53 protein-coding genes and 2 pseudogenes (1 of these 55 cut by a window edge) are annotated in these 56,506 nt (G+C 68.5%); 29 read left to right on the top strand and 26 right to left on the bottom strand.

Annotated elements, in window-relative coordinates; genetic code table 11:
- Positions 1-178 (bottom strand): annotated as a pseudogene (locus ACWGIH_RS40050) (hypoxanthine oxidase); its annotated part reaches 17 nt to the left of the window's first position; the annotation flags it as partial.
- Between the two features lie 37 nt (positions 179-215).
- Positions 216-893 (bottom strand): molybdopterin-dependent oxidoreductase, encoded by a 678-nt coding sequence (locus tag ACWGIH_RS40045; RefSeq protein ID WP_453450754.1) that lies wholly within the window; start codon positions 891-893, stop codon positions 216-218.
- A gap of 62 nt (positions 894-955) precedes the next feature.
- On the opposite strand from ACWGIH_RS40045, the gene ACWGIH_RS40040 reads away from it, so the two are divergent.
- Entirely contained in the window at positions 956-1,135 is a 180-nt protein-coding gene (locus ACWGIH_RS40040; protein ID WP_453450802.1) for a DUF397 domain-containing protein, read from the top strand.
- Positions 1,136-1,196: 61 nt separating this feature from the next.
- Here ACWGIH_RS40040 and ACWGIH_RS40035 read toward each other — a convergent pair whose 3' ends face one another.
- From ACWGIH_RS40035 to ACWGIH_RS40025, 3 genes are all read right to left on the bottom strand, one after another.
- On the bottom strand, positions 1,197-1,376 hold the full coding sequence (locus ACWGIH_RS40035; protein WP_453450755.1) for a hypothetical protein: 180 nt from the start codon (positions 1,374-1,376) through the stop codon (positions 1,197-1,199).
- 116 nt (positions 1,377-1,492) lie between these two features.
- Positions 1,493-2,401, bottom strand: a complete 909-nt coding sequence (locus tag ACWGIH_RS40030) for a 2OG-Fe(II) oxygenase family protein (RefSeq protein ID WP_453450756.1) — start codon at positions 2,399-2,401, stop codon at positions 1,493-1,495.
- 246 nt (positions 2,402-2,647) lie between these two features.
- Positions 2,648-3,673, bottom strand: coding sequence for an NADP-dependent oxidoreductase (locus ACWGIH_RS40025; RefSeq protein WP_453450757.1), 1,026 nt, complete (start codon positions 3,671-3,673; stop codon positions 2,648-2,650).
- Positions 3,674-3,805: 132 nt separating this feature from the next.
- On the opposite strand from ACWGIH_RS40025, the gene ACWGIH_RS40020 reads away from it, so the two are divergent.
- Positions 3,806-7,012: an AfsR/SARP family transcriptional regulator gene (locus tag ACWGIH_RS40020; RefSeq protein WP_453450758.1), complete on the top strand. Its 3,207-nt coding sequence runs from the start codon at positions 3,806-3,808 to the stop codon at positions 7,010-7,012.
- Between the two features lie 656 nt (positions 7,013-7,668).
- Here ACWGIH_RS40020 and ACWGIH_RS40015 read toward each other — a convergent pair.
- Positions 7,669-8,166 carry a hypothetical protein gene (locus ACWGIH_RS40015; protein ID WP_453450759.1) on the bottom strand — a complete coding sequence of 166 codons (498 nt, stop codon included), beginning with the start codon at positions 8,164-8,166 and terminating at the stop codon, positions 7,669-7,671.
- A gap of 46 nt (positions 8,167-8,212) precedes the next feature.
- Here ACWGIH_RS40015 and ACWGIH_RS40010 point away from each other — a divergent pair, with 46 nt between their 5' ends.
- The 3 genes from ACWGIH_RS40010 to ACWGIH_RS40000 all read left to right on the top strand — a co-directional run bounded on the left by ACWGIH_RS40010 (position 8,213) and on the right by ACWGIH_RS40000 (position 9,559).
- Complete coding sequence (locus ACWGIH_RS40010) at positions 8,213-8,749, top strand: dihydrofolate reductase family protein (RefSeq protein WP_453450760.1); 537 nt, start codon at positions 8,213-8,215, stop codon at positions 8,747-8,749.
- A 15-nt stretch (positions 8,750-8,764) separates the two neighbouring features.
- On the top strand, positions 8,765-9,340 hold the full coding sequence (locus ACWGIH_RS40005; protein ID WP_453510424.1) for an LLM class flavin-dependent oxidoreductase: 576 nt from the start codon (positions 8,765-8,767) through the stop codon (positions 9,338-9,340).
- Between the two features lie 66 nt (positions 9,341-9,406).
- Positions 9,407-9,559, top strand: coding sequence for a hypothetical protein (locus ACWGIH_RS40000; protein WP_453450762.1), 153 nt, complete (start codon positions 9,407-9,409; stop codon positions 9,557-9,559).
- 98 nt (positions 9,560-9,657) lie between these two features.
- Here ACWGIH_RS40000 and ACWGIH_RS39995 read toward each other — a convergent pair whose 3' ends face one another.
- The 3 genes from ACWGIH_RS39995 to ACWGIH_RS39985 form a co-directional block, all read right to left on the bottom strand.
- Positions 9,658-9,945 (bottom strand): S41 family peptidase, encoded by a 288-nt coding sequence (locus ACWGIH_RS39995; protein ID WP_453450763.1) that lies wholly within the window; start codon positions 9,943-9,945, stop codon positions 9,658-9,660.
- A complete protein-coding gene (locus tag ACWGIH_RS39990; protein ID WP_453450764.1) occupies positions 9,939-10,565 on the bottom strand; it encodes a hypothetical protein in 627 nt (208 codons plus the stop codon). Before ACWGIH_RS39990 ends, ACWGIH_RS39995 begins: the two co-directional genes overlap by 7 nt.
- A gap of 531 nt (positions 10,566-11,096) precedes the next feature.
- Positions 11,097-12,254, bottom strand: a complete 1,158-nt coding sequence (locus ACWGIH_RS39985; protein WP_453450765.1) for a serine hydrolase domain-containing protein — start codon at positions 12,252-12,254, stop codon at positions 11,097-11,099.
- 239 nt (positions 12,255-12,493) lie between these two features.
- On the opposite strand from ACWGIH_RS39985, the gene ACWGIH_RS39980 reads away from it, so the two are divergent.
- Together ACWGIH_RS39980 and ACWGIH_RS39975 are read left to right on the top strand one after the other, a co-directional pair.
- Complete coding sequence (locus tag ACWGIH_RS39980; protein WP_453450766.1) at positions 12,494-13,651, top strand: sensor histidine kinase; 1,158 nt, start codon at positions 12,494-12,496, stop codon at positions 13,649-13,651.
- Positions 13,642-14,292, top strand: a complete 651-nt coding sequence (locus ACWGIH_RS39975; RefSeq protein ID WP_453450767.1) for a response regulator — start codon at positions 13,642-13,644, stop codon at positions 14,290-14,292. The genes ACWGIH_RS39980 and ACWGIH_RS39975 overlap by 10 nt, the downstream gene beginning before the upstream one ends.
- A gap of 602 nt (positions 14,293-14,894) precedes the next feature.
- Here ACWGIH_RS39975 and lepB read toward each other — a convergent pair.
- Positions 14,895-15,461: a signal peptidase I gene (lepB, locus tag ACWGIH_RS39970; RefSeq protein WP_453450768.1), complete on the bottom strand. Its 567-nt coding sequence runs from the start codon at positions 15,459-15,461 to the stop codon at positions 14,895-14,897.
- Positions 15,462-15,822: 361 nt separating this feature from the next.
- Positions 15,823-16,128 carry a hypothetical protein gene (locus ACWGIH_RS39965; protein ID WP_453450769.1) on the bottom strand — a complete coding sequence of 102 codons (306 nt, stop codon included), beginning with the start codon at positions 16,126-16,128 and terminating at the stop codon, positions 15,823-15,825.
- A 109-nt stretch (positions 16,129-16,237) separates the two neighbouring features.
- Between ACWGIH_RS39965 and ACWGIH_RS39960 the strand changes: the two genes are divergently transcribed.
- Positions 16,238-17,191 carry a threonine/serine dehydratase gene (locus ACWGIH_RS39960; RefSeq protein ID WP_453450770.1) on the top strand — a complete coding sequence of 318 codons (954 nt, stop codon included), beginning with the start codon at positions 16,238-16,240 and terminating at the stop codon, positions 17,189-17,191.
- Positions 17,192-17,431: 240 nt separating this feature from the next.
- Here ACWGIH_RS39960 and ACWGIH_RS39955 read toward each other — a convergent pair whose 3' ends face one another.
- A complete protein-coding gene (locus tag ACWGIH_RS39955; RefSeq protein WP_453450803.1) occupies positions 17,432-18,937 on the bottom strand; it encodes a SulP family inorganic anion transporter in 1,506 nt (501 codons plus the stop codon).
- A gap of 414 nt (positions 18,938-19,351) precedes the next feature.
- Here ACWGIH_RS39955 and ACWGIH_RS39950 point away from each other — a divergent pair, with 414 nt between their 5' ends.
- Positions 19,352-19,756 carry a MerR family transcriptional regulator gene (locus tag ACWGIH_RS39950; protein ID WP_453450771.1) on the top strand — a complete coding sequence of 135 codons (405 nt, stop codon included), beginning with the start codon at positions 19,352-19,354 and terminating at the stop codon, positions 19,754-19,756.
- A gap of 131 nt (positions 19,757-19,887) precedes the next feature.
- Here the strand turns inward: ACWGIH_RS39950 and ACWGIH_RS39945 are convergent, their stop codons facing one another.
- Complete coding sequence (locus tag ACWGIH_RS39945; protein WP_453450804.1) at positions 19,888-20,481, bottom strand: HAD domain-containing protein; 594 nt, start codon at positions 20,479-20,481, stop codon at positions 19,888-19,890.
- Between the two features lie 87 nt (positions 20,482-20,568).
- On the opposite strand from ACWGIH_RS39945, the gene ACWGIH_RS39940 reads away from it, so the two are divergent.
- A complete protein-coding gene (locus ACWGIH_RS39940) occupies positions 20,569-20,973 on the top strand; it encodes a YunG family protein (RefSeq protein WP_453450772.1) in 405 nt (134 codons plus the stop codon).
- Positions 20,974-21,546: 573 nt separating this feature from the next.
- Here the strand turns inward: ACWGIH_RS39940 and ACWGIH_RS39935 are convergent.
- On the bottom strand, positions 21,547-22,110 hold the full coding sequence (locus ACWGIH_RS39935) for a GNAT family N-acetyltransferase (protein ID WP_453450773.1): 564 nt from the start codon (positions 22,108-22,110) through the stop codon (positions 21,547-21,549).
- A 219-nt stretch (positions 22,111-22,329) separates the two neighbouring features.
- Here ACWGIH_RS39935 and ACWGIH_RS39930 point away from each other — a divergent pair, with 219 nt between their 5' ends.
- Positions 22,330-22,611, top strand: a complete 282-nt coding sequence (locus tag ACWGIH_RS39930; protein ID WP_453450774.1) for a hypothetical protein — start codon at positions 22,330-22,332, stop codon at positions 22,609-22,611.
- Here the strand turns inward: ACWGIH_RS39930 and ACWGIH_RS39925 are convergent.
- Positions 22,600-22,794: an MmyB family transcriptional regulator gene (locus tag ACWGIH_RS39925; protein WP_453450775.1), complete on the bottom strand. Its 195-nt coding sequence runs from the start codon at positions 22,792-22,794 to the stop codon at positions 22,600-22,602. The two genes, ACWGIH_RS39930 and ACWGIH_RS39925, sit on opposite strands and share 12 nt — an antisense overlap.
- 837 nt (positions 22,795-23,631) lie before the next feature.
- Here ACWGIH_RS39925 and ACWGIH_RS39920 point away from each other — a divergent pair.
- Genes ACWGIH_RS39920 through ACWGIH_RS39910 form a run of 3 tightly spaced genes read left to right on the top strand, consistent with a single transcriptional unit; the run spans position 23,632 to position 26,144 of the window.
- Positions 23,632-24,315, top strand: a complete 684-nt coding sequence (locus tag ACWGIH_RS39920; protein WP_453450776.1) for an SDR family NAD(P)-dependent oxidoreductase — start codon at positions 23,632-23,634, stop codon at positions 24,313-24,315.
- Positions 24,312-24,854, top strand: coding sequence for a cyclophilin-like fold protein (locus ACWGIH_RS39915; protein ID WP_453450777.1), 543 nt, complete (start codon positions 24,312-24,314; stop codon positions 24,852-24,854). The genes ACWGIH_RS39920 and ACWGIH_RS39915 overlap by 4 nt, the downstream gene beginning before the upstream one ends.
- 39 nt (positions 24,855-24,893) lie before the next feature.
- Positions 24,894-26,144, top strand: a complete 1,251-nt coding sequence (locus ACWGIH_RS39910; protein ID WP_453450778.1) for an MFS transporter — start codon at positions 24,894-24,896, stop codon at positions 26,142-26,144.
- Between the two features lie 254 nt (positions 26,145-26,398).
- Here the strand turns inward: ACWGIH_RS39910 and ACWGIH_RS39905 are convergent, their stop codons facing one another.
- Entirely contained in the window at positions 26,399-27,274 is an 876-nt protein-coding gene (locus ACWGIH_RS39905; protein WP_453450805.1) for an MBL fold metallo-hydrolase, read from the bottom strand.
- A 130-nt stretch (positions 27,275-27,404) separates the two neighbouring features.
- On the opposite strand from ACWGIH_RS39905, the gene ACWGIH_RS39900 reads away from it, so the two are divergent.
- Both ACWGIH_RS39900 and ACWGIH_RS39895 read left to right on the top strand, forming a co-directional pair.
- Positions 27,405-27,833 (top strand): MarR family winged helix-turn-helix transcriptional regulator, encoded by a 429-nt coding sequence (locus tag ACWGIH_RS39900; RefSeq protein ID WP_453450779.1) that lies wholly within the window; start codon positions 27,405-27,407, stop codon positions 27,831-27,833.
- Between the two features lie 447 nt (positions 27,834-28,280).
- Entirely contained in the window at positions 28,281-28,829 is a 549-nt protein-coding gene (locus tag ACWGIH_RS39895) for a GNAT family N-acetyltransferase (RefSeq protein ID WP_453450780.1), read from the top strand.
- A gap of 137 nt (positions 28,830-28,966) precedes the next feature.
- Here the strand turns inward: ACWGIH_RS39895 and ACWGIH_RS39890 are convergent, their stop codons facing one another.
- Positions 28,967-29,347: a RidA family protein gene (locus tag ACWGIH_RS39890; RefSeq protein ID WP_453450781.1), complete on the bottom strand. Its 381-nt coding sequence runs from the start codon at positions 29,345-29,347 to the stop codon at positions 28,967-28,969.
- A gap of 271 nt (positions 29,348-29,618) precedes the next feature.
- Positions 29,619-29,927: a hypothetical protein gene (locus ACWGIH_RS39885; RefSeq protein WP_453450782.1), complete on the bottom strand. Its 309-nt coding sequence runs from the start codon at positions 29,925-29,927 to the stop codon at positions 29,619-29,621.
- Between the two features lie 714 nt (positions 29,928-30,641).
- Between ACWGIH_RS39885 and ACWGIH_RS39880 the strand changes: the two genes are divergently transcribed.
- Both ACWGIH_RS39880 and ACWGIH_RS39875 read left to right on the top strand, forming a co-directional pair.
- On the top strand, positions 30,642-31,619 hold the full coding sequence (locus ACWGIH_RS39880) for an esterase/lipase family protein (protein WP_453450783.1): 978 nt from the start codon (positions 30,642-30,644) through the stop codon (positions 31,617-31,619).
- Positions 31,620-31,795: 176 nt separating this feature from the next.
- The gene (locus ACWGIH_RS39875; protein WP_453450784.1) at positions 31,796-32,206 is read left to right on the top strand and encodes a VOC family protein; all 411 of its coding nucleotides are present in this window, start codon (positions 31,796-31,798) and stop codon (positions 32,204-32,206) included.
- Here ACWGIH_RS39875 and ACWGIH_RS39870 read toward each other — a convergent pair.
- Entirely contained in the window at positions 32,203-32,388 is a 186-nt protein-coding gene (locus tag ACWGIH_RS39870) for a hypothetical protein (RefSeq protein WP_453450806.1), read from the bottom strand. The two genes, ACWGIH_RS39875 and ACWGIH_RS39870, sit on opposite strands and share 4 nt — an antisense overlap.
- A 34-nt stretch (positions 32,389-32,422) precedes the next feature.
- A complete protein-coding gene (locus tag ACWGIH_RS39865; protein WP_453450785.1) occupies positions 32,423-34,480 on the bottom strand; it encodes an alpha-galactosidase in 2,058 nt (685 codons plus the stop codon).
- Between the two features lie 74 nt (positions 34,481-34,554).
- On the opposite strand from ACWGIH_RS39865, the gene ACWGIH_RS39860 reads away from it, so the two are divergent.
- The 7 genes and pseudogenes from ACWGIH_RS39860 to ACWGIH_RS39830 form a co-directional block, all read left to right on the top strand.
- A complete protein-coding gene (locus ACWGIH_RS39860; protein WP_453450786.1) occupies positions 34,555-35,709 on the top strand; it encodes an ROK family protein in 1,155 nt (384 codons plus the stop codon).
- A gap of 97 nt (positions 35,710-35,806) precedes the next feature.
- The gene (locus tag ACWGIH_RS39855) at positions 35,807-37,075 is read left to right on the top strand and encodes an ABC transporter substrate-binding protein (RefSeq protein WP_453450787.1); all 1,269 of its coding nucleotides are present in this window, start codon (positions 35,807-35,809) and stop codon (positions 37,073-37,075) included.
- 5 nt (positions 37,076-37,080) lie between these two features.
- Positions 37,081-38,058: a carbohydrate ABC transporter permease gene (locus ACWGIH_RS39850; RefSeq protein WP_453450788.1), complete on the top strand. Its 978-nt coding sequence runs from the start codon at positions 37,081-37,083 to the stop codon at positions 38,056-38,058.
- Between the two features lie 4 nt (positions 38,059-38,062).
- Positions 38,063-38,974 (top strand): carbohydrate ABC transporter permease, encoded by a 912-nt coding sequence (locus ACWGIH_RS39845; protein ID WP_453450789.1) that lies wholly within the window; start codon positions 38,063-38,065, stop codon positions 38,972-38,974.
- Positions 38,975-39,037: 63 nt separating this feature from the next.
- Complete coding sequence (locus ACWGIH_RS39840) at positions 39,038-40,369, top strand: glycoside hydrolase family 27 protein (RefSeq protein WP_453450790.1); 1,332 nt, start codon at positions 39,038-39,040, stop codon at positions 40,367-40,369.
- Positions 40,370-40,515: 146 nt separating this feature from the next.
- Positions 40,516-42,873: a glycosyl hydrolase family 95 catalytic domain-containing protein gene (locus ACWGIH_RS39835; RefSeq protein WP_453450791.1), complete on the top strand. Its 2,358-nt coding sequence runs from the start codon at positions 40,516-40,518 to the stop codon at positions 42,871-42,873.
- Positions 42,874-42,921: 48 nt separating this feature from the next.
- A pseudogene (locus ACWGIH_RS39830) lies at positions 42,922-43,242 on the top strand (transposase); the annotation flags it as partial.
- A 30-nt stretch (positions 43,243-43,272) separates the two neighbouring features.
- On the opposite strand, the gene ACWGIH_RS39825 reads toward ACWGIH_RS39830, so the two are convergent.
- Positions 43,273-43,908: a LysE family translocator gene (locus tag ACWGIH_RS39825; protein ID WP_453450792.1), complete on the bottom strand. Its 636-nt coding sequence runs from the start codon at positions 43,906-43,908 to the stop codon at positions 43,273-43,275.
- Between the two features lie 495 nt (positions 43,909-44,403).
- On the opposite strand from ACWGIH_RS39825, the gene ACWGIH_RS39820 reads away from it, so the two are divergent.
- Positions 44,404-45,369, top strand: a complete 966-nt coding sequence (locus tag ACWGIH_RS39820; RefSeq protein ID WP_453450793.1) for a DUF4331 family protein — start codon at positions 44,404-44,406, stop codon at positions 45,367-45,369.
- A gap of 93 nt (positions 45,370-45,462) precedes the next feature.
- Here the strand turns inward: ACWGIH_RS39820 and ACWGIH_RS39815 are convergent, their stop codons facing one another.
- The 4 genes from ACWGIH_RS39815 to ACWGIH_RS39800 form a co-directional block, all read right to left on the bottom strand.
- Positions 45,463-47,442 carry a ThuA domain-containing protein gene (locus ACWGIH_RS39815; protein WP_453450794.1) on the bottom strand — a complete coding sequence of 660 codons (1,980 nt, stop codon included), beginning with the start codon at positions 47,440-47,442 and terminating at the stop codon, positions 45,463-45,465.
- Between the two features lie 5 nt (positions 47,443-47,447).
- Entirely contained in the window at positions 47,448-49,904 is a 2,457-nt protein-coding gene (locus ACWGIH_RS39810) for a carbohydrate-binding protein (protein ID WP_453450795.1), read from the bottom strand.
- 410 nt (positions 49,905-50,314) lie between these two features.
- Positions 50,315-51,535: an amidohydrolase family protein gene (locus tag ACWGIH_RS39805; RefSeq protein ID WP_453450796.1), complete on the bottom strand. Its 1,221-nt coding sequence runs from the start codon at positions 51,533-51,535 to the stop codon at positions 50,315-50,317.
- Positions 51,532-52,989, bottom strand: a complete 1,458-nt coding sequence (locus tag ACWGIH_RS39800) for an MFS transporter (protein WP_453450797.1) — start codon at positions 52,987-52,989, stop codon at positions 51,532-51,534. Before ACWGIH_RS39800 ends, ACWGIH_RS39805 begins: the two co-directional genes overlap by 4 nt.
- A gap of 80 nt (positions 52,990-53,069) precedes the next feature.
- On the opposite strand from ACWGIH_RS39800, the gene ACWGIH_RS39795 reads away from it, so the two are divergent.
- Positions 53,070-53,372 carry a putative quinol monooxygenase gene (locus ACWGIH_RS39795; protein WP_453450798.1) on the top strand — a complete coding sequence of 101 codons (303 nt, stop codon included), beginning with the start codon at positions 53,070-53,072 and terminating at the stop codon, positions 53,370-53,372.
- A 32-nt stretch (positions 53,373-53,404) separates the two neighbouring features.
- The gene (locus tag ACWGIH_RS39790) at positions 53,405-54,244 is read left to right on the top strand and encodes a MurR/RpiR family transcriptional regulator (RefSeq protein ID WP_453450799.1); all 840 of its coding nucleotides are present in this window, start codon (positions 53,405-53,407) and stop codon (positions 54,242-54,244) included.
- Positions 54,245-54,478: 234 nt separating this feature from the next.
- Here ACWGIH_RS39790 and ACWGIH_RS39785 read toward each other — a convergent pair whose 3' ends face one another.
- Positions 54,479-55,093, bottom strand: coding sequence for a TetR/AcrR family transcriptional regulator (locus ACWGIH_RS39785; RefSeq protein WP_453450800.1), 615 nt, complete (start codon positions 55,091-55,093; stop codon positions 54,479-54,481).
- Positions 55,094-55,188: 95 nt separating this feature from the next.
- On the opposite strand from ACWGIH_RS39785, the gene ACWGIH_RS39780 reads away from it, so the two are divergent.
- Positions 55,189-56,451, top strand: a complete 1,263-nt coding sequence (locus ACWGIH_RS39780) for an NADH:flavin oxidoreductase/NADH oxidase family protein (RefSeq protein WP_453450801.1) — start codon at positions 55,189-55,191, stop codon at positions 56,449-56,451.
- Positions 56,452-56,506 lie beyond the last annotated feature (55 nt).

The following is a 56,506-nucleotide window of genomic DNA, read 5'->3' as shown; positions in this document are numbered from 1 at the left end:
GCGCCGCCTCATGATCCATCGCCCACCAGACACGGTCGCGGGTCACCGGCATCTCGGTGAAGCGAACCCCGGTGGCGTCGCGCAGCGCGTTGGCGAACGCGGCGGCCACCGGGTTGAAGGGGCTCTCGCTCATCGACTTGGCTCCGAGGGGGCCGATCGCGTCGGTGGTTTCCATGAACGACGACGCCGGCAGCATCTGCGTTCGCACCCAGCCGTCACCCCTGTCGCGCACTCCCACCCCTCGCACTGAGCGCCCTGATCACCACGACCACCCCCCGGTACAGCGGCCGCACGACCCGGCCGGGCAACCGGCGGTGCCGCTCCTCCTTCCACACCCGGGCCCGGGTGTGCGCCGCGAGAGGCGACCACGGGTCGGTGACCCGGGGCACGGTGGCGTGGAACTCGATCCGGCAGAGGTGCTTGATGTTGACGTATCCGTACTGCCACGGGCTGACCAGCCGTACGGGAGCCCCGTGGTCGCCGGTGAGCGGCTCCCCGCCGAGCCGCTCGGCTACGAGCACGTCCTCTCCGAGCGCATCCTCCAGCAGCACCAGCGCCCGCACCCCGTCCGACCCCACGAACACGAGGTGGCTCACCATCGCCCCCGGCCGCAGCCGCGGCTCCACCAGCACCCGGTAGAAGTCCTTGAACGCGACCCCCTCCCACACCAGATCGGTCGCCGACCACCCGGCCACACAGTGGAAGTCGGCCCGGACCTCGTGCCGCGGCAACTTCCCCAACTCCGCCACCGACAGCGTGACGTCCTGCGTCAGAGCGCCGCCCAGCTCGATCACCGGATCGGCCGGTATGGGCGGCGGCGGGTTCTTCAGGTCCTTGCCGAAGCGCGGGAACCCGCCGACGGCACGTTGTCCTGGGGGAAGGCGAAGCGTCATGTCGATCCTCCGTTATGCGCCCAACTCGGCTACGCAACAAGCTACGTCAGTAGGCCTCGCACCTGAGCGGCTGGCGCAAGTCCTCCTACAGTGGCGGCACCAGCGGTGACTGCCGCGAAGTGAACGACTCCGCCTGCCCCGCCCACCTCCCCGTCCGCGACAGCAAGAACCCCACAGGACCGGCCACCCTCTTCCCGGCCGACGCTGGGACGACCTTCGTCGACTCCCCAGTGGGCGTGTGAGTGACGCCCGTTTCGGGCTTTCGGGTGGGTCGAAGTCTGCTGCTCGGGGGTCCGCCGGGTGTTATGGCCGCGGCTGGGTGAACTGTCCCTCCTCGGGCTCGATCTCCAGGCCCGTGGCCTCGCATACCGCCCGCGCGCGGAGCGGGGAGTCGGCCGCGGAGAACACGGCCATGATCTGCTGGTAGGCCGGATGGTCCGGCAGCGTCGGGGCCGACGGAACGGGCGTGGGTGGATCGGGCATCTCCAGCAGCGTCGCGCGATGGTCAGAGCACGGAGGCCCGGCCCCCGAATGGCCAACCTCCAGGTCAGCGTTGCAGCAGGCCGAGGGGGGCCTTCGCCTGAGCGGCGGCCGCGGTCCTATCGGTTCAGGAGAGACTGCAGCAGGGACGCGTACTGGGCGCCCGTGTCGAACGGCCCGTAGCGGGCCGGGATATCCGCGCTGGTATACGGCTCCAACGGCGCGACGATGGTGCTGTACGCGGGGCGGTGTTTGTACTGGATGGAGATGCGGTCGGCGCTCACTGCGCCGACCCGGTGCGTCGCGGCTCGGTAGACGCCGTTGGTGACCCGCTGCAGGTAGTCCCCGAGGAAGACGAACACCGCGTCGGGGAGCAGAGGAACGGAGAGCCAGGTGCCGTCCTCGTCCTGCACCTGCAGACCCGGCTCGTCCTGGAGCACGACGGTGAAGTAGGCATGGTCGATGTGCGGTGACATCGCGTAGTCGACGGTGTTGGCGATGTCGGCGCTGTATGAGGGCCGGTAGGAGTTGAGACCCAGGCGGTGCATGGGCGAGGTGTGGCAGGGGTCGGTGAGCGCACCGCCCAGCGAGAGATCCTTGGCACAGGTCGCGAGGAGTTGGTCCCCCAGCACCACCAGGCTCTCGAAGAGCGCGGAGCAGTGCGCGAACGGGCCGTGGAAGAAGCCGGACGAAGGCTCCACGTCAACGTCCTGGGTGATCCTCCCGATCCGGTACTGCTCGCAGGCCTCACCGCCCGCATGCGAGGTGCTCCGCTCCTGCCCCACCCCTCGGTAACCCAGGAACTGCGAATGGGCACTGGCGGCGTACGTCAGTTTCTCGGGGGCGGGCCGGGCGTAGAAGCGTCGTGTCTCCTCGAACGCGGGCCCCGTCAACGCTTCTGGCACCCCGTGACGGCGGGCGAAGAAGAAACCCAGACGACGGCACGCTTCACCGAGCACGGCAACGCCGTCGTCCGAGCCCAGGTCCACTGTGGGGATGGCTTCTGCCGTGCCGTGTGTCGATTCCACGCCCGTGTCACCTCCGGTGCGGGCCGTGCCGACAGCGCGCCGGCAACCCGATCTGCTTCCCAGGATCCACGCCGGCAGCCCGTCGGGACAACGAGCACAAACAGGCCAGGGGCCGGCCAGGGCCCGCAGCCCGACGCGATGTCGTCATGGGCGTTCCGGCAGGGGTCGGGTAGCCAGCCTCTGGGGGTGTGCCGGCGGTGAGCGAGTCCGACCTGGGGTGGCCGACGACCACCAGTGCGCGTTTGTTCATCGGCGGTCGCCCTCGAGACGGACCAGCATCTTGCCGGTGTTCGCCCCGCGCATCATGCCGAGGAACGCAGCCGGCGCCTGCTCGATGCCTTCGATGACGGTCTCCTGGGTGTGCAGCGAACCGTCGGCGAGCCAGGCGGCTGCCTTTTCGATCCACTCGGGGAAGAGCTCGAAGTAGCTGCTGACGAGCATGCCGCGCAGGGTGACTTCCCTGGCCGCCGCTTGGAAGAGGTTGTTGGGCCCCGGTGCCGGCTCGGTCGCGTCGTACCCACTGAGCGCGCCGACGAGTGCGATGCGGCCGCCGGGACGTATCGCGCCGATCGCGGCCTGGAGGTGGTCGCCACCCACGCTGTCGAGGTAGACGTCGATGCCCTCGGGGGCGGCCTGGGTCAGCTGTTCGGCCAGGGCCCCTTGGCGGTAGTCGACGGCCGCGTCGTAGCCGAAGTGGTCCAGCAGCTTCTTGGTCTTGGCGGGGCCGCCCGCCGAACCGATCACCCGGGAGGCGCCGAGTTTCCTCGCCAGCTGTCCGGCCACACTTCCGACGGCCCCGGCGGCGGCGGACACGAACACGACGTCCCCCTCCTTGACCGGCGCGACCCGGGTGAGCGCGGCGTACGCCGTCAGGCCGGTGGTGCCCAGGGCGCCAAGATAATCCTGCGGGCGGGCCAGGGCCGGGTCGACCACCGTCGCTCCGGCCGCGTCCACCACGGCGTACTCCCGCCAGCCGAGGAAGTGGGAAACGGTCGCCCCGACCGGAATGGACGCGTCACGCGAGGCGACGACCTCGCCCATCGCGCTGCCCTCCATCGCGGCGTCCAGGGCGAAGGGCGGATTGTAGGAGGGGGCATCGTTCATACGGCCCCGCATGTAGGGGTCGACGGACATCCAGGTGTTGCGGACCACGACCTGCCCGTCGGCGGGCTCGGGCACGGAGGTGGTGACAAGGGCGAAGTCGTCGAGGACGGGGGAGCCGACGGGGCGGGAGACGAGGTGGATCTCACGGGAGCGGAGTGTCTCGGTCATGGCTGTGCTGCCTCTTCCAGTTGTTTCGTTCGGGCTGATGTGGCCACTGTGCAGGGCACCGCGCACGGACCGCTGACGGATCACGCACGGCCGCCCAACAGCCCATCAAGGAAACGCATTAGCGTGGGCGGCATGCGATTCGACGTGCTGGGACCGATGACGGTGACGAGCGACAGCGGCGCTGCCGTGGCCGTACCCGAACCCAAGGTGCGTGCCCTGCTGGTCCGTCTGCTGGTGCACCACGGGCGGCCCGTTGCTGTCGACAGCCTGATCGACGCCCTGTGGGGTGAGGGAGGCATGCCCGCCAACCCGGTCAACGCCCTCCAGACCAAGGTCTCCCAGCTCCGCCGGGCCCTGGACAACGCGGAGCCCGGGGCCCGAGCCCTGGTGGTGTACGGGCCCGCAGGCTATGCGTTGCGCGTGCCCGACGCGGCGGTGGACGCAGCCGAGTTCGCCGCGCTCACCACCGCGGCGCGCGCCGCCGACGACGCGCGCGTCAAGGTGGGGCTGTTTGTGGAAGCACTGGATCTGTGGCGCGGGGAGGCTTATGCCGACTTCCAGGACGCGCAGTTCGTGAGGGCGGATGCCGCGAGGCTGGAGGAGCAGAAGCTGACGGTGATCGAGGAACTCGCCGAGCGGCAGTTGGAGTTGGGGGAACATGCTGCGCTGGCCGACGCGCTGGCGAGCCCGATAGCCCAGCACCCGCTGCGGGAGCGGCTGCGTGCCGCCCAGATGCGAGCCCTGTACCGGGCGGGGCGGCCGACGGAAGCGCTCGACGCCTATCGCGACCTCAAGCAGCGCCTGGCCGATGAACTGGGCCTAGACCCGGGCCCCGAGCTGGTCGCGCTCCACCAGTCGGTCCTGGAACAGGACCCCGCGCTGGCAGCCGGACCAGCAGCGCACCAGGCGGCCGTCGGGGTCTCCGGGCAGCCAACTGCCGCACCTGCCCGTACGAACCTGCCTGCGTCCGTCACCAGGCTCATCGGGCGCGAGGAAGAGGTCCGTCGTGTCTGCGCGCTTGCGTCCGAGGCACGGCTGGTCACGCTCACGGGACCCGGCGGCGTGGGCAAGACACGCCTGGCGCTGGATGCCGCGGCACGCCTCGCGGAATCCTTCCCCGACGGTGTGTGGCTGGTCGAACTCGCCGCCGTCGGGAGCGGGAGTTCGCCGGTCGCCGAGAGCGTCGCGGCGGTCCTGGGCGTACGCGACGACGCCCCCTCCGGCGCGGAACCCGGGCAGCCGGTCGGGGCGAGGCCCGGCACGAGAGCCGACCGCATCGCCGCAGCGGTCGGGGAGCGGCGAACGCTGCTGGTACTGGACAACTGCGAGCATCTCCTCGAGCCAGTCGCCGACCTGGTCCACCGGCTCCTCAGCCGTGCGCCCGGCCTGCACGTCATCGCGACCAGCCAGGAACCGCTGGCCATCGCGGGCGAGGTCCTGGACGCGGTCGCGCCGCTGGCCGAGAGCGACGCCGTACGACTGTTCGCCGCCCGTGCGCGGGCGGCGGCTCCCGGCTTCGAGCTGGACGAAGAGAACACCGAAGCCGTCGCCCTCATCTGCCGCCGCCTGGACGGCATCCCTCTGGCGCTCGAGCTGGCCGCCACCCGGGTACGAACGCTGGGCGTGCACTCCCTGGCCGACCGGCTGCACGACCGCTTCCGCCTCCTCAACCAGGTACGCCGCGACGCCCCCGCCCGCCAGCGGACACTACGCACGATGATCGACTGGAGCTGGGAGCTGCTGAGCGCTCCGGAGCAGAGCGTGCTGCGCCGACTGTCCGTCTTCCGGGGTGGTTTCGTCCTCGACGGGGCGGAAGCCGTGTGCGCGATCGGGCAGGTGCCCAGGGATGCGGTGCTTGACCTGGTCGGGCGCCTGGTCGACCGCTCGCTGGTGGTGGCCGATGCGGCGTGCGCCACAGCCGGCGAAACCCGCTACCGGATACTCGAATCCGTCACGGCATATGGCGCCGAACGTCTCGACGCGGCGGACGAGACCGCGCGGGCACGCCTGCTGCACGCGGCCTACGTCGCCGACCTGACCGAGCGGGCCGAGCCGCACCTCTACGGCCCCGACCAGCGCCGGTGGCTGCGCCTGCTCGACGGCGAGACCGCCAATGTGGGCGCGGCCCTGGACACCGCCGTGGACGTGACCGACACGGCACTCGCACTGCGCCTGGTCAACGCCATGTCCTGGTACTGGTTCCTGCGCGGGCGCCTCGGGGAGGCGTGCCGTGCGCTGGATCTGGCGCTGGGATGCCCGGGCGGCCCGGACACCTCCCGGCAGAGCGCCCGCGCCAGACGCGCGGCCTTCGCGCTGCTCACGGGCGAGGGCACGCTGAGCGCGGACAGCTCGTACGACGGGAGCTTCGAGGGGGCGGACACCAGGGCCCGGTGGCTGGTGGACTTTTCCCGGAGTGGTTTCGACGTCGGGGTGCCCCACGAGGATACGCTCGACGGGCTGTTGGTCGAGTTCCGCGCGAGGGGTGACCGTTGGGGTATCGCCGCGGTCCACAATTCCCGCGCGACCCGGGCGGGTTACCGTGGCGACTTGGCCGACCTGCGGCATCACGCACACGAGAGCGCGGCGCTGTTCGACGAACTCGGCGACCGCTGGGGGCAACTGAGAGCGACGGAACACCTGGGCGTGCTCGCCGAGATCACCGGTTCGTACGAGGAGGCGGCCCGCCTGCACCAGGAGGGTGTGCGCAGCGCGCAGGAGCTCGAACTGTGGACCGAGGTCTCCTTCCGCCTGGCACGACTCGGGCGCGTGGCGCTGCTCAACGGTGACGACGCGCGCGCCACCGAGTACCACGAGCAAGCGCGCCGCCTGGCGGTAGAGCAGTCACATCGGCCCGCGGAACAGTTCGCCGAGACGGGCCTGGCCCTCGGCGCCCGCCGCCGCGGAGACTTGGACACCGCCGAGAACCACCTGCGCCCGTGGCTGGAGTGGAACCGCCGTCTCGGTGTCGACTCCGGCGCCGCGTTGATCCTCGCGCAACTCGGCTACGTCGCCGAGCAGCGCGGAGACGCGGCTGGTGCGCTGGCGCTCCACAGGGAGGGTCTGGCGGCGGCCCGCAGGACGGCGGATCCGCGAGCGGTGGCCATGGCCCTGGAGGGGCTGGCGGGGGCGCACGCGATCGAGGGAACGATGATGGTCACGGCAGCCGAACTCCTGGGCACGGCCGAAGCGCTGCGTGCCTCGTTGGACGCCGACCTGCCACCAGCCGAACGCGCCGATGTGGAGCGCGCGGCGGCGCTGGCGAGAGCGGCGCTGGGCGAGGAGGAGTTCGAGACGGCGACCGCCCGGGGACGAACCCTGCCGCCGACAGCGCACGGATGACCGGCGGCTCTGCCGCCGGGCCCAACCCCAACCCGCCGCCGCACAGTCCCTTCCAGCTTCACCCGGTCGGCCACCTCACGGTGTGGGATCTCCCTCACGCATGTCGATGCGGGGCAGACCTCCGCTGGGCGAAGAGAGCATCGACGCAGGTCTTTTCTTTAGCCCCCGTCGGTGTCGTAGGGCGGGGACGGAAGGTTCCAGACGGCGTCCGACCGGCTGACGATCGTGCGAAGTTCGCCGGCGCTTCGGGGTGACAGGGCCTGCATCACGCTGTCGAGGAGAGCTCGGGCATCGAGAGGGCTGCCGCAGCAGTACCAGTGCACATTGCCCCACTCGTAGTCATGCCACAGCTCCCGCTCGGGCTGGTGGACGTACTTCCTCCACAGACCCACAGCTGCGCTGACTTCGCCTGGCTGCAGATAGTTGCGGGTGTGCTCAAGGCGGATGATCTCGGACAGCGCACGCGAAGACAGGCCGTCGATGACTGGCGTTGACGTTGTTGTCCCGTGGCTGCCGGGTGCGCCGGCACGGATCTGCCCTGGCCGTCTACGCGGCATGGGCCTTTCGGTTGGTCGTCATGCGGTCCATGGTGCCACGGCCTGCCGATCGAACTGGTCGGCCGGGGCCGCGGCGAGATCATGTGGAATCGAACCGGGCTAGCAGTGCGGCCAATTACAGAGGAAGCAGCCGTCCCAGAGCGGGAGCGCGCTGAGGACGCGGTGGCGCACGCACGAGGCCATCGCGGCCTCGTCCGGGCCGGGGAAGCCGCGTACGGCGCTGCTGTCGGCGGACGGGGTGCAGGACTCCACCATGGTGGTGAAGCGGTGCAGGTAGTCACGCACGCGGGCCGGGTGGTAGCCCAGCTCGCTCCAGCGATGTCCGCTCGCCGCGAGTGCGGTGGCACGCAGCACGAAGTCCTTCGCGCGGGCACGTTCCCGCTCCGTCGCACCCCAGTCGAACTCCGCCAGGTCGAAGCCGACGGCACCGCGCCCCATGACGTTCTGGTCCTGCAGGGTCAGCAGCGCCGCGAAGCGGAAGTCCCAGTCCTCTGCGGCGAGATCGGACACGGCCAGTATCAGCACGTCGATGAACACCGCGGTGGCGCCACTGGACAGATCCAGGTCGCGGCCACCGCCGGAGAAGATGTTGCTCACCGACCTATGATGCGATCCCGGCCCTCCACCTGCTTGGAGAAGACGCATGACGGTTGCGAGCACCGGCAAAGTGGTCGTGAACAGAGTGATGTCCCTCGATGGGTTCATCGCCGGTCCCGGCCACACGATGGACTGGATCTTCGAGCACATGACGTCGGCGACCTTCCCCGAGGTCATGGCCGCCACGGGCGCCATGCTCATCGGCCGGCGCACGTACGAGGTCGGCAAGCGCATGTCCGACGAGCACCCCGACTATGACGGCGGGGCGCAGTTCGTCCTCACCCACCGCCCGCCCGACGAGCCGGGCCCGAACGTCACCTTCCTCACCTGCGACGTCGAGGAAGCCCTGGCCACGGCACGCCGCGCCGCCGGCGACAAGAACGTGGAGATCCTCGGCGCCGACGTGGCCGCGCAGTGCCTGCAGCGCGGCCTCGTCGATGAGATCCTGGTGTACGTGCTGCCGGTGCTGCTCGGCGACGGCGTCCGTTTCGCGCCGCCGGGCCTCGAGCGGATCGACCTGGAACCGTTCAGCAACGTCCAGTCGGGCGGAGTCACCATGCTGCGCTTCCACGTGCGCAAGTAGGCACGGGCTAGGGGCATGTTGTCATGGCCCCCACGGCGAGGGGCAAGTTCCCCACGCTCGCTGCACAGCAGCTGCTCCGACGGTAGCTGCAGGGCCCTGGCATGGATGCTGCTGACCGCGGCCGCACCTGCGACGTCACGGATCCGGGTGGGGACGCTGCTCACTCCGGTAGCTCGGTATCGGCCGCAGCAACTCGCTCGGCAGGTGGCCACCTTGGACAACCTCAGCGGAGGCAGGGTCGTGTTCGCCGCGGGGCTGGGCGGGCCGGTCGAGGACGAGTACGGCAGCTTAGGCGACTCCACCGACGGACGGGTGCTCGCCGAGCGGCTGGACGAAGGGCTGGAGTTGTTGGGGCGATTCTGGACGGGCGAGACCGTCGACCATCACGGTCGGCATCACCAGGCGCGGAACGTGAGCCTGCAGCCCGCCACCGTGGAGCGGCCCCGGCCGCCGGTGTGGATCGGGGGATTCTGGCCGAACCGTCCGCCCATGCGACGGGCCGCGCGGTGGGACGGCGCGGTTCCTCTGATCAAGAACGCCCTGCACGGATACCCGCCGGATCGCCAGGACGTGGGGGAGTTGATGACCTAGGTGCGCGGTCATCGAGAAGGCGATACCCGGCGCCCCTTCGATCTCGTAGTCGGCGACGCCACTTCGGTGGCTGCTGCCAAGGCCAAGGATGTGATCGGCCCACTGCGCGACGCGGGTGCCACCTGGTGGGACGAGAGCCAACTCGACCCCGGCCCCGACGTGGACTGCCTGGCTGCGGTGCTGCGGCGCATCGAGGCGGGTCCACCGGTACTCGATTAGGCGCCCCCATCAACACGCAACTGCCGGCCTATGAGGAGTTGGTGGCAGAACCACCCGACGGCGATCCCACCTGGAACCGCACCCGAGCTGGACTTGGTTCAACCTGCCAGACGGGTGAGGGCCAGCGTGTGAGCGCGGTTGAGGGCGTCAGCAGCAGCGCAAGGGATGTCCGGCTGCACACCGGTGCTCTCCCAGTTCGTGTGGGAGATGGGGTTGAGGGCCCGGCCGACAGGGACGGTGACTTCCAGGTTGGGGTGCACGGTCCAGCCATCACACGGGTGTGCGCCGCCGCGGGTGGGCTCGCCGACGACTACGGCGCGGCCGAGCTGCTGAAGGTCGTACGCCAGCTCCTCGGCAGCAGAGAAGGTGGTGTCACTGGTCAGCACATACAGCGGTTTGCTGCCACCGAAGCGGGCGCCGGGAACGTGCGGCAGGCTCCAGACTGCTCGGTGCGCTTACCGCCGCGCCAGTGCATGGTGTTGAGGTGGGTGCGTTCGTCCAGGAGGTAGCTGCAGACGAAGGCGACCGTGTCCGGGTCACCGCCCCGGTTGGAGCGAAGGTCTACGATCAGCGCCTGCGCAGGGGAGGCCAGGGTGAGCGCGGCGCTCAGCGGTTCGGCGGCCCACTCCAGCGGAAACAGCATCGGCGCCATTTCCAGTACGACGACCCCTCCGTCGAGCAACTGCACCCGGGGCGCACCGCCCAGCGAGGTGTCGAAGTCCCGGCGCATGGCCTCCAGCGCGGCCGCTCCCTGTTCGTCAGGCACGGGGGCGGCGTGGTGTTTCAGTCTCAGGTGCCGGTCGCCGTTGATGGACTGCAGGTCTGCGGTGACCAGCCGGGCGAGCTCCTCGGCACTGTCGCTGTCGTAGGCACCCTCGGCGAGGCGTCGTTGCAGCAGGCCGGCGAGCTGCTCGGCTATCTCGGGGAAAACGTAGTGCTCAGCCAGCAGTCGGGTTGTCTCGTTGATGACAGGGGCAGGCTGAAGCTGCGTCAGGGGCGTGGTCATGGCCGGGAGTAGAGCACTGCGGTTGCGTAAGCGTCAAAGAGTTTAGTCACGTTCAGGATCTTCACCGATTGTTCTTCGCCCTGGGCCAACGGCCTGCCACCGTCAGCCGGCTTGCGGCGCGGCTCGACGCGAAGGAAGGTAGCCCTGGCCACCATCTCAGGCACCGCCGCGATGCTCGCTGCGGTTGCCGTAACCCGGGCGAACCACGACGCCAACGCCGACCTGGCTCGCGGCCCGGCTCCCGGGCGGGTGGTCGCGCTTCGAAACCCTCCCTCTTCACCCGGCCGCTCCGGCCGGCCTCGACGGTCTTGGCCGCAGTCTCTACGAGCTGGCTCTGGCGGACGGCCACGAGGATGTGGCGCATGCCTTGACCTGCGCCTTCGGCGACGCGACCTGTCCACAGTGCGAAAGGCGCTTCTCCGTGGTCGGACAGGTCGTTGCTCGTTCGAGCTGAGTGACAATCAGCAACGAACGAGGACCCTAGCGACAGCCTCCGCTGGGCGGCTTGTTGTTCCAGAGCGCGTGCGGCTCTCAGCCTGATCCATGGTCGGCGGTATTGCACAGAGTGCGGTCGACGAGGTCGCTGGCGGCCTTCTGTTGCCGAAGTGTCTTCGCAGGGTCGTTGAAGCTGGTGGTCATGGAGATGGTGACGGTGCGGCGGCCGTCGTCGGTGGCGCCGTTCAGGGTGATGTAGCCGGCTTCGCCTCCTTGGTGGCTCCAGTAGCGGCCGCCGCAGGTCAGCGGGCGGTTGACCAGGCCGAGGCCATAACGTCCGCCAGGCCAGATTGCCTCAAGTTGCTTGTCGACCGGGACGGTCTCTCGCATCTCGGCCAGGCGCGCCTCGGGCAGCAACTCGCCGCCCAGCAGTCCCTGGAAGAAGCGGTTGACGTCCGCCGTGGTGGAGACGTAGCTGCCGAGGTCGGGGACGATCTGTTCGGTGACGTCGGTTCGTTCACCGGTGGCGAAGACCTGGTAGCCACGGGCGTGCGGCCGACGAAGGGTGGGTGCGGTGCCCGCGAGGTAGGTGTGGTTCATGCCGAGCGGTTTCAGGATGCGGCTTTCGATCTTCTCCTGCCATGGGCGGCCGGTGGCCTTTTCGACGATCATGCCGAGGATGACGTAGCCGGTGTTGGAGTAGCTCCAGCCGGTGCCGGGCCGGAAGTCCGGGGGGTGCTTCATCGACCGGGCGACGATCTGTTGGGGCGTGTAGGTGTCATAGCGGTGCCGGTAGTACTCACGCGGGGTGTCGAAGCCGGGAAGGTCGTCGTGGAGGCCACTGGTGTTCTGCAGGAGCTGGCGCACGGTGATCTTTCCTCCGTCGTTGCCCTTGCCTTCGATCACTCCGGGCAGCCAGCGGTCCACGGTGTCGTCCAGTGACAGCTTGCTCTCGCCGGCCAACTGCAGGACCAGTGTGGCCATGAGCGCCTTGGCGGTGCTGGCCATCCGGAAGTAGCCGTTGCGGGGCACCGGGCGGGCCGTGCCCGCCACCGCGACGCCGGAGGTGGCGACCAGATCCCGGCCGGAAGCGGTGGTCACCCGCGCCTGGACGCCGGTGATCCCCAGCGCTTGGAGGGCTGCGGTGTCCCGGCGCAGGTCGCCTTGCTGGTAGCCGCGCGTGGACGTGGCGGCCTTGCTGTCCGGCGGCTGGACAGCTGTGGCTACGCCCGCTGTGGTCAGTGCGGCCGCCACGACAGCCAGCCACCTTCGGCCGATTCGGCGGTGACGTTGCCGGGACAGGCGGCTCTGCGGCGCGGAGGCCGGGGTTGTTGATCGCATGGGCCCCACGCTAGGTACGCGTCGAGGGGCAAGTCGCTACTGCAGGCGGCCGGTTGAAACCTACAGCTGGCTGTAGCGCCCCCGGGGCGCCCGGCACGTACCGTGGCTCATCTCAGACGCTCCGGTCCCGTAGGCCAGACGAAGGCGAGCCAGTGCACGGTGTGATCGGCGATTTCCGCGCCCGGTTGGTCCAGGCCGGGCGCAGCGGACGCTACCTGCTCGGCACAGTGATGACCGCGACGGTGACGCTGATGGCGGCGCCACTGCTGTGCATACCGTCGCTGGCAGAAGCCTGGGCGGAGCGCCACCGTCGGCGTGCCGGCACTCTGCTGGGCCGACCGGTGCAGCCGCGCCCACGCGCCTTCCGCCGCGACCTTGCGTGGCTGGTGATACAGGCGACCACCGGCCTGCCCGCGAGCCTGCTCACCCTGCTGTGCCTGGCCAACCTGCTCCTCACCCTCGTCGTCACCGTGGGATGGTGGGCCTTTCCCGCGTCGGACCCGCCACGGCTGCTGCTGCTCGACGTCCCGATCAACAGTTGGGCCTCCGCGCTGACGATCAACCTGGCGCAGTTCCTGCTCCTTGCGGCGCTGGCGATCCTCGCCATGCCACAGCTCGCCCGGGTGCACGCGCGATGCTGCCTGGCAGTCCTGGCACCGTCTCCCACCGAACAACTCGCCGCGCGCGTCAGCGAACTCACCCGAACGCGCACAGGCGTCCTCCAGGCACACGGCGCGGAACTCCGCCGGATCGAACGCGACCTGCACGACGGTACCCAGGCCCGGCTGGTGGCCATCGCCCTGCGGCTTGCCGTGGCCGGGGAGAGCTATGCGAAGGACCCCGACGCGGCCGCCGCGCTCGTACGACAAGCCCAGGCCGAGACCGAGGAGGCCATGACCGAACTACGCTCCGTCATCCGCACCATCTACCCACCCATCCTGTCCGATCAGGGCCTTCGCGGCGCGCTCGGCACCCTGGCCACCAGGGCAGGTGTGCCGACCCGCATTGACATCGGCGAGCTCGGTGAGGTCCCCGCCGCGGTCGAAGCGATCGCCTACTTCACCGTGACCGAGGCGCTGGCAAACATCGCCCGGCACAGCCGGGCCACCCACGCCGCCGTCCATGTCACCCGCCACGGCGCGACACTGTCCACGGAGATCACCGACGATGGCGCCGGCGGGGCTGACACCTCTCGAGGCAGCGGCCTCGTCGGAATTCGCCGCCGCGCTGCCGCCCTGGACGGCACCATGAAAATCACCAGCCCGCCGGGCGGGCCGACCGTCATCACCGTGGAGCTGCCGTGCGTGTAGTCATCGCCGAGGACAACGTCCTGTTGTCCTCCGGACTCGAACTCCTGCTGAGCACACAGGGCTTCGAGGTCGCCGCGATCACGGATGACGCCCCCGGCTTCCTCGCCGCCGTCGAGACCCACCAACCGGACGTCACCATCGTCGACGTGCGACTGCCCCCGGACTTCCGCGACGAGGGCATCCGCGCAGCCCTGCGCGCCCGCCGCGACCACCCCGGCCTTCCCGTACTGGTGTTGTCCCAGTACGTCGAGCAGGAATACGCCGGCCGCCTCCTCGCCGATACTCGCGGCGGCATCGGCTATCTGCTCAAGGACCGGGTAAGCCGTATCACGGAGTTCACCGACGCGCTGCGCCGCGTGGCCGCCGGCGGCACCGCCATGGATCCCGAGGTCATCGCCCAACTCCTCGCCGTCCGCAACGATCCCGTCGACGCGCTCACGCCGCGCGAACGCGAGGTCCTGGCCCTGATGGCCGAAGGGCACGACAACGCCACCATCGCGCAGAGGCTTTTCATCACCGACAATGCCGTCCACAAACACATCGGCAGTGTCTTCCTCAGACTCGGCCTGTCGGTCGGCGACAGCGGCCACCGCCGCGTCCGCGCCGTCCTGGCCTACCTCCGCCGCCACGACGGGCCGTAACCCAGCTCCTGGTGAGTAATCGACCGGTGGCTGATCAAAATCAGTGCGTGGCAGGGCGCAGTGGGCAGGGCTCTTGAGCAACAGTTCGCCGACGCGCTGGGCGAGGTCGGGAGCGTCGAGGCCGGTGTCGGCCAGAGCGCGCCAGCCAGGCGATCCGGTGAAGGCAGCAAGAACCATCGTCGACATAACTGAGGTCGCCTCGCCGAGCCGCCGCTCGCCTGCAGCTGGGTGCGGATGCGATCGAGCCCGTCAAGGCCAAGCTTGATCTGGTGCGACGCGTGCTTGACCAAGGGCGCCACATCGCCCTCTCCACCCTCAACCCTGAGTGTCCTGTCTCAGATAACTGTGGGCACAGCGAATCTGTGACCTGCAGTGCCCACCCTTCTCCGGGACAGCTGGTGGCGGGTAGTCCCGCAGAGGTGTGGGTAAGTCACCGTGCGCACTCCGAGCCGGCGAAGTGCTGGAGCACCGGGGGAGCGTCCGTAGCGGGACTGGCTGTCGGAGGGCCGGCGACCGGGTCGTCGACCGGCCGTCGGCATCCATAGCGGCGGTCGGTGCTGGGGCGCGTCGCTACGTCGCACCGGGCGCGTGAAGGGACCCGGTCAGCGCGGGCCGGGCGCGGTGCGCCGCCGTCCGACCGCGTACCCGCCTAGGCCGACCACGCTCAGTGCGGCCCCGAGGCCCGCGAACACTGTGGGCCCGGTGGGCACGGTGGCGTCTTCCATCACGCGGCCCCGTACTCCCGAGGCCGCGAAGCTGCCCTCATGCACATCAAGGTGGTAGCGGGAGTCGTTGGAGTTCACACGGTAGTCGCCGAGCACGAACAGCCGGCCGGCCGGGACCTGCACCTCGTACGGGACGGCGTGCGGGTCGCCCTGCGTGTCCGCCACGTACGGCTCATCGAGGGTCTTCCCGTTCACCGTGACCCGGTTTCCGGAGCCCGTGACGTGGTCGCCGCCGATGCCGATGACGCGCCGCAGCACCGGCTGGGTCATGTAGCGCTCGGGCGGATCCATGAGGACGACGTCGCCCCGGTGTATGCCGTCTGGGTCGAGCCGCTTTACCAGCGCTCGCGACCCGGGCGGGAATCCGGGTCGCATTGAGTCACCGCCGACCGTCACGGTCTCGTACTGCACGAGGCCGTACGCGACGGAGCCGGCCAGCAGCACGAGGCCGGTCGGTATCAGCCCCCAGACTGCAACTCGCCATCCCCACGCCACTCTTTGGTGCCTCATGAAGCTCCGCCCGTCACCTTGATCCGCTGCACACCCAACACAGCGTGCCAAGCGCGCCATCCGTCACCGCGGGCCCAGCCCAGGTCGCCCCGCACCTACCTGCCGCCGTTGCCCTGGTGCGGCGGCGGTTGTTGTGGTTAGTCGCGTGCTGCGCCGAGTCTGCCGTCGAAGGTGTTGAGGGCGGTCTTCCAGCGACTGGTCCAGCCGGCCGACCTCGGTCAGGACTGCCGTGTCTGGCGGAGAACGGATGTGCTGGCGATCTCCCGCTTCTACTCAGAGGGCGTTGAGTCTTCTTCTAGTAGCGGCCTCGTCCGGGTTGGGTGAGGAAGCCTTGGCGTGTGAGGCGTCCGAGGCGGCTGCGGGTGATGTTGACGGTCGCCTCGTCGGTGGGCATGCCGAGGAATTCGTGCAGCTCACGGGCTCTGAATTCCTGCTCGGGATGCTGGTTGGAGACGTTCACGATGGCCTGGTAGGCGGTGTTCGTCTCGGGTGCGTCGGGTGCGTCGGGTACGGTCCCGGGTGGGACGCGTTCGGCGATGACCTTCCGGGTGGTGGCCAGGTCTGCCAGACGCGCTTCGGTCTCGGCCAGGGGAGCGGTCAAGTGCTCGATCTGGTCGCGTAGTTCACCGGCCCGGGCGGTGATAACAGGGGTGGATCGTCCGCGTAGGGTGCAGAGGGATACGGCGTGCGAGACATTCGGGAGGGGCGCCATGGTTGTTGTTGAGGACGTGGAGAGCGCGGCGGCGCGGATTGCCGGGCATGTGGTGCACACTCCCACGCTGCCCAGCCCGGGGCTGACCGCGCTGCTCGGGGTGCCGGTCACGGTGAAGCTCGAGCTGCTGCAGCGCACGGGTTCGTTCAAGGCGCGGGGAGCCGTTGCCAAGCTGCTGGCGATGACCGATGAGCAACGCGCGGCCGGCGTGGTCGCGGTGTCCGGCGGCAACCATGGTGTCGCCGTGGCGGAGATGTCGGCCGCGCTGGGTGTGCGCGCCACCGTGGTGATGCCGCAGACCGCACCGGCACGCTCGGTGCAGGCTGCCCGGGCCACCGGAGCTGATGTACGACTGACCGCGACCATGGCCGAGGCCTTCGCGACGATGGACCGGCTGGAGGCGGACGGGCTCGCGCTGCTGCACCCGTTCTCCGACCCGGTGGTCATCGCGGGGCAGGGCACCGTGGGACTCGAACTCGCCGCCGACGCCGGTGAATTGACGGACGTCCTGGTCTCCATCGGCGGTGGTGGCCTGATCGCCGGGGTGGCGGCGGCGCTGCGGGCACGCCGGCCGGGCGTGCGCGTGTGGGGAGTGGAGACAACTGGTGCCGACGCGATGTCCCGGGCGCTGGCCTGCGGTGGGCCGGTCCAAGTGGATGTGGACTCACGTATCAGCACGCTGAGCGCGCCCATGGTGTCTCCTCTGACGTACGCCATGGTGCGTGACCTGGTCGATGAGGTGCTGGTCGTGCCTGAGGCGGAGGCCTTCGCGGGCGTGCTCGAGTTGGCCGAGCACGCCAGGGTATGGGCGGAGCCGGCAGCGGGTTGCCTCCTCCCCGCCGCCCGCCGCGTCCTGGCCAAGACCGGCGAGGCGACCAGGCTCGGTCTGGTGATCTGCGGCGGCAACGCATCGGTGCAGGATGTGACCGCGTACGCGGGAGCGATCCTCTGAGTCGGGCCGTGCCCGTCCGTACGAGGGTCCGCCGGCCCGCGTTTCGCGGTGCGGTGAGCGGGACGGTAAGGGCACCCGTGCCACGATGCTTCGGCCGAGGCCCGGCTGCGCTGCCGTGCGTGCGCTGGGCCAAACGTAGTGCTTGTTCGAGGAACGTCGACGGACGGGGGTGGGACGAAGTAACTCCGCTCCTACGGCTCGTGTGGTTCCGGATGCCCTGCGCTCTGCGCAGGGCATATTTCAGTGGCCGTTGGTGAGTTCGCCGCTGAGCTTTTCGTGGATCTGGGCGCTCGGGTGGTTGAGCCCGATGATCTCGACGGTCTTGCCGCGCTGTTTGTACTTGGTCTCGATGGCGTCGAGTGCGGCGACGGAGGAGGCGTCCCAGATGTGGGCGGCGGTGAGATCGATGACGACCTTGTCGGGGTCGGTGGCGTAGTTGAACTGTCCGACGATGTCGTTGGAGGAGGCGAAGAACAGCTCACCTGTGACGCAATAGACCACGCTGCTGCCGTCGGGCTCGATGACCGCGGTGACGCTGGCGAGGTGGGCGACACGCTTGGCGAAGATGACCATCGCGGTGATCGAGCCGACGACGACGCCGATGGCGAGGTTGCTGGTGGCGACCACGCAGGCCACCGTGATGACCATGACGGCGATCTCGCCGGCGGGCATCCGCTTGAGCGTCTTCGGGGCGATGGAGTGCCAGTCGAACGTCGCGAAGGACACCATCACCATCACAGCGACCAGCGCGGCCATCGGAATGTCGGAGACGACGGGTCCGAAGACGACGCACAGCACCATCAGGAACGAGCCCGCGAGGAAGGTGGACAGGCGGGTACGGGCCCCGGACACCTTCACGTTGATCATCGTCTGGCCGATCATGGCGCAGCCGCCCATACCGCCGAAGAAGCCGGTGACGATGTTGGCGATGCCCTGGCCGATGGACTCACGGGTTTTCGAGGAGTGCGTGTCGGTGATGTCGTCGACGAGCTTGGCGGTCATCAAAGATTCCATCAGGCCGACCAGCGCCATGGCGAGCGCGTAGGGAGCGATGGTCGTCAGCGTGTCCATGGTGAACGGCACATCGGGCAGGCCGGGCACCGGCAGCGAGGACGGCAGCTCGCCCTTGTCACCGACGGTCGGCACCGCGATCCCGGCCGCGACCGTGATGACCGTGAGGATCACGATGGACGCGAGCGGGGCCGGGATCACCTTGGTGACCTTCGGGAAGAACACCATGAGGGCGAGACCCGCCGCGATGAGCAGGTAGACGGGCCAGGGCACGTCGTGCATCTCCGGGACCTGCGCCATGAAGATCAGAATGGCGAGGGAGTTGACGAAGCCGACCATCACGCTGCGGGGCACGAACCGCATCAGCTTGGCGACACCGAGCGCGCCCAGAACGATCTGGAAGACGCCGGCCAGGATCACGGCGGCGACCAGGTAGCCCAGCCCGTGCTCGCGGTTCAGCGGCGCGATCACCAGTGCGACGGCGCCCGTCGCCGCCGAGATCATGGCGCGGCGTCCGCCCACGATGGAGATGGTCACCGCCATCGTGAAGGACGCGAACAGACCGATCGCCGGATCGACCCCGGCGATGATCGAGAAGGAGATCGCCTCGGGAATCAGAGCGAGGGCGACGACCAGGCCGCCCAGGATCTCGGTGCGCCAGACCTTCGGATCCTTCAGCCAGTCGGGACGCAGGCCGCGCAGCCGGGCGGCCGGGGACAGAGCGGACGTAGACAAGAGCAGGTACCTGTCGTGCTCGGGCACGCCCGTCGTCGTTGCGGGGCGTGCGGGAAGGCGCCGGACAGCCGGGGCGGCCATCCGCGGAGCCCGCGTACAACGGGCTGAGGTTCACAACGCAGCAGCGGGGTGCGAGCGAAAGGCTCCCGGTACTGCTTCAGGGGCGAAGGGTCACGGCGGGCAGGCGGCGGCGCTGGGCGTCATGGGCATGCGCACGCTCTCTCCTGCAGGCGGTCTTCGCCGGGGGCTTCGTCGGCCCCGACACGGCTGACGGTCACGGGAACGACCCCGCACCATAGAGGGCGGGGACGGCACGAACCCGCACCCCACGATCACTTACTCTACCCTAACGTTAGGGTAGAGATGGATGAAGGTCGCCTGTGGCCTCGGTGACACAAGAGGAAGGACGCCCGCGTGAGCAGCGAGCACATGCAGATCGGCGAGGTCGCCGCGCGGACCGAGCTGTCGCTGCGCACGATCAGGCACTACGAGGAGACCGGCCTGGTCATCCCCTCCGCCCGCTCCCAGGGCGGCTTCCGTCTCTACACCGAGTCCGACGTGGCACGCCTGATGGTCATCCGCCGGATGAAGCCGCTCGGTTTCACCCTGGACCAGATGCGCGACCTACTGGAGGCCACCGACCGTCTCGACTCCGGCGAGGAACTGCCGACGGACGAGCGCGGGGCACTGATGGAGTGCGTGCGCAGTTACGAGCAGGACGCGACCGAGCAGGTGGAGAAGCTGCGCACGCAGCTGGCGCGAGCGGAAGAATTCGCCGCCACCCTGCGCGAACGCCTCACCCGCGTCCCTGCCCACTGACATCTTCCCCGAGGCCGCGACGCGGCGGGTAAGTTGGCCTGACCGGCCGCGAATTGTGCCACGGCCGGGTAGCGACTGTGTTTGGTACGTCGACGCGAGCCCGAGCCGAAGAAACGGCCAAGACCGACTGATCACTCCAGTGTCTCGCTGAACGGTCCACCGTCCTCGGGGCGTCGGCTCACCATCCGCTGGCGGATCTCCGCCCCGTACGGCTGTCGCAGCCACGCGGCGAGAGCCGCATAGTCGCCATCGGTGAGGCCAAGGCGGGCATCAACTCGGTGGACCAGGGCGCGTCCCTGATGATGGGCGGCGACCCAGGCCCGATCTGTGTCCGTGACCTCGTCATCAACCCATACGAACGGCCGCCCTGCCGCCCAGTCGACAAGGGCACGCGTCTTCCAGTGCAGCCCATCGCGTTCGTCCTGATCATCGATGTCTGAAGGCTCCGGCCAGACAACCACGTCAAGCTGCGGAAGACCGAGCAGTGGAGCGATGCACTCGTTCGCTTCTTCCATCCACGTCGTGGCCCAGACCACCTCACAGGGAAGCGAGGCCAACTTGGCCCCGTGCTGAGGATTAACCCTGGTCAGGAGCGGATTGCCGTCGACCCCGCGCAGATGGGAACCGAGCGCATGAGTTGCATACTGCTGCGGCTCCGCCCCGAAAGGAATGAGCGGTCCGTCGACGTCGAGGAACAGCAGAGGAAGCCGCACAGAGCCAGTCACAGCAGCACAGGCCCCACGGATGAGCGTGGCGCTGACCCTCCTCCCAGCGTCAACGCCGGTGTCAGTGGTCACTGCGATGCTGTCGGCATGACCCCTTGGAACCTGCTCGACCTTGACAAAGCCTTGCGCGCCAGCTGGGCCGCTGACACCTGCTCGCCTGACGACCTGGCTCGCTCCGGCTGGCAGCCGGAGAACCCGGCCTGGGGCCATTGCGACATCACGGCTTTGATCGTCCATGACGTCTTCGGCGGCGACCTCATGACGGGCAAGGTCTACTTCAACGGCATCCAGCACGGCTTCCACTGGTGGAACCGGCTGGCCAGCGGCATCGAACTGGACCTGACACTCGAGCAGTTCCAGCGAGGTCAGACCGTCACCGAAGGCCGTGTGGTGAAACGCCCGCCGGGCCCTCTGCGCCGCCGGGAGGAGTACCTTCTCCTGCGCAAGCGGGTCATCGAGCACCTCGGTACCCTCCCGGAACCTGCTGTGTGAACTCGGCCGGGGCCACCCTGGCCGGCCCAGTGGAACGACGTCTGGCCGTTGGGCAGCGGGTCGGCGACTGGCGAGATCTGTAGGGGCGTGGACGATGCGTTTCGGGTCCAATGGCGTACTCGGCCAGCTTCCAGCCAACTCCTGCTTCAGTGCCCCTCCGATGGACTGCACCTGTACCCATAGCCCGCCGCTAACAGCCGGGTGTAGAAACCGATCACTTTCGCTTCCTCGATGCCGCAAGGGCGGCCCAAGCCAGCCCCAGGACAAGGAGCCCGATCACGACCCACATCGGAGCTCCACCCAAGCCCTTGTATGCCGGTACAGTCCAGGCGCTGCCCTCATGCATCGAAGTCACTCCGCTTCTCCAGTTCAGGCCAGCTGCTCTTTCTCACTACCTCGTTGCCTTGCCGTACTGGGCCCCTGCTACCTCTGGCCGGAGGGGGCAGGACTGTTGCAGCGGCCGATGTCGAGTCCCCCGGGTTCGCGGTTGAATCCCATGTCCACGTCGTCCGTGGTCTGGGCCGAGAGGGCGAGCAGGTCGTTTGGACGTCAAACGCCTGGTCACGCCGTTGGCTACGGCTGCTTCCACTGCTCCTTGGTGATCTCGTACCGTACGCCTCCCTGCGCGGCGCCCTCGATGTTCCCCATGTCTGAAGGGACAGAGATGGCGCCCGCGAACCTCATGTCGAGCTTCTCCATGACCTTGCGCGAACCGTGGTTCACGGACATCGTCTCCGCCCAGACCATGCGCACATCGAGTTCCGTGAACGCCTTGGCCAGCAAGGCCCGCGAGCCTTCGGTGGCATAACCCTTGCCCCAGGCCGCCTGCCGCAACCGGTAGCCGAGTTCGACTTCGTCCAGGGGGCCCTCTTGCCCGGGCCGGAGGATGAACCAGCCGATGAACGCGCCGCCGTCCTTCTCGTGCGCGGCGAACAGTCCCAGGTCGCCACCCCACTTCACATAACCGTCGAGGATCTTCGGCAAATGCTGTTCCCGGATGACTTCCGGCGCGGTCGGATCGCCGCCGCTCAGGTAGCGCATCACCGCCGGGTCACTGTCCAACTCGATCAGCAGGTCCGCGTCATCGGCAGTAAAGCGGCGCAGGGCCAGACGCTCGGTCTCCAGGAAGGTGTCCATAGGCCGATCATGTCTGACGCAAGCCGGGCAGCCCAACGGATTTCCCGGGCTACCGGGGGAGTGGAACACCCGTGTGTCCCCCCTGCTGGTTGAACCCAGGCAGGTCCCGGCGTCCCAACGCGAGTGCCTGCCGCTTCGCGAGACCCTGGAGACGCCCACCAACGGCGCCTGACGCCGGTAGGCGGCGCCGTGTAGGCCGACGTCGCCTACCCCGACAGCGTGGTGAACGCCGTCGCAGAAGCCGACGTCGTCATCAGCGGCCTGGGCCTCACCAAGAAGCAGGATCCCGCCATCCTCTCCGACGGCGCCCGACTGGTCGCCTCGGCATCCCCGCGCGTCGTCTGGCTCACCTCGCTGGGCATGGGCGCCACCGAGGGAGCGCTCGGCAGCCTCAACGGCGCACTCCTCAGGCGTATCCTGCGCCACGAGTGGGACGCACCATCGCCCTGTTCAACGGCCGGTGAGACGCTAGTTGTTGCTCGCCCATCGTCAGTGCTCTGACCACCCAACACTCCATTGCACCCGTGCGGTGCCCCGCTGGCTAAACGCGGTGGGAGGCGGGTCGAGGAAGGTGCAGCGGGCCAGGTTCTGCTGGTTGCCGGGCGTGGCGCAGCGGTCGGTGTAGAAGGCGCGGAAGAGCTGGTTGGCGGCGAGAATGTCGACCCGACCGTTGCGGACGAACACCGGTCCGGCGGTGGTTATGTCCAGGGTCCCTTGCAGACTGGTCCGGCCTGGGCGGGGGTGATCTTTGCGCGCCGCGAGGTGGGGAACTCGCGGGCCCCCCTCACGGGTTGTCCATGTTTTCGACGGTAGCCCCGCACGCGGCCAAAGGGGTGTACCGCCGGTACACCCCTCGTCAGTGACTCGCTGCGCGCGTGAAGAGGGAGTTACCTGGAAGGCGTGGTGCTTCTCCTTCGGCCACCAAGGCGGCGAAGGCGCAGCTCCGCGCCCCGCTCGGGCGGTCCTCCGCCCGGGGCTCCGGGGCCCCGCATCTGCAACCGGTAGGCAAAGGAACCTCTCATGCGCGGCGCAGTGATCCACGCCCCTGGCGACGTCCGCTTCGAGACTCTGGAGGACCGCCAACCTGGTCCAGTTCCTGCGGGGCGCATCCACGCACAAGCACCGCCAGGCGCTGGGCCAAACCAACTTCGTCACCGACGGCATCGGTCTGTGTCAGCGCCGGTGCGGTCCGGTGGACGTCATCCCGCCCGGCCATCGCGTCCTGTTCGAGGACGATGAGGGCACTGGCACGGTGCCGCGGCGAACCGGCTGATGGTCCACCTGGCCATCGACGAGGACGATGTCGATCACGACGTCGTGCCATGGCTGACCCCCGAAACACCGACGAGGCTACGCCGCAGGCCCCGCCAGCTGCTGAACCCCGCAGCCTGATTTCAGGTTGCCGAGGGGTGCGCGGCGCCGACGAACGCCGCGCCATGAGCCCCCGCGCGAACCGCACCGCTTCTTCCTCGGGCCACCCTGATGCGGCCCGCCCGCCCCACGTTGTTGAGGAGAACTACCGTGACCACATTCGCCCTTATCGGCGCCGGCCCTGGCCTGGGGCTGGCTACCGCCCGTCGCTTCGGCAAAGCGGGCCACAGCGTCGCCCTCCTCTCGCGCAGCGCCCAGCACCAGGACAACCTGGCAGCCGAACTGGTGAGGGAGAACGTGCACGCCCGCGGCTTCACCGCCGACGTCCTCGACCCCGCCTCCCTCACCGAGGCCCTGCGCGAAGCCGCGGACGCGCTGGGACCCGTCGAGGTCCTCCAGTTCAGCCCGGTGCCCCGCGGCGACTTCATGAAGCCGGTCCTGGACACCACCGCGGCCGACCTGGATGACCCGTTGGCCTTCTCCGTCAAGGGGCCGCTCACCTGCGTGAACACGGTCCTGCCCGGCATGCGGGAGCTCGGCCGGGGCACGTTGCTGTTCGTCAACGGCGGCAGCGCGGTACGCCCGCACCCCGACCGGGCCGGCACCTCGATCGCGTTCGCCGCCGAGAGCGCCTACGCGGCGATGCTCCACACCGCGCTCGCCCCGGAGAACATCCATGCCGCCCAGCTCATCGTCCCCGGCGCGATCAGCCCCGACTCCGCGACCTCCAGCCCCGAGGCGCTGGCCGAGAGGCTGTACAACCTGCACACCGACCGCAAGGGCTTTCGCCACTACGCCGAGCCCATGCCGGATGCGCAGGACACCACACCATGACCTTCACGCGTCGCCGGGCTCTGACCGCGGCCGCCACCGGCGGCCTGCTGCTGGCCGCGGCCGCTTGCTCCGACGCCTCACCCGCCGAGCAGGCCCCCGCCACAACCTCCGCCTCGTCGTCCGCCCCGGCGGCTAAGCAGTCGCAGACCTCGGCGTCAGCGAGCGCGTCCCGATCAGACAGGAGCACTCAGATGGAAATCCGCGTCACCATCGACGGTCGGCCGGTTGGCGCGACCCTGAACGACAGCCCCGCCGCCCGCGACCTTGCCTCCCTGCTCCCGCTCACCCTGTACCTCGAGGACTTCCACGGAACCGAGCGCGTCGCCGACCCGCCGAGGAAACTGACCACCGACGGCGCTCCCAGGCCGGCCGCAGCAAAGGTCGGAGACATCGCCTACTTCGCACCGTGGGGCAACCTCGCCATCTTCTACAAGGACGGCCCCTCCGCCTCAGAAGATCTGTTGATCCTCGGCCACATCGACGCCGACGCCGACCAACTGTCCGGGGTCGACCGCATCACCGTCGAAGCTGCCTCCTGACCCCGCCCCCACCCCTCCCCGTACGGAAGAAGTTTTCGCATGCCCTCCGCCACCGGGTCCGCCCCCGACCGACTGCCCTTCGTCGTGTGGGTGCTCGCCGTCGGCACCTTCCTGATGGGCACCACCGAGTTCGTCATCGCCGGACTGCTGCCCGAGATGGCTGCCGACCTGAACGTGAGCGTGTCGCACGCCGGTCTACTGATCACGGCGTTCGCCGTCGGCATGATCGTTGGTGGGCCCACGATGGCCATGGCCACCCTGCGGCTGCCCCAGCGCCACACCCTCATCGGCGCCCTCGCGGTTTTCGCTCTCGGTCACGCCGTCGCCGCCCTGAGCGCTTCCTTCACCGTTGTGCTGATTGCCCGCGTGGTGACCGCGCTGGCCACCGGAGCGTTCTGGGCCGTCGGTTTCGTCATCGCCACCACCACCGCCGGGACTGCGAGCGCCACGCGTGCGGTCGGCGTCATGATGGGCGGCCTCACGCTGGCCAACGTGATCGGTGTGCCGATCGGCTCGTTCGTCGGTCAATACACCGGCTGGCGCGGCCCGTTCTGGGCACTGGCCTTCGTTGCCGCGCTCGCCGCCACGTTCATCGGCCGGTTCATCCCCCGAACGGAGCGGCGGTCCGAGGTGTCGGTGCGGTCCGAGGTCAGGGCCCTCAAGCAGGGGAGGCTTTGGCTGGCCCTCGGTGCAGCGGTACTCATCATGGGCGGTGTCCTGGCGACGTATACGTACATCACCCCGCTGCTGACCGACCGGGCCGGCATCCCGGCCGGCGCCGTGCCGCTGGTGCTGATCGCCTTCGGCGTCGGGGCGTTGGGCGGCACCGCCCTCGGCGGCCGTCTCGGGGACCGTCGCCCGATGGTCACCACGATCACCGCGGCGGCTGCCACCTCCCTCATCCTGCTGGCCCTGGTCCCAGCCTCCAGCAGTCCGGTGGCCGCCGTATTCCTGGTCTTCGCCATGGCCCTGGCCGGGTTCACCGTCAATCCGGTCGTCACCTCCCTGGCCGTCCGCTTCGCCGGGGATGCCCCCACTCTCACCTCGGCGCTGACCACCTCCGGCTACAACACCGGCATCGCTGTCGGTTCCCTCGTCGCGGGCCGGGCCCTGGACTCCTCTCTCGGCCTGACCGGACCGGCCCTGGTTGGCGCCGTCTTCGCCGCACTCACCTTGCTGCCGCTGATCGCGCTCGCACTCAGCGGCGCCGGCCACCGCACGCGGATCGTCGCCCAGCGCAATACTGCGGCCCCTGTACGGGACGACGCCTCCACACCGGCACCGCACTGACATCCGCCCGAACGAGCCACCGTTCCGCCGTCGAAGGAGAGACTCGCAGGACGGTCACCTACGAACGTTGCGTACCCCAACGTGGTCGGCGTGCGCGGTGTGGCCGCAACTGACGCAGGATCGTGAGGAACACCCCCATCCGGCATCCGAGATCGAGCGGTTGAGGCCGCTCTTCGCTGCCGCCCCGTCCCAAACAGGACAGTCGAAGACGTCGGTCAGGCGCATCAGCAGAACCACCCCTCACTTCCTCATTGTCAGGCGTCCAGGGGACGCCAGGCGAGGTCGTCGCCGTCCCGCCGGACACTGCCGAACACCACGTCGGCGAAGTGGATGCCGAACCCGATCGTGTCGGGTTCTGCCAGCTCTGCGACGAGCTGGTGGCGGTGGTCGGCGGCGCGGACGGGATCGTGGTCGAAGGCGGTGGACCATTCGGGGTGGGCGACCTGGATCGGGGAGTGCAGCGCGTCGCCAAAAGCGATCAGCCGCTGCCCGCCCGAGGTGATGACGTACTCGGCATGTCCGGGCGAGTGACCGGCGGTGATCCGCATCCGTACGCCCGGGAAGATCTCCTGCCCGTCGGTCACGGTACGGACGTGCGGTGTCAGGCCGGCGACCTCCTGCGCCTCGAGGAGGTCGCGCCGGGCCCATTCCCGTTCGGACATCAGGTAGTCGGCATGGGCGAATGCGGGCCGGTCGGCGCCGGGTGCGAGATGCCAGGCCCAACCGGTGTGATCGGGGTGCAGGTGAGTGATGGCCACCGCCTCGATCTGCTCGGGCCTGCGGCCGAGTTGGACCAGGCTGTCCAGGAGCGCGCCCCCGTGGATCGCGCCGCGCGGGCCGTCCGGCGCGGGCGGCCATGACTGCGGTCCGAACCCCGCGTCGATCAACAGTGCGCGGTCGCCGTTCTCCACCAGCAGGCCGCCGATACTCGCCACCAGGCTGCCGGACTCGTCCAGGTACTCGGGGTGGGCGGCCCACACCTCGCCGGTTGTGTCGGGGATCAAATCGCGCGGCCGCAGCTGCACCGCTCCGTCCGGCACGTAGGACACCCTCGTGTCGCCCAGCTGTATCGAACGGATGCCAGCCGGCCGCCGCAGCCGGTCATCCCCGTCAGTTGCGGAATAGGTCATGTCCATCTCCCCTGTGTTCTGGTGGTCGTCGCCGTGCCCGTCGGAGGCGACGGTGATGACCATAAGCATCAAGCTAGAATCATGCAAGCTCGAAATATTCTTGCTTGATGGACTTGCTAGGGTGGGATGCATGACGACGCCCTTGGAGCCGCACGCCATCGCCGAGCGAGAACTGTGCGGCCTTGTGAACGGGCTGGCCCAGCAGATCTCCGACCACGTACGCGAACGCGCCGTCACGCTGGGCCTCACCGCGGCCCAGGCGACCGCGCTGCGGGAGATGACCGGGCCGATGACCATGCGAGAGCTCGCCGAACGCATGAGCTGCGAGCCCTCCAATGCCACCTTCGTCATCGACAAGCTCGAGAAACGGGGCCTGGTCGAGCGCCGCGCGCACCCCACCGACCGCCGCGCCAAGCACCTCGTCCTCACCTCAGCAGGCAGCGCCTCCCGCGAACGGCTCCTCGAACTCCTCGCCCAGGACTCACCGCTGGCTGGTCTTAGCTCCGAACAGCAGCGCGCCCTTCAGAGCCTTCTTGAGCAAGCAATCACGCGTTCCTAGCCGACGTCGGCCAAGGGAGACAGGATCGGCCGCTGCGCTCGACGGCCGTGGAACCTGAGCCCGTACCGGGCCCGAGGCGTGCGGTGCGCCGCCGAACTCGTCGAGTGCGCCCCCTGCCGTACGTGCCGTACATGCCGAACAGCTCCGGCCCCCGGACCGACACACGCCGAGCAGCCGGCCGCCGCCCTTCATCCGGTGGAAGCGGGGGAGGCCTCGCCCACGGCCTGCTCGCCGCGCCCATGGGCATGGTCCCGCGTCGTATGCCCGCAGGCTGCTCGACTGCGACGATGCCCCGCGCTCACGGGGACGCATCCGAGGGCTGCAGGTAGGGGAGGGGTGGCCCCCTTTGCATCTGCTCTACGCGACTATGGCGAGGGGCCCACCCGGCGCTACGACCACAGGTTTCCCTCGGATCTGCCGCAGGGGGCGGGCGGTAGGTTCCAGGGCATGACTGAACTCGTGCCCTCCGCTTGGCCACCTGCCCCGATAAGTACCGCACGCCTGACGCTGCGAGAGTCCGAGAGTCGCGACCGCAGCGCGTTCGTCGAGTTGTTCGCCTCGCCGGAGGTGCGCACTTACCTGGGTGGGCCGCAGCCGCGCGACGAGCTCGAACGCGCGATCCCTGACATACCCGGGCGGCGACCTGGTGTCTTCGTCGTCGCTCTCGACGGAGCGATGATCGGCTCAATCCAATTCGAGCGACGTGACGCCACGCGTCCGGGGCATGTCCGTCCTGAGGGTGGGGAAGTTGAGCTCGGTTACATGTTCCTGCCCACGGCGTGGGGCCATGGTTACGCTGCTGAGGCGTGCCGCGCCGCACTCATCTGGTGCATGGACTCCTTCCCCGATGAACCGGTGGTGCTCTGTACTCAGACCGCCAACAAGAGCGCGATGCACCTGGCGGCAAAGCTGGGGTTCACGGAAGTAGAGCGGTTCGAAGAGTTCGGCGCCCAGCAGTGGTTCGGCATGTTGGGCCCAAGAGCGAACTTCGCTTGAACGTATGCCGATACTCGACCGCTACCCGCAGGAGCCAGCCCTCGAACAGGCCCTGGCCCTCCGCCTTGTTCAGCATCAGCAAGAAGCGGCGGGGCTGGAAACGGAGCGGAAGCCACCGCGCTAGTGCCCGCCCCTACTCACTCTATGACGGCCACCATGGCGATCGACACCAAAATTCCAGGCCGGTCGACTCCCAGTTTGCTCACGCAGCGAGGTGGCCGCACGTCGGGGAAGAATTCTTCAAAGACCTTGATGATGTCATCGGCGTCCTGAGGTCGCATCAGCAAGGTGTGAACCATTACAGCGTCGCTCAGCTCGGCTCCGCCGGCGCGGAGGATGGCCTGGCAGTTGAGTAGCGATTGGCGGGTTTGCTCCTGAATAGCGGGCCCGGCGAGTTCACCGGTGGTCACATCGACTCCCACTGTTCCAGCTACGTAGATCGTGTTGCCGACCTTGACCGCCTGACTGTAGCCAGAATTCTCTGGTGCCGCGGAGGTGGAGATGATTTGTCGGGCCATGGAACGTCTCCTGTCCGAAAATTCCTGAGCTCCGCTTGAACATCGACCGTGAAGACTGTGAACCCAATGGCGGCAGCATTCCCTCGCTCCGCGGTGACGTAAGTCGTTCGCGGGGCGACGGCGGATTCGAGGCGGTATTTTTCGCACGGAGCGCGCCGCCTCCCCGCCCATTTCGAGAGCCTCCCGCCGTGGCCCGCCCTCCATACTCTGAGGGCGAGAATGCGGTACCTCCCGCATGAGGCGGGACGGACGTACTGCTGCGTCCCTTGTACTAGAGGAGATCGGCGACTACTACGACATCGACGAAGCCGCTGAAGGGATCATCGAAGTTCCCGCTGCTGTCCCGGAGGGAGAACACCGTACGCACGGTCACGACGTTCCCGTTGATTGCACGGACAGCCGTGTTGACCTCCTGACGGAAAAACTCGTGATCCGTCCCTTCGAAGCCGATGTTGAAGCCGTTTACAAAAGTCTCCGCCTTGCGGACATTGGCAGGGAAGGAGAACACCTGGTCCACGTCCTGAGGTGATCCGGTATGTGCGCTGAAAGTTATCCGTCGACTCGCGAAATCGATCGCCATTTTTCCCCCTGAGTGTGGCTTCGTAGGCCGGTTCATTCCATCTGCGGCGAAACTAGTACGACGATCAGTTACAAGCAAGCGCCTCAGTGGATGGAGCCGGGGGGCATGTGGCGGGCGGCATTCCGTTTTAACTGAGCGGGACGTCTGATTCCCATTCAGAGCACCTTTTACAGGAGACCTGTATCTTGGTGTGTAACCTCTGGCGTCACCCGACCTGCTGATCTGCGGTTCTTCTCAAGACAGCCCTCACGGACGTTCTCCACGCTTCGAGATGTTGAGTAGCGAAGTGCGAGAGAACGGCCGCTTTGTATGAGTGTCTTTGCTGCTGGGCCTGCTGGTGATGGATTGGAGGCCTTGTCTCACTTTCGTGGCGAGTTCTGACTACTGTCTGTACGCCCGCGCTAATGCCCTTTCGTGCCGAACCCGCCGGGGGCGACTGCTGCAACGCCCTGGACCCGGCATCGGGGGCCCAGTCCCAAGCCGTGTTCGGTGACGTCTCGGCTGACCGAGTCGGCGCCGGGACGGGCGTACCGCTCCAGTGCGCGGACGGACGCGTGGTGGCCTTCCCCCCCGGGTGGAAGTCAGACGCTGTGGTGCAGCAGGGGGACGTGCCGTTACCCCGGCACGCGCTCGGCGTTGCTGGTTCGGGGCCCGGACGCGTTGGTGCGCATCGGGTCCCGTCCGCCCTGGCCCGCCTGCCGGAAGGTACGCCCCATGCTTTCGCGTTTCGCCGCGACGGCCGCCGTCGTTTGCTCCCTTGCTGCCCTTGCCTGCCCGGCCTCGTCCGTGGCCGCGAGCGCGTCTGCTGAGCCCCGCCCGCATCACGACACCGCTCTCGGCGCCATCGTGCCCACCCTGCTGTCACCCGTACTGGCCAACTCCAGCCCGCCCGGGGCCCGAACGGATCCCACGCGCCCGTGCCCGTCCGGTACGGACCGGCGTGCTCATCCCCGGCCGGTCGTGCTGGTCCACGGAACAGCCATGAACGCGTACAACAGCTGGAGCGCGATGGCTCCGGCGCTCGCCGACGCCGGTTACTGCGTCTATGCCCTGAACTACGGCGCCCACGGCAGCCCTCTCAATGCGCTGGGCGCGAAGGGCACCGGCCGTATCGAGGACTCCGCCCGGGAGCTGGCCGCCTACATCGAACGTGTGCTGCGCACCAACGGGGCTCGCACGGTGGATCTGGTGGGGCATTCGCTGGGCGGGCTCATGCCGCGCCAGTACATGAAGTTCGAGGGCGGCGCGTCGAAGGTGCACCGGCTGGTCGGACTCGCCCCGGACAATCACGGGACGACGGTGAACGGGCTCGACACGCTCGTCAGGACGATCGCCCCGGCGACCGACACGGCGGTGGGCCCGTCCATCCAACAGCAGTTGGCGGGCTCCCCGTTCTTGAGGCGACTCAATAGGGGCGGCGATACCCTGCTCGGGGTCGCCTACACGGTGGTGGCCACCACCCACGACAAGATGGTCACCCCGTACACCTCCGGGTTCCTCACCGCCCCCGCCGGTGGCTCCGGGCAGGTCGACAACATCACGCTCCAGCAGGTGTGCCCCGGTGACCGGTCGGGCCACCTCGCCACCTTGTACTCGCCCAACGTGATCAACCTGACCTTGGACGCCCTCGATCCCGCTCACCGCGGCACCTGGAGCTGCCGGAGCGTCACACCGCTTTTGCCGCTGCCCTGAGTGGTGGGTCGGTGGATGAAGTAGCCCGGGGAGCCAGTACAGCGAAGCCCCAACGTCCCGACGTCGTCGGCAGGAACGTCTGCCGCCTTGCGAAAGGGCGTTGGGCGCGCGGGTGGGACGGTACCGTTCCAGGGGCTCTCTCGAAGACGGCGGTGAGCTTGTGGCAAGATCGCGGGATGCTGCGACTCACCGATTTCATTATCGACTGCCCGGACACGATGAAGCTGGCGGCTTTCTACTCCGAGGTGACGGGCCGTCCGGTCAAGGAAGGCAGTTCGGAGGACTGGGCCGGCATCCAGTTCGGCGAGGTCGAGCTGGCATTCATCCGGGTGGGCGACTACCGCGCTCCGCAGTGGCCCGACAGCGAGCACCCCAAGCAGTTCCACCTCGACTTCGAAGTGGACGAGATCGAGTCCGAGCAGCGCCGTGTTCTTGACCTCGGTGCGACGCTCAGGCAGGACTTCATCGGCCCCGAGGGCTATGGCTGGCAGGTCTACACCGACCCCATCGGCCACCCCTTCTGCCTGTGCCGCAACAAGGGCGTCATCTGGACCGATGAGGGTCCGGTCTGGCCCAAGCGCGACTAGGTCGTGTTCTGGGAGTCGTACCCGCCCTCTTCCAAAACGGTCACGGCCGCGAACCAGGTGGGGTCGACCGTATCGGGTTCGATGATGATGAACGTGTTGTCCGTGTCGTCGAGTGCGCTGATCATTGCGAACAAGGCGTCCTCGGAGGCACCCGCAATGTGGTCGCCGTTCTCGCTGACCACGCCGTAGCCTCTCTGAGGCGGCGGCCCTCCTGGCTCAGTTTCGTGTCAGCCGTACCACGGTGCTCGTGTGATCGCCCTTTGGGAGGCTCAGCGGCAGGCCGTGTGTGAGCAGGGCCGCCCCGTGATGGACGGCGCCCGTGGCGTCGTCGACGTATGCCGCGGTGGGGGACAGGCCGGTGAGGCGCAGGGTGCGGTCCTGGCCCCAGGCGATGACGACGACCCGTTCGCCGGCGCGGTACTGCACGCCGTCGTGGAGTCGGAACTGTTCGCCGAACTGCACCACCGGGCGTATGTCCTTGTACAGGGCGACCAGTTCGCGGGCCTCGGCCAGTTCGGTCTCGCTCCAGCGGGAGAGGTCGCCGCCGATGCCGAGTGCGCCGGCCATCGCGATGTGGAAGCGGTAGGGGAGTGGAGTGGTGCGCTGTGTGTAGGGGTTGGGGCTGTCGGTGACCCAGGCGGACATGGTGCGGGCCGGGTAGATCTGGCTGTAGCCGTGCTGGATTGGGATGCGGTCGTCGGCATCGGTGTTGTCGGAGATCCAGATTTGGTCGGTGCGGGCCATCATGCCGAGATCGGCGCGGCCGCCACCGCCTGCGCAGCCCTCGATACGCAGGTCCGGGTGGGCCTGCCGCAGCCGTTCGAGCACGCCGTACACGCCGTGGGTGTGGTCGGTCCACAGGCGTTCGCCGTCGGGGTGTCCGGGCCAGCCGGCCTCGGTGAGTGCGCGGTTCATGTCCCATTTGAGGAAGTCGATCGCGTGTGTGGTCACCAGGTGGTCCAGCCAGGTGTAGGCCCATTCCACGACGTCGGCGCGGGCGAAGTTGAGGACGAGTTGGTTGCGCAGTTCGGTGCGGCGCCGGTGTGGCATGTGCAGGACCCAGTCGGGGTGTTCGCGGTACAGGTCGCTGTCCGGATTGGTCATCTCCGGCTCGACCCACAGGCCGAAGCGCATTCCGTGGCCGCGGATCTCGTTGATGAGTGGACCCAGGCCCTGCGGGAAGCGTTCTGGGTTCGGGTGCCAGTCGCCGAGCCCGGCGCGGTCGTTGGTGCGCCGCCCGAACCAGCCGTCGTCGACCACGAACAGTTCGACGCCGAGGTCGGCCGCGCGGGTGGCCAGCGTGCGTTGGCCCTCCAGGGTGACGTTCCAGCCGGTCGCCTCCCAGCTGTTGTAGACCACTGGGCGTACTTCGTCGGGCAGCGGCAGTACATGTGCGGCGACGTAGTGATGCCAGCCACGGCTGTTCGTGCCGAAGCCGCCGCGGCTGTACAGGCCCGCGAACGTCGGGGTGCGACGGCTCTCACCCGGCTGCAGGTGCCAGACGATTCCGTCGTGTGCGGACCCGCCGGTGACGGTGAATGGTCCGCCCGTGTGGTCGCGTACGGCGGAGATCCGCCAACTCCCCGACCAGGCGAGCGCCATGCTCCACACCTCGCCGTGTGTCTCGTCGGCGTCGCCACCGTCCACCATCACCCACGGGTTGGCGAAGTGGCCCGAGACGCCGCGGCGGCTGGTGAACACCGTCTCGGCATAAGGGGCTTCGGTGCGCCGCAGCTGTGTCTCGCCCGACCATTGGCCCACGGTGTGGCTGATGCGGCGGCCGGATACGGTCGGCACGGACCAGGCGGCGGCGTCGCAGCGCAGTACCTCGATCGGAGCCTCGTCGCCGTCTGCGAGGTGGTGCAGGGTGAGGGAGCGTTCGATGACGTCGCTGTCCTCGTGGATCGCGTAGTGCAGCGTGCAGCCGAGCGGGTAGTGCCGGTCGCGCAGCCGTACGTCCAGATGGTTGTCCTTGATCGTGTGGTCCTCGTAGAGCCACTCGATGCCGCGGGATCCGTCTTTGAAGCGCACGAGCAGGGAGGGTGCGCCGAAGCGAGGGCCGCCCTCAACTGGCAGTTCCTCGCCGCTGGTTGAGGCGAAGCTGCTGCGCAGGCCGTCATGGACGGGCAGCGTCACGGCCTGCTCGATGGTGAGCGGCGCACCCCAGTGCACATGCCGCGGTGTGTCGTCCGCGTCGATGCGCAGCGCGTAGGACGTGCCGGGGGCACAGAGCAGGAAGGTACGCGTGGACGCGTCGAAGATCACCTGGGACATGACTCAGGAGCGTAGGCGTGAACTCGCGGAATTTAAATATTGACGAAGGAAATTAATACCCCTACGTTTCCCCCATGTTGCTGAAGCGAGCGGAGTTGCTCACCTCTCCGGCGGCGAACTCGGTGTTCACGACCGTGCTCACCCGTGGGCCCGTCGCACGCCCGGAGATCGCCCGGATCACCGGCCTGTCCTCGGCCGCCGTCACCAAGGCGGCCAAGCCGATGATCGAGGCCGGGTATCTGGAGGAGCTGCCGCAGCCCGAACGGGCCGCCGAGGGCGCGGGCCGGCCCGCCTACCCGCTCGCGGTCCGTGCCGACCGGGAATTCTTCGTCGGGGTCAAGGTCACGGCCGATGAACTCATCGGCGTGATCGTGGACTTGCGGGCCCAGGTGCGAGCCGCCCACCGCATGCCCGTGTCCGGTCGTTCCGTCGGGCAGGTGGTCGCGGATGTCGCCGCGCTGGTCGCGCAGTTGACGCCGCCCTACGCAGAACGCACACATCACCTGGGTGTCTCCGTCTCGGGTGACGTCGACCGACCAGGGGGCCGGGTGCGCTACTCGCCCTTCCTCGGCTGGCGGGACGTGGCACTCGCCGAGCTGCTCGTCGCGGCCACCGACCTGGAGGTCACGGTCGAGAACGACGTGAAGGCACTGACTGTCGCCGAGCAATGGTTCGGTGAGGGCGTGGGCACCAACTCCTTCGCGCTCGCCACCGTCGGTGTCGGTATCGGCTGCGGTCTGGTGGTCAACGGGCGCCTGGTGGCCGGTGGTTACGGCGTGGCCGGCGAGATCGGCCATATCCCGGTCGCCGCGGGCGACGGGCCGCCCTGCCATTGCGGGGCACGCGGCTGTGTCGAGGCGATCGCCTCCGAGGAGGCCATCGTCGCCCGGGCCCGGAAGGTGACCGGCGACCCGGAGCTCGACATGGCCACCGCCATCGACCGCGCCCACGAGGGCGACGCGGCGGTCAAGTCCGTTTTCGCGGAGGCGGGAGCCGCCATCGGTCTCGGGCTCGCCGCCATGGTGAATCTCGTCGGACCCGAGCGGGTGGTGGTCTCCGGCGAGGGACTGGCCGCGTACGACCTCTTCGAGGAACAGATCCGCGAGGCCTTCAGCAGGCAGGCCTTCGGTGCCGCCGACCGCTGCCCGCTCGTCGTACGCCCGTTGCCCTGGGAGGAGTGGGCGCGCGGGGCCGCGGCCGTCAGTATCCAGTCCCTCTTCGCCGCTTGACCGACTTCGGGCCGCTTGATCGTCCGCGGGAGCTCGGATTCCCCCGCGGACACCGCCGTTCTGCCTTGGAAGACCCGTTCCCCGGAAGGACCTTGTCATGACCTCCCGTTCCACCCTGTCCCGCAGAGGATTCCTCGGCACGTCCATGCTGTTCGTCGCCGGAGGCGTGGTCGCCTGCTCCAGCAACCCGCAGGGCACCGCCGCGGCCAACGGCGCCAAGGTCACGCTGACGCAGTGGTACCACCAGTACGGCGAGGAGGGCACGCAGGCCGCGGTCAAGCGCTACGCCGAGGAGTTCACCAAGGCCCACCCCGACATCGCGATCAACGTGGTGTGGGGCGCGGATGTCTCTCAGTACGAGACCAAGCTGAACGCCGCGCTGCTCGGCGCGGATGCCCCCGACATCTTCGAACTCGGCGACTTCCGCGCGGAGATGGCCCGCAAGGGACAGCTCGAACCGCTCGACGACGTGTACGGCGCCGCCAAGTCAGGCTTCAACAAGGCCGACCTCGACTACCTCACCGTCGACGGCAAGCTCTACGGCATCAAGACCATGGACGACATCATGGTCCTCTACTACCGCAAGTCGCTGCTCAAGGACGCCGGCATCACGCCACCCACCACCTTCGCCGAGCTGACGGACGCCGCCAAAAAGCTCACGGCGGACGGTGTGAAGGGCCTGTTCATCGGCAACGACGGTGTCGGCGACAGTCCCTACCTCCTTGCCTGGTCCGAGGGAATCGAGCTGATCGAGGGCGACAAGGTCGTCTACGCCGACGCCTCGCGCTCCATCGGCGGCCTGCGCGAACTGCACGCCGACAAGTCGGTTCTGCTCGGCTTCACCACCGACTGGTACGACCCCGGCGCCTTCAACCAGGGCGCCGCCGCCATGCAGTGGTGCGGCCTGTGGGCGCTGCCCGCCGTCGAGAAGGAACTCGGCGACGACTTCGGCGTCGTGCCGTGGCCCGCATACGACAAGAGCGGCAAGCCGGTCGCGCGCCTCGGCGGCTGGAGCCAGGCGATCCACTCCAAGAGCAAGCACAAGGCCGAGGCCAAGAAGTTCCTCGAGTGGCTGTGGATCAAGCAGACCGATCTGCAGATCGACTGGGCCGTGAAGTACGGCTTCCACGTCCCGGCCCAGACCCAGGTCGCGGCCAAGACGCCCGCACTCAGCAAGGGCGCCGCCAAGGACGCGGCCGAGATATCCGCCAAGAACGGCAAGTCCTTCCCCGCGGAGTGGACCCAGGCCATGCAAGCCGAGTTCATCGCCGCGGCCGCCGACATCGCCAAGGGCTCCGCACCGCAAGGCGCCCTGAACAAGGCCCAGGGCAAAGCCCAGTCCGACCTCGACAAGCAGATGGGCTGAACCCGATGACCGCCACGGACACCACGACGCTCAAAGCAGGCGCCGTCCGGCCGACGCCTGCCAAGGCGCGACGCCGACGGCGGTTGTCGGAGCGCCAGTCGAAGATGCTCGCGTTCGCGGTCCTTGTCGCGCCGATGCTCATCGGGCTCGGACTCTTCCGCTATGTCGCGATCGGCTGGAGCCTTCTGCTCAGCTTCAGCGAGGCGCGCCGCACCATCTCGCTGGGCAACTGGGTGGGACTGGACAACTATCACCAGCTGCTGAGCGACGAGCGTTTCCGTGACTCGCTCACCATGATCGTGGGCTTCACCGCGCTCATCGTGCCGATCACGTTCGCCGCCTCCCTGGGCCTCGCCGTACTCGTCAACCGGGTACGACGCGGCCGGGCCTTCTTCCGTACGGCCTTCCTCCTCCCGGCGGCGGTCAGCTATGTCGCCGCCGCGATGATCTGGAAGATGGCCCTGTTCAGCGGGGTGCCCTCCGGTCTTGCCAACACCCTGGGCGCGATCTTCGGGGCGGATCCCACCCCCTGGATCCAGACCCAGAGCCCACCGCTGTACTGGATCGTGCTGGTCACGTTGCGGCTCTGGCTCCAGGTCGGCCTCTACATGATCCTGTTCATCGCCGGCCTCCAGTCCATCCCCCAGCACCTGTACGAGGCCGCGGCCCTGGACGGCGCCGGCCCCTGGCGGGTCTTCCGCAGCATCACCTTCCCGATGCTGCGCAACACCTCCGTCGCCATCCTGCTGCTGATGTTCATCGCGGCCCTGCAGGCCTTCGACGAGTTCTACGCGATCTTCTCCACGGGCGCCTCACTCGGCAGCGAGCCCGTACGCACTCCGCTCATGCACCTGTACGGCGTGGCCCTCCAGGACCAGGACTACGGAGTCGGCTCGGCCGGTGCCTTCCTGCTCACCCTGCTGATCGTGCTGATCACGCTGCTGCAGGGCCGGATCCTCGGCTTCGCGCGCGACAAGGACTAAGCCCATGACCAGTACCGTTTCCACCCCGCGCGCCGTCCGTCGCACCGAGCGCCCCGTCCGCACCGGACGCCGTCGCGGCACCAGGCTGCAGGGCACGCTGCTCGGCTCCGTACTCACCTATCTGGTGCTGTGCCTGCTCGCGGTGGTCTGCCTGATCCCGTTCTACATGCTCGTCCGCAACTCGCTGATGACGACGCAGGAAGTGACAAGCCCCGACTGGCACTGGCTGCCGAGCGCGCTGAACTTCGAGAACTTCACCAGCCTGTTCGACAATCCGGAGCGGCCCTTCGGGCGCTCGATGGCCAACTCGCTGCTCATCGCGGTGATTACGGCGCCCCTGTCCACGCTGCTCGCCTCGATGGCGGGCTACGCGCTGGCCCGTATCGCCGTGCCGGGCCGGGCCGTCGTGCTCGCGCTGATCGTCGGAACGCTGATGATCCCGCAGGCCGTGACCTTCCTGCCGACCTTCGTGGTCGTGGGCTCCATGGGTGGCGTCAACACCATGTGGGGCCTGATCGCGCCGGGCCTGTTCAACGCCTTCTCCGTGATCCTCTTCCGCAGCTTCTACGTCTCCTTCCCCGCGGAGATAGAGGAAGCGGGGCGGCTCGACGGGCTGAGCTATCTCGGTGTCTACCGGCGGCTCATTCTGCCCAACTCCACCACGATGATCGCCTCGCTGGGCGCGCTGTCCTTCATCGACGCGTGGAACTCCTTCCTCTGGCCGCTCATGATCGGCCAGGACCCGAACAGCTGGACCGTGCAGATCGCCCTGTCCAGCTTCCTCACCTCGCAGACCGTCAACCTGCCGGAGCTGTTCGCCGGCACGGTCGTGGCGATCCTGCCCCTGGTGATCATGTTCCTGGTCGCCCAGCGCCACATCGTCCAGGGCATCGCCATGTCCGGTCTCAAGTCGTAGAACCCCTCGCGCCCGCAGGTCCCCTCTCCCGTCGTCAGTCCCCCTACTCAGGAGGTACGTACAGTGAGCAGCAAGACCCGCACCGCCGCACTCGCCGTGGCCGCCGCCCTGCCCCTGGTGATCGTCCTGTTGCCGGGCCCTGCCCAGGCCAAGACCCCCTACGTCAAGCCGTTCATGGGTTGGAGCAGCTGGAGCGTGGAGTCCGCCTCGCACAAGGACTACGGCACCAAGTGGCTGAACGAAGGCAACATCAAGAACGCGGCGGACGCGCTCAGCGGCAAGCTCGCCTCGGCCGGCTACAAGAACCTGAACATCGACGCGGGCTGGGACGCCGACTACGACTGGAACTTCCACACCGACAAGAACGGCATCCCGAACATAGACAAGGACCGCTTCCCCAGCGGCATGACATCGCTGTCGGACTACGTCCACAGCAAGGGCCTCAACTTCGGCCTCTACAGCGGCGCCGGACTGCAAAAGCCGGTGTACGACAAGAACGCGCCGATCCTCGGCACCGACTGCACCACGCGAGACATCGCGGTCAAGCCGCTCACGCCCACCAACAAGTGGGAGAGCAACTGGAAGATCGACTGGACGAACCCCTGCTCACAGGCGTACGTCGACTCGATCGTCGCCAAGTTCGCTTCCTGGAACGTCGACTTCATCAAGATCGACGGGGTGACCAAGGACAACGTAGAGGACATCAAGGCCTGGTCCACCGCGATCGACCGCAGCGGCCGCAAGATGTGGCTGACCGCGAGCGCCTGGCCCGTCGACATCGAGGCCGCCGACGGCCTGAGGCCCTGGGCCAACGGTGTCCGTATCGACACGGACGTCGAGTGCTACTGCGAGACCGTCGCCACCTGGGAGTCCTCGGTCGACAACCGCTGGGAGGACCTGCCCAAGTGGCTGGAGAAGGTCGAGGCCCCGCACTATCTCGCCGACCTCGACTCGATGCCGATCAACAACAACACCGGCAGCGGCATCCAGGACGGGATCAACGACGTCGAGCGGCAGTCCGTGATGACGTTCTGGTCGATGGCGTCCGCCCCGCTGTACGTCGGCGGCGACATCTACTTCCTGGACGACAAGGCCAAGAAGATCCTCACCAACCCCGAGGTCATCGCGGTCGACCAGGCGGCCAAGCTGCCACAGCGGATACAGGACGGCACCAGCCAGATCTGGAAGAAGAAGATCGGCAAGGCCACCTACCTCGCGGTCTACAACCTTGGCACCGAGACGACCGACATCGAGGTCGACTTCAAGAAGCTGGGCGTCCACGGCAAGCAGCAGCTGCGCGATGTCGTTGCCCGCGAGAACCTCGCCTCCGCCGGCAAAAGCTGGACGGCGAACGACGTGCCGGCGCACGGCTCGCGCCTGATCAGGCTGTCCTAACGGGCCCGAGGTTCAGACATCAGAGCTGACGCGGCGCCCAGCCATCGTGACCGCGTCAGCTCCGCTCCCAGCTCCGCACGGCAAGGCCGCCGGACCTTTCCCCGTCGGGGCGGCCTTCCCCCTGCCCCGTACGGAAGGACCCGCACATGAACAACGGACCATCCCGCCGCACCGTCCTCGGGCTCGGCGCCGCCCTCACCCTGAGCGCGCTGCCCGCCTTCACGGCCCACGCCGCGCCGAACCGGCCCACCACGTCCCCGCTCGTGCCGGTCAAGGACCGGCTCTGGTACGCGGAGCCCGCCGACGACGGGCTCCTCATCGAGCAGGGCCTGCCGATCGGCAACGGCCGCCTCGGCGCGCTCGTCGGGGGTGACCCGGCCCACGAGATCCTGCAGATCACGGACGTCTCGATGTGGACCGGCGGCGCCAACACCACGCTCGACGGCGACGGGCAATTCCCCTACGGGCGCGAGGACTTCGGCAGTTTCACCCTGCTGTCCCGAGCCACCCTGAGCCTGCCCGGCCACGACATCGCCTCCGTCGACGACTACCGGCGCACCCTCGACCTCAGCAACGGTCTCGTCACCACGACCTACCGCAAGGGCAAGGCCACCTACGTACGGGAAATGTTCTCCAGCGCTCCCGACGACGCCATCGTCATCCGCCTCAGCCAGCGCGGGGGCGGAAGATTCGACGGCAGCCTCATCCTGGCCGGCACGCACGGTGAGAGCACCACCGCGGACGCCGGGCGCCGGCTCGCCTCGTTCTCGGATTCCCTCGCCAACGGTCTGCGTTACGCCTGCGCCATCACCGCCGCCGCGGGCCCCGGCGGCGGAACCGTGACCGCTCAGGGCACCCGCGTCACCTTCGCGGGCTGCTCGGAGGTCACGCTCGTCATCAGCGGCGGCACGAACTACGCGCCCGATCACGCCGCCGGCTACCGCGACGCCGAAGCCGACCCGCTGAAGCTCGCCCAGGACAAGGCCCGTGCCGCGGCGAAGAGCTCGGCAGTGGCGCTGCGCGACACCCATGTCGCCGACTACCGCGAGCGTTACGAGCGACTCACCCTCGATCTCGGGCCCTCGACCAACCGTCAGCGGCGCCTGGACACCTGGTCCCGACTCAAGGCGCGGGCGGCCGACGGCTCGCGGCCCGACCCCGAACTGGAGGCCAGCTACCTGCAGTTCGGGCGCTATCTGACGATCTGCGGCTCGCGCGACGCACTCCCCATGGGCCTGCAGGGTCTGTGGCTTGAGGGCAACACCCCGGACTGGATGGGCGACTACCACACCGACGTCAACATCCAGATGAACTACTGGCTCGCCGACCGGGCCGGCCTCCCCGACACCTTCGGGGCCTTCGCGGACTACTGCCTCGCCCAATTGCCCGCCTGGAGCAAGGTCACCCAGGAACAGTTCAACGACCCGCGCAACCGGTACCGCAACACCTCCGGCAAGGTGGCCGGCTGGACCGTGGCCTTCTCCACCAACCCCTATGGCGGCAACGGCTGGTGGTGGCACCCCGCCGGAAACGCCTGGCTAGCCGAATCTCTCTACGAGCACTACGAGTTCACCCAGGACCGCGGCTACCTCGCACGGATCATGCCGTTGCTCAAGGGTGCCTGCGCGTTCTGGCAGGCACGCCTGATCACGACGACAGTCGACGGCCGCGAGGTCCTGATCGACGACCACGACTGGTCACCGGAGCACGGCCCGCAGGACGCCCGCGGCATGACGTACACCCAAGAACTTGTGTGGGCTCTGTTCGGCCACTACGAGCAGTCCTGCCGACTCCTGGGACAGGACACCGCGTACGCCGACACGGTCAAGGACCTGCGCGAGCGGCTCTACCTGCCGCAGGTCAGCCCCACGACCGGCTGGCTGCAGGAGTGGATGAGCGCCGACAACCTGGGCGAGACCACCCACCGCCATCTCTCCCCGCTGATGGGCCTGTTCCCCGGCGACCGTATCCGCCCGGACACGGGCGACTCCGAGCTGCTCAAGGGCGCAGTGGCGCTGCTCACCGCGCGCGGCATGGAGAGCTACGGGTGGGCCTGCGCGTGGCGGGCGCTGTGCTGGGCCCGTCTCAAGGACGCCGACAAGGCGTATCAACTGCTCCTGACGAACCTGCGACCCTGGGCCGGCGCCGACACCGGTACGGCGATGAACTTCTTCGACATGTACCGGGTTTCCGACACCCGCGCGATCTTCCAGATCGACGCGAACCTCGGCACCCCGGCGGCGATGCTCGAGATGCTCGTCTACTCTCGTCCCGGCCACATCGAGCTGCTTCCCGCGCTGCCGGATGCGTGGGCCGACTCCGGTTCGCTGACCGGCGCCGGTGCCCGTGGCGGTTTCACCGTGGACGTCTCCTGGGAGAACGGCCGCGTGCGCGAGGCGACGATCCACAGTGTCGGCGGCCGCAGGACGACCGTGAGCGTCGCGGGGCGGCGCAGTGAAGTGGTGCTCGAGCCGGGGGAGTCGGTGACTCTGGCAGGGCACTGACCGCTACTGCGTGAACGACGCCGGCCCCCGTCGAGTTCGCGCGGGTACCGGCGCAGAACCCGCCCGGTAACCGTCCTCACGGATCGCGCCTACTCGTCCCGTGCGATCCGTAGGCACCTTCGGCGTCGAGGCATCCGGGCTGTCATCCCGCAGCCCGCCGACCAGATCGGTCGCCGCTCACGGAAAGGCCGCGCCGCAGGCCGCCCGCCCGGGCTTCGACGCCGAGAACTACCAGGAGCGCAATGCCGTCGAGCGGTGCATGACCCCACTCAAGCAGTGGCGTGGCCTGGCCCTGCGGACGGACAATTCGCCATCGCCTACCAGGTCGCACTCCACGTCGCGTCCATCTTGATTTGGATTCGGTACTGAGCAGGTCGCTGGACCCTGACCCTCCGAACATCAGCTGCTGAGGGCCAGCCTGATACCGAAAATGCCGATGACGGTACCGGTGATCCGGTCGAGCACGCGGCGAGCCTGGGGCTTGCGGAGCCACCCCTGCAGGACGCGAGCGAAGCCGATGAGGACGGCAGACCAGAGCAGACCGATCAAGATGTGCACCGTCGTGAGCAGGAGACCCATGGTGAAGTGGCCGGTGCCCGCGGGGATGAACTGAGGCAGGACAGCGACGTAGAAGGCGCCCATCTTCGGGTTCAGGAGGTTGGTGAGTGTCCCCTGCCGCCAGCCGCCACCGACCGAGTCCGCGACGGCGGCCAGAACGCCATCGTCCGTGTCGTTGGTGGGCAGCCCCCGGAAGGTTTCCCGGAGCATGCGGAACCCCATCCAGATCAGGTAAGCGGCGCCGATCCAGCGCAACGCGGTGTAAGCGAGATGGGAGGCCGTGAGGAGTGCGGTCACTCCAAGGGAGGTGAACACCCCCCACGCCAGGGTGCCGGTCTGGATGCCGAGGACGACGCCCCATGCTCTCCTGCGGCGGCCGAGGGCCGACGTGCGCAAGATCAGCGCCGTATCGAGACCGGGAGTCAGAGCGAGAAGCCCTACAACTAGGGCGAAGGACCACAGGGAGCTTATTGCCATGGAATGCCAGCTTACCCCGCCAGATCGCCTGCCTTGTCAGCGGGTCAGGTGGCTCTTGAGCTGGTCTGCTGCTACTCCAAAGAGACACGCTCTGGTCGTAGCCGCCCGTTCTCTGCAGAACGCCATGGCCCGGTCCGCCAGCGGCCGCAGAAGATCCGGGGACGCCACCTCTGGCCCCCGAGGTGAACCTGCGAGCCGTGGCCGGTCAACACGACCGGCCAGAAGAAGGGTCGGCACCCTTCTCCGGCCTTGCGCTTTTGGCCGCCGCGATTACGTCGGATGACGGATATGCATCCGGCGGAGGCAGGGAGATTGTTGCTCTCGACGTTCCTCGAGCCGGGAGGGCCGTGAAGACCTGAAAGCAGGCCGGCAGCAGGTGATCCCCCAGGGTGGTGGGCCAGCGCAGGGATGCTGCGTCTTCCGCGATGGGTCGTCCAATGCTCCACCGCACCGCCACGCAACTCGGTCCGCACTGTCAGCGACAGGAGTCACGCAATGGCGCACCACGTCTCCGGCCTGGGCATCAGCCCCATGAGCATGGATCCCAGGAGCCACATCACCGACCTCTACGTATTTCAGAAACCAGGCGATGCGAGCAAGACGATCCTGGTGCTCAACATCAATCCGACCTCGCCGATCACCGACGACGCCGTCGACCACGAATCGGTCTACGAACTCGGGGTGGACACCGACGCCGACGCGGTCACCGACATCGCCTTCCGCATACGCTTCTCGCCGGTGCGGGACAACGCGCAGAGCGCAAGCCTGCAGCTGGCGACCGGCCGGGAGGCGGCGGCCGACCCCGACGCGGGGGAAATGATCCTTCGCGAGGCGCCAGTGACCTTCGGCTCCGAGCCGGCGATCACCGCGGCCGGCGACTTCAGGCTCTTCGCAGGGCTCCGCAGTGACCCGTTCTTCGCCGATCCGGTCGGCGCGAACGACAAATTCCAATGGACCGGCAAGGACTTCTTCGCCGACAAGAACGTGTTCGGCATCGTGCTGGAGGTCCCCAACAGTGCGCTCGGCCCGAATCCGCAGGTAGGTGTCTGGGCCAGAGTCCTGGTTCCGCACGAGGGTCGACTGGTCCAGGGCGACCGGGCCGGGCGGCCCGGGATCGACGCCAACTTCAACCAGAACGACGACGACAAGCGAGTCTGGAACCAGCAGGAGCCGTCTGACGACCGCGCGGGCTTCCTCGACAAGTTCGTGCACGTCTTCGAGCACGCGGGCCACCCCAAGGACCGGGCCACCGCTCTCGCGGAAGGCTTGCTCCCCGACCTCTTGACATACGACTACGCAAGCGCCGAAGGGTTTCCCAACGGCCGCAACCTCACCGACGATGTCATCAACCTGGGGATCGCCCAACTGAGCAACGGCGCTGTACCCCACGACGGGCTGCGGCCCCACACGGACCTTCGCACCGACTTCCCGTTCCTGGGAAGCCCGCACGACCGTGGCTGAACGTGCAAATACCGTGGGTGAGCTGATCAAGTCCCCGGAACCTGTCGCGCGTTCCGGGGACTTTGGCGTGCGTTTTCGTCACAGCGGGTTTCGCTACCGGTGTGCGATGTGGTTCCTGCCGGTGTCCCTGACCGCCAGGTCTTGGCTTCTACTCACCTCGAAGCGGTCCACCCAGTACGCCGTCCGGTCCAGGTAAGCGGTCTCCGCCGCCTCACCCGTCTTTCCGTACGCTCCTTCGAAGGTCAGATAGCCGTGACCGGTCGGCGGTGAACTGTCGGCGGGCTCGATGGAGCTCCCCTCGTGCCACTCGTTGAAGGAGGTTACCGACACCCAGGCCGGCGAGCCGCCGATGGAGGGGTCCAGGGCGTTGTTCCACTGTTTGTCGTATGCCGCTCCGTCCGCGCGGTCGAGGGTGGGAGTCGTGTTGCCCGGCACCGCCCGGTCGTCGATGTAGCCGGGCGCGACCGACGGGGCCCAGATCAAGTCGTGGGCACGGGCGTAGTCGCCGGCCTGCTTCCAACCGGGAGCGGTGGCGCCCGCGATCCCGTCGTACGTGTACATCCCGGAGAAGTGGGCGATCTTCGTGGTGTCGGTCGTCTGAGCCAGCACGATGTTGCTGTCCGTCACCTCGTCGAGAGCGGTCCAGTCGGTGATGCGCAGGCTCTCGAAGACATAGAACGCCGGTTTGTCGCCGTGTTCGGCGGAACGGTAGAAGGCGGGGTGGCTGCCGTAGGAGTCGTTGATGTAGCTGATGTCGGACACCGTGGAGACCGCGGTGCGCCCCGCGTACGGCTCCAAGTGCCAGGCCACTTTGACGCCCTCCTTGGCCGCCGCGTCCAGGACCCCCTTGGCGAGCTGGTCCTCGTAACCGCCACGACCCCACCAGCTGTAGACGATGACTCCGGCGCCGGACTTCTTCACCCACTTCATGTGCTGGGCGACGGCGCCCTCCATGTCCCCGGAGTCGTACGGGCCGAGCGCCGGGTAGTAGTCGGCGCCGACATCAGCGGGCGGGGTGTGACCGCCTTGGGGCCAGTGGCGCCAACTCCCGTTCACGGCAGGGCTTCCGTACCACGGATAGTAGAAGAGGTGGACGTTCTGCGATCCCTCCTCGACGCCGGTCTTCTCGGCCGTACGGGGGCCGCGGTGGGCCGTCCGGGGGTCGCGGCCGCCGTTCGCCGTAGCGTGGTCGGCGGCCTGTACGCCTGTTCCGGATGTGTACGCCTTGCCCTTGGCCGTGCCGCCTCCGGCACCGGCCGCGCAGTCACCGGGCGCCTGCCCCGCGGCGTAGCGGACCGCGCCGAGCAGCAGGGTGCGGAAGTCGGGGTCGGCGTACGACTCGGCGGTGTGGCCGAGGCCGGTGTAGAAGGAACGGCCCTGGCCCTGCGGGTGGCACCAGGTGATGGGGTGGTCGCCCGCCATCTCGCCGCCGCTGTAGGTGGATTCGTCCAGACTCTGCAGGACATGGACGCCGGAGCGCGGGTTGGTGCGGTAGTTGTACCACTCGTCGGTGCGGGTCCAGGTGGCGCCGAGGTGAGAGGTCGCCGGGTGGCTGCGGTCCTCGTTGACCACGGTGGCCTGCTGAATGGCGGGGTGACTCTTGAACCGGGCCCCGACGAGCTGCCCGTAATACGGCCAGCCGTACTCGGTGTCGGCCGCCGCGTGCACCCCGACGAAGCCGCCGCCGGAGTCGACGTACAACTGCAGGGCGTCCTGCTGGGCGCTGTTGAGGACATCGCCCGTGGTGCTGAGGAAGACGACGGCCTCGTAGCCGGAGAGGTTGCCCGGGCTGAAGGCCGTGGCGTTCTCGGTGGCCGTGACGGTGAATCCCTGATCCTGGCCGAGGCCGCGCAGGGCGTCGATGCCCGCCGGGATCGAGTCATGGCGGAAGCCCGCCGTCTTGGAGAAGACCAGGACGTCATAGGACGCGGCGTTCACTCGGCTGTCGGCCGCCTCCGCGGACGCGGCCCGCGGGAACCCGGTCGGAGCACTGATCGGCACGGTGAGAGCGGCGGCCAGTGCGAGGACAAGAGCGGCGGGCGCCCGGCGCAGCCGCCTCGACACTCTACTCATGCTGCTCATGGTTGACGCCCCTTCTGCGCGGCGGTGGCAAGGGTGAACGCGTCGACGTCGAAGAGGTTGCCCTGACCGCTCGGCCCCTTGAAGACCAGCACGAGGTCCGTGGTCCCCGCCGGCGCCCCGGACAGGTTCGCCGTGACGTTCTGGTAGTTCTCCCAGCCGCCCGTCACGGGCACGGCCACCGAGCCGAGCCGCGTCCCGGTCGGTGAACCGGTGCGGATCTCGATCGTCCCCCCGGCACCGCCCGAGGCGATGCGGGCGGTGAACGACCTGGCGTCGGCGAGTGCGTAGGGCTTGAAGGAGATCCAGTCGCCGTCGTCGGTGAAGCCGACCGTGTTGGCGCCCTCCGCCGTGCCGTGCCCGGCGATCTGGATGCCCGACTGGGCGGTGAAGTGTTCGGCCTGCCGATGGCGCGGCTGCAGAGACCGACGGTTGTGCGTGGTCAGGCCTGCCTTGTCGGTGTACTCGGCGTCGAAGACCCCGAACAGATTGGCCGCGCTGTCGTGCTCACCGTCGGCCGGCACGGCGATGCTGCCGCTGCAGCCGGTCTTGGACGTGATGGCGTGCGAGTGGCTGTCATGGCCGAGGAGATAGGTGACCTTGACCTTCGTGCAGTCGATCGTGCCGTCCTCCGGATCGCTGACCGAGACCTCGAAGGGCACCGTGTCGCCGAAGGAGAACAGCTTTCCGTCGGGGGGCTGTCGGAGGGAGACCGTGGGTGCGGTGTTGCCCGCGGTCACCACGAGACTGGCGCTGCCGGTCAGACCCTCGGGATCCTTGACGGTGAGTGTCGGCCGGTAGGTCCCCTTGGTGGTGTACGTATGTGAGGGGTTGGCCTGGGTCGATGAGGAACCGTCGCCGAAGTCCCAGGAATAGCTGAGGGGTTGCCCCTCGGGATCGGAGCTGCCCGCGGAGGAGAACTGCACGGTCAATGGCACGGCGCCGGAGGTCTTGTCCGCGCCGGCCTTGGCGATGGGGCTGCGGTTGGAACCGCCGAGGTACTCGATGCGGTACAGGGCTTGGTTGTTGCTGCCGGTGCCGTAGTCGAGGACGTACAGGGCGCCGTCCGGGCCGAAGTCGCTGTCCATGACCTGGGTGCCGGTCCACGGGAAGTCCTCGATGACGCCTCGGGACCCGTCGGACTTCACCTCGATCGACTTGATCCATTTCCGGCCGTACTCGGTGGCGAGGAAGTGGCCGTCGAGGGACTGCGGGAACTTCACCGACGATTCCAGCTCAGGGTCGTAGCGGTAGACCTCGCCGCCCATGGGGGACTCGGAGCCGGTACCCAGCTCAGGTGGCGACCCGTCCCAGCCGTACTTGATCCAACTCGCTTTGGCCGGAGGCAACGTGGACTGCCCGGTGTTGCGGAACGAATCGTTGGACGCACCGCTGGCGCAGTCGTACTTGGCACCGGACGGTCCGCTGGGGAACGTGTACGCGTTGTACGTCTCGGCGCTGGTGTTCGTGCCGGTGCAGTACGGCCAGCCGAAGTTGCCCGGGGCGGTGATGCGGTCGAACTCCACCTGGCCGCCGGGGCCCCGGTTCGCGTCGCCGCCGCCGGCGTCGGGCCCGTAGTCGCCGAGGTAGACGACGCCGGTCTTCTTGTCGACGCTCATCCGGAATGGGTTGCGAAAGCCCATCGCGTAGATCTCGGGCCGGGTGTTCGCGGTGCCGGGAGCGAAGAGGTTGCCCGCGGGGACGGTGTAGCCGCCGGCCGCGGTCGGCTTGATGCGGAGCACCTTGCCCCGTAGGTCGTTGGTGTTTCCGGAGGAGCGCTGGGCGTCGAACTGCGGGTTGCGGTTGGTCCGTTCGTCGATGGGCGCGTAGCCGGAGGAGTCGAACGGATTGGTGTCGTCACCCGTGCTGAGATACAGATTCCCGGCGGCGTCGAAGTCGATGTCCCCGCCGACATGGCAGCACTGCCCCCGGTCGTTGGCCACTTCGAGTACGACCTTCTCGCTGGCCATGTCGAGGGTGTTGTCGGACTTGAGCGTGAACCGGGAGAGGTTCAGATGCCCCTTCCACCGCTCGAAGTCGGCGGCGGCCCCGGTGGCCGGCGCGTCACCGGCCGGGGTGTCGAGCTTGGGGGAGTAGTAGACGTACACCTGGCGGCTGGAGGCGAAGTCCGGGGCGGCGGATATGCCTTGCAGGCCCTCCTCGTCGTGGGTGTAGACGTCCAGCTTTCCGGCCTGGGTGGTGTTCCCGGAGGCGTCGGTGTATCTGACCGTGCCGTCACGGGCGGTGTGCAGTACTGAACGGTCGGGCAACACGGTGAGGGACATTGCTTCGCCCAACTCTGGGCCACCAACAGCTAGTTGTACCTGCTGATAGTCGGCGGCCGGGATGTCCCGGGCGTCCGCGCCCGCAGGGGCGGCAGCGGTGACGGTGAGCCCGGACAGTGTGAGTGCGAGTGCGGTGAGCAATGTGAGCCCTGTACGAGGGCGTGGGGACATGGGGCATCCTCCTGACGCTTGGGGGCGTGTCAGGCAGGGCGCGCGCCGGCCGCGCTTGCTGCGGTGATGGAGAGGTGGTGAGCGCGTACTGAAGTACGGACTGACGTACCAGTGCTGCGTGAATTGCGCATTCAGCACAGATAATTACGCAGAAGTGCGAGCGCTTTGCATCCTGGCGACCCCTCGCCCATTTGTCAAGAGCGTGTCAAAATGCGCGTCTGGGGCCTCGTCCTTATGGTCACCACCCGGCCGCGCCCAGGCGGCGTGCCCCTTCCCGCCTGTTGACGGGAACGGTGACTCTCCTTCACCGTTCCGGCAGCATCAGGGGAGCGGGCCTTGCGCGACGTCACTGTCCGGCGATCGCATGCACGGAGTGGGTGTCCGAGGCACACCACAGGCCTGACACAACGTCAGTTGACAGTACCGCCCTTGATGACGTGTCGGAGGGTGTCCTGAGGGCGGGTCAGGACACCGATGTCGGCCAGTGGGTTGCCGTCGACGACGAGGAGATCGGCGTGGGCGCCGATGGCCAATGTGCCGACCTGGGATTCGAGGTTGAGCAGGCGAGCGGCGGTGCTGGTCGCCGCCCGCACGATGTCCGCGGGCGGCTGGACTTCGGCGCGCAGGGTGAATTCTTCGAGTTGGGCGGTCTGCATGGGGCCCAGGAGGTCGCTTCCGTAAACGAGGTTGACGCCTGCGTTGTGGGCGCGTTCGAGGGCTGCGAGGCCGCCCTCGTGGACGTCAGCGATCTTCCGGTAGGAGGACTCCGCCATGCCCATGCTCTTGCCGAGCTTGGCCATTTGGTTGTAGGTGACCAGAGTGGGGACGAGGTAGGCGTCGTTCTCCAGCAGGAGGCGGATGGTCTCGTCGTCGATCAGGTTGCCGTGTTCGACGCAGCGCACGCCGGCTCGCAGGGCGCGGTTGACGCCGCGGGGGTGGTAGGCGTGCACGGTCACGTACCGGTTGTGGTTCTCGGCCTCGGTGACGGCGGCGCGCATCTCCTCGTCGGTGTACTGGACTTCGGATACTTCGTCGTGGGGTGAGGCGACACCGCCGCTGAGGAGCATCTTCAGATGGGCGGCGCCCTTGCGGAACTCGTCGCGTGCGGCGGCTTTGACGGCGTCGACGCCGTCGGCGATGCGGGAGAAGGCGGGACGGGCCTGGCAGCAGGGCATGGTGTCGTCGCCGAGTGGGCGGAGGTCTCCGTGGCCGCCGGTCTGCGACAGCGCCTTGCCGCCGAAGACGAGGCGGGGGCCGGGCGCGAGGCCTTCCTCGATGGCTCGGGCCATTCCGTGGTCGGCGCCGCCGACGTCGCGGACGGTGGTGAAGCCGCGGCGCAGCATGCGGCCGGCTTCGGCGAGGGCGCGGACCGTGGCGTAGCCGGGCGTCCAGGAGGCGGATTCCTGGCGGTCGAGGGTGCTCAGCAGGAGGTGGACGTGCGCGTCGATGAGTCCGGGCATGACGGTGGCGCCCGCGGCGTCGATGTGCCGGACGCCGTCCGACGGCTTGGGGGCGCGGCCGGTTCCGGTAGCGGTGATCCGGCCGTCTGCGGCTTCCAGCCATGAGGTGTCGGTGAGCTCGGCGGTTTCGGGGTGCAGCAGGTGTGCGTCGGTGATGAGCAGGCGGTTCATGCGGTCCTACTTTCGATGTGCTCAAGGCTGCGTCCGGCTGTCTTCTCGCCGAACACGGTGACGACCACGACAGCGATGGCGAGCAGGCCGACAAGGCCGAGGAACACCTTGCTGAAGCCGACTTGGCTGTAGAGGTAGCCGATGGCGATGGGCGAAAGGATGGCGCCACACCGTCCGACCGCCGACGCGGCGCCCATTCCGGTGGTGCGGATGGCGGTGGGGTACAGCTCCGAGGTGTAGACGTAGTAGGCCGCGGCGGAGCCGTTGATGAAGGCGGCGAGGCAGGCGGCGCCGACCAGGAGCAGCACCTCGTCGCCGGTGAGTGCGACCAGGAGGGCGGACACGGTGGCGCCGGTGGCGTAGAGGGCGATGACCCACTTGCGTTCGATGCGGTCGATGAGGGCCGCGGCGATGTAGTAGCCGGGAACTTGGGCGAGGGCGGTCACCAGTCCGTACAGGAAGGACTTGGTGATGGTGAAGCCCTTCGCGGTGACCAGCAGGGTGGGCAGCCAGCTGGCGAAGCCGTAGTTGACGCCGGTGAGGGTGAACCAGATCAGCCACAGGACGAGTGTCCGGCGGGCAAGGCCGGGCCCGAAGAGCGCTGCCAGCTGGGCGATGGCCGGCCGCTTCGCCGGTGCCGGCGTGGTCGCTGCCCGTGGGCCGGAATCGGCGGACCTTCCGCTGTCGTCCTGCGGTGCCTGCTGGGGGAGGGGGGCGTCGGCGTGAGCGCTTTGCGAGGCGGGGGCGGCGCGTTCGAACCGGCGGACCACTTGTTCGGCCTCGCCGAGACGTCCGTGGGATATGAGGTAGCGCGGGGATTCGGGAAGGCTCTTGCGCCACCACAGCAGGAGGACCACGGGAAGCGCCGTGATCAAGGCGGCGATTCGCCATCCGGTCTCCGCGTGCGGGCCGATGACGACGGCCGCGACGACACCGGCCAGGATGTACCCGAAGGACAAAAAGCCCACGGTGCGGGCGACGAACCGGCCGCGGTAGCGGGCGGGCAGGAACTCCGAGATGTAAGGCGCGACGAGCACGCTCTCGGCGCCCACTCCGATGCCCGACAGGGCCCGCCAGATGAAGAGTTGGGTGGGGGTGGTCGCGGTGGCCATCAGCAGGCTGAAGACGGAGAAGATCAGCAGCGCGAACATCATCAGACGTCGTCGGCCGAACCGGTCGGCTAGCACGCCGGCCCCGAGCGCGCCGACCAGATAGCCGAAGTAGAGCGAGGACAGCAGCCAGCCTGCCGGCCCGGCGTCGATGCTCCACAGGGCGATGACCGCGGACAGGGCGGATCCCATCAGCGCGCCGTCGAAGGAGTCGAAGGTGTAGCCGAGGCCGCCCTGGAACATCAGGCGGCGGTGCGCCGATGAGGGCTCCAGCTGGTCGAGCCTGCGCAGCAGGTCCTCGCCGTTCAGTGCTGGTGGTGCTGTTGAGGGTTGAGAGGGGTTCACTGCGCCTCCACGAACGGGGTCCGGCACTCAATGCGGCGCAACGTTAATTGCATAGAGCTCATCTATGCAATGGTTGTTGCATGAAGATTTCGGTACTGACCCTGCGCCCCACGCCCGGAACGGCAGGCGAACTCCTCGCCTTCTACCGCCGCCGGCAGATCCTCGAAGCCTCGGGAGCTCTTGAGTCCCACATCCTGACCAGCGAGGATGCACAGGAGCTGGTGGTCACCGCCGTCTGGCCCGACATGGCCGCGTACGGCGCGTGGCAGCACTCACCCCGGCGCGCCGAGCTGGCGGAGGGCATGGCACGCTTCTTCAGCTCGCCGGACTCGGTGCACAGCCGGCTGTTCGACGTCGCCCATACCGTGTCGGCCCGCCCGTGAACCGGCGTGCCCCCGTGGCCGAGGAGTCGCCCGTGTCCGTGATCGAGACCTGGCTGCGCAACCGGGAGGGGTATGCGGCCCTGGGCCCGCAGGCAGAACGCGTGGTCCGGGTGCTGGTCCGCGAGCCGCACTTCGCGAGCTATGCCTCCGCTCGTGAGGTCGCCGAGCGCGCCGGCGCCAACACCTCCACCGTCGTGCGCACGTGCCAACAGCTCGGCTTCGAGGGATGGCCGGCTCTCCGCGAGGGGCTGCGCGGCCTCTACCTCGACAGGCTGAGCGGCACCGAAGGGGCGCCGAGCACCGCACAGGACGCCGCCGCCCGCACACTGCACCAGGACGCCGCCAACCTGCAGGCGCTCAACACGGAAGAGTCCGTCGAGGCGATCCGCAGTATCGCCGAGGCCGTCCGCACCGCGCGCCGCACCCTGATCGTCGGCTCTGGCAGCGCTGCGGGCCCCGCCCACATCCTGGCGCACCTGGGCGCCATCATGGGTTACGACATCCAACTCGCCCTGGGTGCGCCCACTGTGCAGGCCGTGCGACTGAGCCACCTCGAGTCCGGCGACTGTGTCATCGCCATCAACATCTGGCGCCTCACGCGGACCCTGCGCGGGCTGACCCGGCTCGCCCGCGAACAGGGGGCGACCGTGTGCGTGTTGACCGACCTGCACTCCTCCCCTCTCGCGGAGGACGCCGACCACCTGCTCGTGACGCCGATCGAGGGTTTGTACTCCACTCCGTCGCTGACCGCCATGGTCTCGGCCGTCCAGGCCGTCGTCGCGGAACTGGGAGCCTCCGACGGGCGGTTGGGGTCGGTGGGGCGTGTGGAACGCGCCTGGAACGAACTGGATTTGATGGACGACCAGCCCTGACCGGCGGCGACCAGAGCCGGTCAGGGCCGATCGGCGGGCTGATCGGATGTAGCAGGGCCAGCGATCCCGGCCCTGCCGCCCCGGTTGCGACATTGGTCAGAGCCGCGCTGTAACGCGTCCGGCCGGAGCGATCGGGCGCAGGTCCTGCTCCGGCTCGGCCGGCACCTCAGGAAAACTGAACGGGGCTGCCCCAGGCCCACCGCGCCGCAGGCGGCCCGCAACGCAAGCGCCCCCTCACTTCGACGGTCGGGCTGCCATCTGTGCGGCGGTGGGCGAGGCGGCGAGCATCGCGTGGACGGCGGCGCCGACCTGGGCGGCGACGACCTCGGGCGTGGAGGCGTCGAGTTTGCCGTCCAGGTGCAGGAAGGCCAGACCGTGGACGAGGGCCCACACCGCCGTCGCCAGCGCATCCGTCGCCTCCGTGTCGGGGAAGGCGCGGCGGACGATGTCGAGGACGTATTCCTTGATGACGGCGGTCGCCAGGACGCGATCCTCGTTGTCGGGGTCGCAGGGCTCGGCGAACATCGCCCGGAACATCGCCGGGTGCTCGATGGCGAAGCGTACGTAGGCGACGGCGACCGCGGCCAGGTCGTCCGGGGTCGCGGGGGAGGGGTGCGCCGTGGCCAGGAATCCGGCGAGCTCGCGGTAGCCCTCCGCGGCGACCGCGGACACGAGTGCGTCCCGGTCCTGGAAGTGGCGGTAGGGGGCTGTCGCCGACACGCCGGCCCGTCGGGCCACCGCTCGCAGCGACAGTCCGGCGCTGCCGTCCTCTTCGAGCAGTTCCCGTGCGGCGCTCAGGCAGGCCGCGCGCAGATCGCCGTGGTGGTACGCGCCACTGGCCTGCGGCATAGGTCACACTCCCTCATGTTTGCGGCGCTTACATCTTCCTCTAATGTAAACGACGTACACATTGTAGGCGACTTGGAATTCGAGAGGTGATCAGGATGGCGAACGAGCTGTTCTCGCCCCTGCCCCTGCGTTCAGGGCACGTGTTGAAAAACCGCATCGCGAAGGCGGCCATGGAGGAGAACATGGCCGGCGACGGCCAGCTTCCCGACCAGCAACTGCTGTCCCTGTACCGGCGCTGGGCCACCGGCGGCACCGGACTGCTGATCACTGGCAATGTCATGGTCCACGCCGAAGCCCTGACCGGCCCGGCCGGAGTCGTGCTCGACGAGTCCGCTCCGCTGGAGCCCTTCGCCGAGTGGGCCGAGGCCGGCAAGTCCGGCGGCGGGGCGATATGGATGCAGATCAACCACCCCGGCCGACAGATCCAGGCCGACATGCCCGGCGTCGTGTGGGGTCCCTCCGCGGTGGGCGTCGACCTGGGCAAGCACAGCAAGCGTTTCGGCCGGCCGACTGCCATGACGGCGGAGCAGATCCAAGACACCGTGACCCGGTACGTCGTCACGGCTCAGCGCGCCGAGCAGGCCGGGTTCGACGGCGTGGAGATCCACGCGGCGCACGGCTACCTGCTCTCGCAGTTCCTCTCCCCGCTGGTCAACAAGCGCACCGACCAGTGGGGCAGATCGCTGGAGAACCGGGCACGGATGTTGCTGGACATCGTCCGCGCCGTGCGGGCCACCGTCTCCCCGTCCTTCGCCGTGGCGGTCAAGCTCAACTCCGCCGACTTCCAGCGCGGCGGATTCGACGCCGACGACGCCGGGCGAGTGATCGCAATGCTCGAACCGCTCGGCGTCGACCTGGTCGAAATCTCCGGCGGCAACTACGAAAGCCCCGCGATGACCGGCCGCCGCACGGACACGCGTACCCAGGCCCGCGAGGCCTACTTCCTGGACCTGGCGGCCGACCTGGTCGCCAGCAGCCCGATCCCGCTGATGCTCACCGGGGGCATCACCCGGCGCGAGACCGCCGAGAGGGTCCTGGCCAGTGGTGTCTCCGTGGTCGGGATGGGCACCGCCCTCGCCGTGACCCCGGATCTGCCCGAGCGCTGGCGGGCGGGCCGCGAGGCTGGTCGGCAGCTGCGGCCGGTGGACTGGAAGGACAAGGCCCTTGCCTCGACGGCGAGCATGGCGCTCGTGCGCCACCAGCTGCGCCGTATCGCGAACGGGCGCGATCCCCGGCCCGGTACGCACCCGGCGTTCGCCCTGATCTCCGAACAACGCAAGCAGCGCCGCGCCCTGCGCCGCTACCGCTCCTGGCTGCCCACGGCACAGGGCCCCGACCTCGCGCGCCGGCCTTCGTAGTCCGCCTCCGACCGCGCCGACAGCGGCAGCAGAACTCCGGTCTGCTGCCGCTGTC

It is taken from the genome of Streptomyces sp. NPDC054872 (assembly GCF_053610705.1).
This window is presented reverse-complemented; position numbering and strand designations above follow the sequence as displayed.

Bases quoted from the DNA above. Each gene is read 5' to 3' on its own strand.
- ACWGIH_RS40045 (WP_453450754.1), bottom strand. From the start codon at position 893: ATGACGCTTCGCCTTCCCCCAGGACAACGTGCCGTCGGCGGGTTCCCG.
- ACWGIH_RS40035 (WP_453450755.1), bottom strand. From the start codon at position 1,376: ATGCCCGATCCACCCACGCCCGTTCCGTCGGCCCCGACGCTGCCGGAC.
- ACWGIH_RS40025 (WP_453450757.1), bottom strand. From the start codon at position 3,673: ATGACCGAGACACTCCGCTCCCGTGAGATCCACCTCGTCTCCCGCCCC.
- ACWGIH_RS40020 (WP_453450758.1), top strand. From the start codon at position 3,806: ATGCGATTCGACGTGCTGGGACCGATGACGGTGACGAGCGACAGCGGC.
- ACWGIH_RS40010 (WP_453450760.1), top strand. From the start codon at position 8,213: ATGACGGTTGCGAGCACCGGCAAAGTGGTCGTGAACAGAGTGATGTCC.
- ACWGIH_RS40005 (WP_453510424.1), top strand. From the start codon at position 8,765: ATGTTGTCATGGCCCCCACGGCGAGGGGCAAGTTCCCCACGCTCGCTG.
- ACWGIH_RS39990 (WP_453450764.1), bottom strand. From the start codon at position 10,565: ATGACCACGCCCCTGACGCAGCTTCAGCCTGCCCCTGTCATCAACGAG.
- ACWGIH_RS39960 (WP_453450770.1), top strand. From the start codon at position 16,238: ATGGTTGTTGTTGAGGACGTGGAGAGCGCGGCGGCGCGGATTGCCGGG.
- ACWGIH_RS39940 (WP_453450772.1), top strand. From the start codon at position 20,569: ATGACCCCTTGGAACCTGCTCGACCTTGACAAAGCCTTGCGCGCCAGC.
- ACWGIH_RS39935 (WP_453450773.1), bottom strand. From the start codon at position 22,110: ATGGACACCTTCCTGGAGACCGAGCGTCTGGCCCTGCGCCGCTTTACT.
- ACWGIH_RS39915 (WP_453450777.1), top strand. From the start codon at position 24,312: ATGACCTTCACGCGTCGCCGGGCTCTGACCGCGGCCGCCACCGGCGGC.
- ACWGIH_RS39910 (WP_453450778.1), top strand. From the start codon at position 24,894: ATGCCCTCCGCCACCGGGTCCGCCCCCGACCGACTGCCCTTCGTCGTG.
- ACWGIH_RS39905 (WP_453450805.1), bottom strand. From the start codon at position 27,274: ATGACCTATTCCGCAACTGACGGGGATGACCGGCTGCGGCGGCCGGCT.
- ACWGIH_RS39900 (WP_453450779.1), top strand. From the start codon at position 27,405: ATGACGACGCCCTTGGAGCCGCACGCCATCGCCGAGCGAGAACTGTGC.
- ACWGIH_RS39895 (WP_453450780.1), top strand. From the start codon at position 28,281: ATGACTGAACTCGTGCCCTCCGCTTGGCCACCTGCCCCGATAAGTACC.
- ACWGIH_RS39890 (WP_453450781.1), bottom strand. From the start codon at position 29,347: ATGGCCCGACAAATCATCTCCACCTCCGCGGCACCAGAGAATTCTGGC.
- ACWGIH_RS39885 (WP_453450782.1), bottom strand. From the start codon at position 29,927: ATGGCGATCGATTTCGCGAGTCGACGGATAACTTTCAGCGCACATACC.
- ACWGIH_RS39880 (WP_453450783.1), top strand. From the start codon at position 30,642: ATGCTTTCGCGTTTCGCCGCGACGGCCGCCGTCGTTTGCTCCCTTGCT.
- ACWGIH_RS39875 (WP_453450784.1), top strand. From the start codon at position 31,796: ATGCTGCGACTCACCGATTTCATTATCGACTGCCCGGACACGATGAAG.
- ACWGIH_RS39865 (WP_453450785.1), bottom strand. From the start codon at position 34,480: ATGTCCCAGGTGATCTTCGACGCGTCCACGCGTACCTTCCTGCTCTGT.
- ACWGIH_RS39860 (WP_453450786.1), top strand. From the start codon at position 34,555: ATGTTGCTGAAGCGAGCGGAGTTGCTCACCTCTCCGGCGGCGAACTCG.
- ACWGIH_RS39855 (WP_453450787.1), top strand. From the start codon at position 35,807: ATGACCTCCCGTTCCACCCTGTCCCGCAGAGGATTCCTCGGCACGTCC.
- ACWGIH_RS39850 (WP_453450788.1), top strand. From the start codon at position 37,081: ATGACCGCCACGGACACCACGACGCTCAAAGCAGGCGCCGTCCGGCCG.
- ACWGIH_RS39845 (WP_453450789.1), top strand. From the start codon at position 38,063: ATGACCAGTACCGTTTCCACCCCGCGCGCCGTCCGTCGCACCGAGCGC.
- ACWGIH_RS39835 (WP_453450791.1), top strand. From the start codon at position 40,516: ATGAACAACGGACCATCCCGCCGCACCGTCCTCGGGCTCGGCGCCGCC.
- ACWGIH_RS39825 (WP_453450792.1), bottom strand. From the start codon at position 43,908: ATGGCAATAAGCTCCCTGTGGTCCTTCGCCCTAGTTGTAGGGCTTCTC.
- ACWGIH_RS39820 (WP_453450793.1), top strand. From the start codon at position 44,404: ATGGCGCACCACGTCTCCGGCCTGGGCATCAGCCCCATGAGCATGGAT.
- ACWGIH_RS39815 (WP_453450794.1), bottom strand. From the start codon at position 47,442: ATGAGTAGAGTGTCGAGGCGGCTGCGCCGGGCGCCCGCCGCTCTTGTC.
- ACWGIH_RS39810 (WP_453450795.1), bottom strand. From the start codon at position 49,904: ATGTCCCCACGCCCTCGTACAGGGCTCACATTGCTCACCGCACTCGCA.
- ACWGIH_RS39805 (WP_453450796.1), bottom strand. From the start codon at position 51,535: ATGAACCGCCTGCTCATCACCGACGCACACCTGCTGCACCCCGAAACC.
- ACWGIH_RS39795 (WP_453450798.1), top strand. From the start codon at position 53,070: ATGAAGATTTCGGTACTGACCCTGCGCCCCACGCCCGGAACGGCAGGC.
- ACWGIH_RS39785 (WP_453450800.1), bottom strand. From the start codon at position 55,093: ATGCCGCAGGCCAGTGGCGCGTACCACCACGGCGATCTGCGCGCGGCC.
- ACWGIH_RS39780 (WP_453450801.1), top strand. From the start codon at position 55,189: ATGGCGAACGAGCTGTTCTCGCCCCTGCCCCTGCGTTCAGGGCACGTG.